This window comes from Streptomyces sp. NPDC091279 (assembly GCF_044757465.1).
Taxonomy (GTDB): Bacteria; Actinomycetota; Actinomycetes; order Streptomycetales; family Streptomycetaceae; genus Streptomyces.
Genome location: NZ_JBIVVA010000011.1, coordinates 1 through 57,671, shown reverse-complemented (window position 1 = coordinate 57,671; position 57,671 = coordinate 1). Strand labels below are relative to the sequence as shown.

The window sequence follows — 57,671 nt, the reverse complement described above, 5'->3', positions numbered from 1 at the left end:
GCTGGTGGAGGTGTGCACCAGGCGGGGCGTGCCGAGGGCGCGGACGGCCTCCAGCACGTTGAGGGTGCCGGTGACGTTGGTGTCCACGTAGCTGTGCGGGGCCTGGTACGAGTACGGGATCGCGATGAGGGCGGCCAAGTGGTAGGCGACGTCGGCGTCTTGGAGCAGGCCGCGTACGGAGCCGGGGTCGCGGACGTCACCGAGGACGATCTCGACCTGGTCCAGGACATCGGGGTGCAGGGTCTCCAACCACCCGTAGGAGGAGAAGGAGTTGTACTGGGCCATGGCCCTGACCCGGTACCCGGAGGCGACCAGGGTCTCGGTGAGATGCGAGCCGATGAAGCCCTCGGCCCCGGTGACGGCGGCGAGCGGTGCGGAGGTCAACTGCGGTGTCCTTCCAGTGGGTTGAGACGTGCGGTGCAGGAGTCGGGGTCAGGCGTGCGGGGCGGGGCGGCCGAGCAGCCCCAGTGCGCACGCCACGAGACAGAGCGTGGCCGCGCCGCAACTCGCCGCCAGGGCAAGGCCGTTGCCCGGCAGGTGGAGCACGGTGGCGGTACCGGCGCAGGCGGCGGCGGTGAGGGTGATGACGGCCGAGGACCAGGCCGCGCCGAACGCCTGGAGCAGCAGCGCGGTCCACAGCGCGGCGGCGAGCAGCAGCAGCGCGGCGGGTTCGGCGCCGGTGAGCCAGGCGGCGGGCAGCAGCGGCAGCAGATAGCCGAGCAGGCAGAGGCCGAGGATGCCGGCCGAGCGCAGCAGGAACGCGGCGGGGGTGGCGGTGGCGCGCAGCGCGGCGACGGACAGTCCCCGGTAGCGGTACAGCAGCCACTCGGCCGGTCCCATGCTGAGGGTCAGCACGATCACCGCGTACGGCTCGCGCCGCCCCTCCAGCAGGACCAGCAGGCCGGCCGCGAGGCCGAACAGGCCGTAGGGCAGGGACCACAGCGGGCGTGGCCGGGTGCCGCCGGTGACGGGTTCGGCGGCGAGGGCCGCGCGCAGCACATGGCCGGTGACGGCGAGGGTGGCGAGCAGCGCGAGGAGCGGGAGCGTGGCCCGCAGCACGGGTCCTGGCTCCCACCAGGGCAGAACGGCGGCGCCGGCGATGAGCGGGGTGAGCGCGGCGAGCAGCAGCCGTTCGCGGGCCAGTACCAGCAGGACGCCGGCGGCGGCGAGGTAGGCGGACTGGGCGGCGGCGACCAGGGTGACGGGGCCGCCGCCGACGGACAGGGCGGCGGCGGTCGTGGCCAGCACCGCTCCCGCCGGGGCGCCGATGAGCAGGGTGCGGCCCGCCTCGTGCCGTCCGGTCGCCATCCGCAGGTGGGCGCGGTGGCCCAGGGCCTGCCCCCACGCCCAGGAGGCGAGCCCGGCCACGATCAGGGCGGGCGCGTTCTCCCCGGCGTTCCACAGGGGTGCCGTGAGCAGGTAGGCGAGGCCGGGCAGCGCGAACAGCAGGCCGCGCAGCAGGCAGCGCACGGTGTCCGGGCGCCAGGGGTCGGGGACCGGCGCGGGCTGCGGGAAGGTGCGCGGGACGCGTTCGTAGAGGGCGGCGGCGAGGGAGAACAGGTTGGGGTGCCCGTAGCGTTCCTTGATCAGGGCGGCGGACAGTCCCTCGGCCTCCAGGAGGGCGGCGACCTCGTAGGGGTGGACGGCGGGGCCGACGCGGTCGGCGAGTTCGGCGGCGAGTTCGCTGACGGCCTCCTCGTCGGGTCCGGTGCGGGGCAGCCGGATGGCGAGGGTGGCGTCGTCCAGGGCCCAGCGGGGGCGGCGGCGCGGCGGCCGGGGTTCGGCCAACCGCAGGGCCAGCGTGTCCTGTTCGGCGTCGCCGGGTTCGAGGGATATCGGTCCGCTCATATCGCGAGGCTCCCGGTGACGGTCGCGGCGGGCTGCTGCGCGGGGGCCGAGATGGCCGTCTTCTCCCGTGCGCGGTAAGGGAGTTCGAGGTAGATGGTGCGGAAGGTGTCGATGGTCTGGCGCAGCGTGAACTGTTCGATGACGCGCAGCCGGGCCGCCTCGCCCATCGCCGCGCGCCGGGCGGGGGCGCCGAGGAGTTCGAGGGCTGCGGCCGCCATCGCCGCCGGGTCGCGGGGCGGCACGACGAGTCCGGTGTCGCCGACGGCCTCGCGGACGCCGCCCACGTCGGTGGAGACGGTGGCCCGGCCGCACGACATGGCCTCGATCAGGGTGAACGGGAAGCCCTCGCTGATGCTGGAGAGCATCACGACGTTGCCGGCCGCGTAGGCGTCCTTGATGTCGTCGACGCGGCCCTCGAAGGTGACGGCGTCGGCGTGGCCGAGGTCGGCGGCGAGCGCCTCGCAGCGCTCCCGGTAGGCCTCGCCGCCTCGGGGGGTGCCGCCGAACAACCGAAGGCGGGCGTCCGGGAGTTGGTCGCGGACCAGGGCGAAGGCCCGGATCAGGGTCTCCAGGTCCTTGATGGGGTCGACGCGGCCCGCCCAGCTGAGGGTGGGTGCCTCGGGTTCGGGTCCTGCGGCCGGGAACGCGGCGGGGTCGACGCCGTTGTAGACGGTGCGGATGGCCTCCGGGTCGGCGCCGCCCTCCTCCTCCCACAGCCGGTTGTAGCGGTTGCCGGGGGTGATCAGGGCGGCCCTGCGGTAGGTCTCGGCGGCGAGCAGCCGGAAGAACCCGAGGACGACGGCCTTGACCGGCCAGCGGTAGGGGGCGGTGCGGTAGCCGAGGTAGCGCTCGCGGAGATAGACGCCGTGTTCGGTCAACAGCAGGGGCACGCCGTGCCGTTCGAGTGCGGCGAGGCCGGGCAGCGCGGCGACTCCGCCGCTGACCGCGTGGGCGACGCCGGTCTCGGGGGGCGGGGTGGCGAGCGGGCGCAGGGCGTGTTCCAGGAGGGCGGTGGCGGTCAGGGCGTCGTGCAGGGTGGGTCCGGCCTCGCGGGCGGCGATGCCGGGGCGGTTCCACAGCCCGGCGAGCACGGAGATCGCCTGGTGGCCACGGAGAAAGGGGCTCAACGTCCCGTCGGCGGCGGCCCGTGCCATCGCGTACAGGGCGGGGGCGAACCCGTCCTCGGCGTTCGGGTCGAGCAGCGCGGCGAGGAACTGCTCGTAGGCGTCGGCGAGTTGGCGGCGGGCGCGGCCCTTGGGAGCGCTCCCCTCGGGCGGCGCGCCCCACATCGGGACCGACCTCACGCTCTCGACGTGCGGGGGTAGCTCCCAGACGACGGGTTCGCGGCCGGTGCCGGTGACGGCGACCACGTCGAAGTCGATGTCGGGCATGCCCTGGACGAGTTGGTCGCACCAGACGCTGACACCGCCGTGACTGTGCGGGTAGGTGCCTTCGGTGAGGAGGGTGACGCGCGTCGCACGGAGGCGGTGCGTGCCGCGAGGAACGGACATCGGTGGGCTCCACGGCCGAGGTGTGAGGTGGTGGTGCCGGTCCCGGCCGCCGGGTGGGCGGCCGGGACCGAGGATCGTGGCGCGCCGGACGGCACCGGCCCTGACCGGTGCCGGGTGCGGGGCGCGCCGCGATCCCTGGTGTGGAGCCGGGCTCAGTGGTCCGCGGTGGCCGGGACCTGTGCGCGCACGCCGGCGGGGACCCGGGTGTGCGGGGCGGGCGTGGTGACCGTGGCGTGGGTGTCGGTCGGCGCCAGGGTCGTGGCCTGCGGGGTGGCGGGCACCGTGAAGGTGAGCGGGGTCCCGGTGGAGGGGGTCCAGCCGGAGACGGCGCCCGCGTAGGCGGTGCCGAACGCGGCGCTGCCCTGGGTGGTGCCGGTGGGCAGGGTGGCCGTCACCTGGACGCCGGTGGGGGCCGAGACGGTGACCTTGTCGCCGACGCGGTAGGCGGTGACCTGTCCGGCGTTCAGGGCGCTCTTCCAGTCGGCGCGGCGCTTCAGCTCGGTGCCGATGTCCTTCATCCGCAGGTTGACGACGGGGGTGTCGTCCGCGAACAGCGCCTGGTAGCCGCCCAGTACCCCGTCGAGGACCGGGTAGGCGATGCGCTCCTCGGCCAGGTTCGACTGGTGGATGAAGTGCGGCTTCGGGTCGTTGGACAGCACGTGTCCGAGGGCGATCCGGGTCTCCAGCGGGACGATCTTGTCGGCGTAGCCGGTGGCGGTGTCCAGCGGTGCGGCGAGGCAGCTGGTGGTCGCCGGGTTCTCCTCGCAGATGCCGCTGCCGCCCTGGGCGCGGCTGGTGTAGATCCAGTTGTACTCGTCGACCTGTTCGGCCGCCTTGCCCGCGTTGTAGAAGACGTTCATCGGGTAGCGGGGCACGGTGGTGGCCTGGCCGACCGCGCGCTGGTCGGGCTCGCGGGAGTTGTCGGAGCCGATCCACTTGATGCCGGTGTCGGCGAGGGCGGGCGCGAGGTTGGGGTTGTCGACGGGCTGTTGCGGCAGGACGCGCATCCCGGAGTGCTCGCCGGTGACCAACTCGTCGGTCTCCTGCGGGAGTCCGGCGAACTGGCCCCAGACGCGGTTGGTGGCGATCTCGTCCGCGATCTCGTTGCGGCTGATCCACTGGGTGGAGCCGTCGGCGTTGGTCGCGCACTTCCACGGGACGACGGCGGTGTCCTGCACGCAGCCGAGGAAGGAGTGCGTGTAGGTGTGGTTGACCCAGCGGAACTTGGCGCGGTCCGCGATGAGTCTGTCGGCGAGGAGGTCGACGCCGTTGTTCTCCTCGCGCTGGTCGACGCTGCCGACGGCGTTGTACGCGAAGTCGAAGGTGAACTTCTTGTCCTGCTCCCAGGCGACGGCGTGGTCCACGTCGGCGGGGGTCATCCGGATCGGGTCCGGGGTGGCGTTCGGGTCGGTGCAGTCGACGTCGCCTGGCGTGCAGTTCAGCTGGCTGTTCCAGCGGTCGTCGGCGGCGAGCACGTCGTCCACGTGGACGGCGAAGTAGTTGCGGGAGGCGCCGAGATGGACGCCGCCGGTCATCCACTCGACGATGCCGCGCGCGAGCAGCCGGAACTGCTGCTGGTACTGGTTGTAGACGAAGGTGACGACCAGTTCGCGGCGGCCGTCGTGCCGGTACTCGCCGACCAGGGAGCCCTTCGTCGCGGTCCCGGGGATGGTGGCCTCGACCAGGGGGGTGAAGTCGGCGCCGGGCGCGGGCTGCGAGAGGTAGGCGTAACTCTCGTTCACCGCCGGGTCGTTGTCCTCGAAGGGGACGGCGCCGTCGAGGTAGCCGAAGGCGCCGGCCCGGCCCGCGGTGGTGACGGCGGCCTGGGTGCCGTCGATGCTGCCGGAGTAGCCGCCGCTGGTCGGGACCTGGAGGCCGGCCTGCGGGCGGGCGTAGGTGTAGGCGTCGACCTGGGGGATCTCGTAGGTCTGCTCGTACGCGGCGAGCGCCGCCATCTCGGGCGAACCGTCCGCGAACGGGTTGTCGTTGGGCAGCACGACCGCCTGGAACTTGGCGCGCGGGACGCCGCCGACGGTGTCCGCGAGGAACCCGGCGTCGATCACCTGCCGCCCGGCCTGTGTCAGGTCGATCTCGGTGAACGGCGTTCCTGCGGCGGTGAGTTCGGCGGCTATCGCGTCGGTCGACGGGCCGCCGTCGCTCACCACCAGGACCCGCAGGTCGACTCTGGCGTCGGTGTCGGCGTGGGCCGTGCCGGCCGGCAGGCCCAGCGTGGCTATCAGCGCGCCCACCGTGAACGCCGTGGTGCGTATGGTCCGCTTCATGCGGTGAAGTCCCCTCCCCGGGCAGGGGTGAGTACGGCTCCGTGGAGCGGACGCACCCCCTTGCGCGACGCCGGGTCCCCCTCAGAAGCCGGTCGTCGACACATCTGTCGCGTCACATTGTGGTGCCTGTGTGTAGCTTTCATGGTCATGTCGCGAAACATGACGGAAAAGAGCAGGTGTCCAACAGGGCACTGAGGGAACCCCGTTGGGCGTTTACCCGTCCGCGGTCCGGACCGTCCCACGATGTCCCGGAGCCCGAGAACCCTTGATTTCAGGCCTTCACGGCATTCCGGCGAGCCCAGGGGGCCCGCCGGTCAGAGCATCGCAGGAGCGGATCGGGACGGCCGCCGGGGCACAGATCATTTCCGGTCAACCGCCGTACGACGCCCGCTCTTTGGCGCGATCCGTCAGGCGCAGAGGACGCGCGTGTCGGGGGTGTACACCGGGCCGCCGCTGAGGCTGGTGGTGTCGCTGAACTCGGCGTAGAAGTACGAGTAGAAGCCGATGTTGCCGTTGCAGCCGGAGTCGGCGGCGACGGAGAGCGTCAGGGTGACCGTGCGGCTCTGACCGGGCGGGATGGTGGCGCCGTAGTTGCCGCCGAGGTTGGCGGGACCGGTGCCGGAACACGGGGCGGCACCCTCGGCCGTGGCCAGGGTGCAGCCGGTGAAGCTGTACTTGAGGTCGGGGCGCTGGGTGGTCAGATAGGTCGGGTCGATCGACTGGTACACGAACCAGACGTCGTAGGTGTGGTTGTTGGTGATCGTCATCGACAGATTCACCGAACCGCCGGGCGTGGTGGTGGTGTTGTCGGTCGCGAAGGTCAGCTCGGCCGGGGCTGCCTGGACCGCGGTCGCGGTCGGGGCCAGGCCGAACAGGGCCAGCGCGAGGGCGAGGACGGAAGCGAGGCCGAGGCGTCTCATCAGTGGTGATCTCATGGCCCGGAGGCTAGGCACCGCCCCGCGACGACGTCTCCCCTCCGTAACGCGCCCACGACGCCACGTGACCAAAAGTGCGCACTCCGTGAAGGTCGTGCAATGAATCCATGAAGTCCCTCATGGGCCGCCATATCCGCACGTGGCCGGGGTGGCGCACACCGGCCGGTCCGGCCTGATGACGCCGGTCGCCCGCAGGCCGCCGACAGTTGATATTGGCGTGTTCCCGCTCCCCCGGTCCACTCTCCCGCCGTTCGGCTTCCCGGAGTTTCTCGGCCAACCGCGGCTTTCCGGCCGCCCGCCCGCGCCTTCCGGCCGCGTCCACCGCCCGGCGCCGCTCGGCCTTCCGTCGGGCGGAAGGCCGGTTGCGTGCCTGTGAGGCCCGTCACGAGCATGGCGCCACGACCCAGAGACGGGAGCCGCAACGATGCCGCACATGACCGCGTTCGCCAGGAACCAGTGGTACGTCGCCGCCTACAGCCACGAGGTGGGACGCGAGGAGCTGCTCGGGCGGACGGTGCTCGGCGAGCCCCTGGTGCTCTACCGGACCACGGCCGAGGGCACCCCCGTCGTCCTCAACGACCGCTGTGTGCACCGGCGTTACCCGCTCTCCGAGAGCCGGCTCGACGGGGACCGGATCGTGTGCGGGTACCACGGGTTCACCTACGACACCACCGGCACCTGTGTGTATGTGCCGGGCCAGAAACGGGTGCCGCGCACCGCCCGGGTGGCGTCCTATCCGGTGGTCGAGCAGGACTCGCTGGTCTGGGTCTGGATCGGCGACCCGGCCTCGGCCGACCCGGCCACCGTTCCGCGCGCCCGGCATCTCGACGCCCCCGGCTGGATCACCGTGCGCGGCCTGGAGCCGATCGACGCCGACTACGGGCTCCTCGTCGACAACCTCCTCGACCTCTCGCACGAGACCTATCTGCACGGCGGCTACATCGGCACCCCCGAGGTCGCCGAGACGCCGATCAGCACGGAGGTCGACGAGGGCGCCGGGATCGTGCGGGTGAGCCGGCACATGGACGACGCCGAGTGCCCGCCGTTCTACGCCCGTTCGACCGGGATCGAGGGCCGGATCACCCGGTGGCAGGACATCGAGTACCACGCCCCGTGCCTGTATCTGCTGCACAGCCGGATCGCGCCGGTGGGCGTGGAGCCGGAGCCGGACGGCAGTGATCCGCACGGATTCCACACCGAGATCACGTACGCGATCACGCCCGGCGCCGACGGTCAGGTGCACGACTTCTGGATGGTCTCGCGGGACTGGGCGACGGACGACGAGGAGGTCACCGAGTTCATGCGGAGCAACAACCACACGGTGGTCATGCAGGACGTCGTGGCGCTCAACCTCCTTCAGCGCACGCTGGGTTCCGAGCGGGCGGGGTATCAGGAGCTGAGCATCAACCTCGACACCGGGGGCCTGGCCGCCCGCCGGATTCTGGCCCGGCTGGTGGAGGAGGGCGACAAGCCGGTGGAGAGGGCGCTGTGACCAGGTCGTCGACCGGTGAGGTCTACCGCGTCGACTGGCTGCCGGGCACCGATGTGCTGCACGGCATCTGTCACTGCGGCGCCCGGCACACCGACCAGGACCCGGTCCGGATGTGGGAGTGGATGCTCGCCCACCCCGAGGGCCACACCCCGCCCGGCGGCCGGACACCGCCCGGCGGCCGCCCGCTCCCCGGCGACGCCCCCGACACCGTGCGAGAACAGGAACGATGACCGTGTACGAAGGTGAACTCGTCGTCAAGGCACTGGAGTTCGCGGCGGACGACGTGCTGGTGCTCACCCTGCGCCACCCGCTCGACGACACCCTCCCGGACTGGGAGCCGGGCGCCCACATCGACGTCCTGCTCGGCCCCGGACTGGAACGCCAGTACTCGCTGTGCGGCGACCCGACCGACCGGACCCAGTGGCGGGTCGCCGTCCTGCGGGAGGCGGCCGGACGCGGTGGATCGGCTTATGTGCACGGGCAGTTGGGGCCCGGCGACAAGGTGCGGGTGCGCGGGCCGCGCAACCACTTCCGGCTGGAGCCCGCGCCCGCCTACCGGTTCGTGGCCGGCGGGATCGGCATCACCCCGATCCTGCCGATGCTCGCGGCGGCGCAGGCGTCGGGCGCCGCGTGGACGCTGCTGTACGGCGGGCGGACACGCCGATCGATGGCGTTCACAGGGGAGTTGGGGCGCTACGGGGAGCGGGTGACCGTGGCGCCGCAGGACGAGTGCGGGCTCCTCGACCTCGCCTCGGCCCTGGACGACCTGCCGGCCGGCGCGCTCGTCTACTGCTGCGGTCCCGGGCCGCTGCTGGACGCCGTCGAGGAGCGGTGCCCGCAGGGGCGGCTGCGCGTGGAACGGTTCCGGCCGAAGGACCGGCCGGGCGGTGAGAACGGCGCGTTCGAGGTGGAGTTGGCGCGCAGTGGCCGTTCGGTCGCGGTCGCGCCGGAGGTGTCGGTGCTCGACGCGGTGCGGGCCGCCGGGGTCGAGGTGCTGTTCTCCTGCACCGAGGGGACCTGCGGCACCTGCGAGACCGACGTCCTGGACGGCGAGCCCGACCACCGTGACTCGGTGCTCACGGACGAGGAACGGGCGAGCGGCGAGACGATGATGATCTGTGTCTCCCGCTGCCGGGGAGGGCGGCTGGTGCTGGACCTGTGACCGGGCGGGCGGCCCCGGCGGGCGTCGGGCAGCGGGCCCGGGCCGGGGCGGCGGCCTTCTTCCCGTCGGCCGACTCCGCGCACTACCCTGCGGCTTGCGCACGACCTGCCGGAACTCCGCCGCACCGCCCGCTGCCCAGGGGGACCCTTTGCGCCGTCCGCTCGCCGCTCTCGCCGCCGGTGTCCTCCTGTTCGCCGCGTCGGCCTGCGGCTCCTCGGAGGGGTCCGGCGACGCGTCCTCCGGCCTCACCACCGTCAAGGTGGGCGTCATCCCCATCGTCGACGTCGCGCCGCTCTACCTCGGCCAGCACAAGGGCTTCTTCGAGGCGCGCGGCCTGAAGCTGTCGATGATGCTCGCGCAGGGCGGCGCGGCGATCGTGCCGGGGGTGACGAGCGGTCAGTTCCCGTTCGGCTTCAGCAATGTCACCTCGCTGCTGGTCGCCCGCTCCCGGGGTGTCCCGGTACGGGCCGTCGCCCATGGCATCGCGTCAACCGGCGTGCCGGGCAAGGATTTCAGCGGGCTCCTGGTGAAGAAGGGCAGCGCCCTCACCTCGCCCAAGGAGCTGGAGGGCCGCAAGGTCGCCGTCAACGCGCTGAAGAACATCAACGAGACGGCGGTCCGCGAGTCGGTCCGCAAGGACGGCGGCGATCCGGACCGGGTGCGCTTCGTGGAGCTGGCCTTCGACCAGATGCCGGCCGCGCTCGGCCAGGGGCAGATCGACGCGGCCCAGGTCGTCGAACCGGCGCTGTCCACCATCAAGGCCCAGGGCGGCGTGGAGATCGCCGACCCGCTGGTCGACGTGGCCCCGAAGCTGACCGTCGCGATGTACTTCACGTCGGAGCGGTACGCGGCCCAACACCCGGACATCGTCAGGGAGTTCCAGGCGGCCACCGCCGAGTCCCTCGCCTACGCCGACGCCCACCCGGCCGAGGTCCGCCAGATCATCGGCACCTACACCAAGGTCCCGGCAGCCGTCCTCGACCGGGTGACGCTGCCGAAGTGGCCGGCTCACGCGAACCGGGCCTCGATCGAGGCACTCGCCCGACTCAGCGTGCGGGACGGCCTGTTCACGACGTCCCCGGATCTCGACAAGCTGCTCCCGTGAGGGGCGGGAACACGCTGCTCGGCGCGGCCGGGCTCGCCGCCTTCCTCGCGCTCGGCGAGGCGGTGCCCCGGCTCGGCCTGGTCGAGGAGGCCTATGCCCCGCCGACCAGCCGCATCGCCGCCGCCCTCGGCGCCGAACTCACCGACCCCGCCTTCTGGTCGGCGCTGGGCGACACCCTCACCGGGTGGGCGCTCGGCCTGGCCCTCGCGGTGGCCGCCGGGGTCTGTGCCGGCGTGCTCCTGGGCGTCGTCCCGTGTCTGCGCGAGGTGACGGCGTCGACGATCGAGTTCCTGCGCCCGATCCCGTCGGTCGCGCTGATCCCCCTCGCCGTGCTGCTCTACGGCACCGCACTCCCCTCCGTGCTGCTGCTGGTGGTCTACGCCGCCTTCTGGCAGGTCCTCCTCCAGACCCTGCACGGCGTCCAGGACGTCGACCCGGTGGCCGAGGAGACGGCCCGCGCCTACCGGCTCTCCACCTGGGCGCGGGTACGGCATCTGCTCTGGCCGACCGCGCTGCCGTACGTGATGACCGGCGTCCGGCTGGCCGCGTCGGTGGCGCTGATCCTCGCCGTCACCGCCGAACTCGTCATCGGGGCACCGGGGTTGGGGCAGCGGATCGCGGTGGCGCAGGCGTCGCAGGCGGTGCCGGAGATGTACGCGCTCATCGTGGTCACGGGGCTGCTGGGGCTGGTCGTCAACGTCGGGGCGCGGGCGGTGGAGCGGCGGGCGCTGGCCTGGCATCCGTCGGTGCGTGCGGAGGTGCCCGCGTGAGGCGGGCGGTGCGGCGCGTGGCGCGGCGGGTGGTGCTGGCCGGCGCGCTGCCGTTGGCGCTGGTCACGGTGTGGTGGCTGGCGTCGGCCGGGAGCACCGACCCGTTCCGGCCGCCGTTGCGGACGATCCTGCGGGCGTTTGTCGAGGTGTGGACCGGCGAGCGGCTGCGCACCGACGTCGTCCCGAGCCTGCTGCGGCTGCTCGCGGGGTACGCGCTGGCGGCGGTGGCCGGGGTGGCGGTGGGCACGGTCGTGGGGCGGTACCGGCGGGTGCGGGCGGTGTGCGAGCCGGTCCTCGAATTCCTGCGGGCGGTGCCGCCACCGGTGCTGGTCCCGGTCATCATGCTGTTCGCGGGGATCGGCGACGCGATGAAGGTCACGGTGATCGCCGCCGGGTGCGTGTGGCCGGTGCTGCTCAACACCGTGGAGGGGGTGCGCGGTATCGATCCGGTGCTGCTGGAGACCGCCCGTTCGTACGGGGTGACGGGACCGGCGCGGCTGCGGCATCTGGTGCTGCGGGCGGCGAGTCCGCAGATCGTCGCGGGGCTGCGGCAGGCGCTGCCGGTCGGGATCATCCTGATGGTCATCAGCGAGATGTTCGCGGCGAGCGACGGCATCGGGTTCACCGTCGTGCAGTTCCAACGGGGCTTCGCGATACCGCAGATGTGGACCGGCATCCTCGTCCTGGGGCTGCTCGGTCTCGCGCTGTCCGTCCTGTTCCGGATGGTCGAACGCCGGGTGCTCGGCTGGTACCACGGCCTGCGCGCGGCCACCCGGCGGCCGTGAACGACGCTCGGGGAAGGGCGGATTCCATGCTTGACGTACACGATCTGCACAAGGTCTACGCGGGGTCGGGGCGGCGGGTGGCGGCGCTGGGCGGCCTCACCTTCTCGGTCGCGGCCGGTGAACTGGTCTGCCTGGTCGGCCCGTCGGGCTGCGGCAAGACGACCCTGCTGAAGTGTCTCGCCGGGCTGCTCACCCCGACCGGCGGTGACGTCCGCCTGGACGGACGGAGGGTGACCGGTCCGACGCCGGGGACCGCGCTGGTCCTCCAGGAGTACGGGCGCAGTCTGTTCCCGTGGCTGCGGGTCGCCGAGAACGTCGAACTGCCGTTGCGGCACAAGGACATGGGCAGGCGTCGACGTAGGGATCTGGTGGCCGACGCGCTCGCGTCCGTCGGGCTCACGGACGCGGCCGGGGCGTACCCGTGGCAGCTGTCCGGGGGCATGCAGCAGCGGGTGGCGATCGCGCGGGCGCTGGCCTACGAGCCCCGGGTGCTGCTGATGGACGAGCCGTTCGCGGCGGTCGACGCGCAGACCCGGGCCGAACTGGAGGACCTGGTGCGGGGGTTGTGGCGGGAGCGCGGGATGACGGTGCTGTTCGTCACGCACGACATCGACGAGGCCGTCTACCTCGGCCAGCGGGTCGTCGTCCTGTCGGCGTCACCGACCGTGGTGCGGGAGGAGCTGACCGTGGACCTGCCGGACGCCCGCGACCAGGTGGGCACCCGGGCCGCCCCGCGCTTCGCGGAGCTGCGCACCCAGGTGTACGAGCAGATCCAGGCGGCGAGACGCGGCGCGGCCGGCCTCGGAAGGGATACTGACCAGGCGCCGTCGACGACCTGAACGCCGACGGTGCCCGTCAGGACTCGGGGGCGGAGACCACCCGCAGATGGCTGGCGCCGTGCCGCCGCACGGGCCGGTTCCTGGTCCGGGGACGCCGGGACTCGCGCAGCACCAGCGTCAGCCGCGTGTACCCCAACTCGCCTAGCGTGCGCGGGGTTTCGTCCACCACGCGGCACTCGGTGGCGCCCCAGCGCGGATCGGGGTGCAGCACGGGCCGCACGGCGCCGTCGTGGGCGACCGCCCGCTCACCGACCGAGCTGATCCAGTGCGGCAGGCCCTGCCGGTAGGCGGCCTCCATGATGGGGTCCTGGGCGATGTCCCGGCGGACCGCCTGGAGGACATGGTCCTGGGCGTGCCGTTCCGCGGCCGCGGCGAACTGCGCGAGCGTCGGCAGGAACCAGCTCGACTCGTGCTGCCCGAGGACGGTGTCCGCGTCCGGGTGGAACAGCACGAAGCGCAGCAGGTTGTCGCCTGGCATCGCGGTCGGATGCGGCCCCACCTCGCGGAACAGGGACGCGAAGGCCGAGTTGGACAGCACCACGTCCCACCGGTGGTCGAGCACGACCGACGGGAAGTGAACCGCCTCCATCAACGTCGCGTAGTCCTGCAAGTACGCCTGGGCCTCAAGACTCTCGGGAACGGGCCGCGGTGCCCGCTGCTGACTGCCTGCCTGGTACGCCATCGGGAGGTCACCCCTCTTGCCTCTGCGGCCTTCTCGCGGCGCCTTGATCCTCCTGCCCTGACTCTTGTTGTGTCAACTATCGTGGCATTCCCAGCTGGTTGACGGCTGAAATTGGTCACAATCGTGGCGAGACCTGGATGTGAGTTCGAACCAACAGGTAGTCTCCGTCAGGTTCACCGCGAAGGCTTGTGAGAGGCCTGTGAGAAAAGTAGGAGATCTTTCGGTGACGGATGGCATCGAGGCTCCGGGCACCACGGCGAGCGCGGCCCTGCCGGCCGTCGTCACTCGCGTCTCCGCGCTCGTCGACCGGCTCGGCGTGCCGCCCGCGGAGGTCTTCCACTCCGGGCGGCTGTCCCGCGCCTCCGGCGTCCCCGAGGCGGTCGTCAGGGACCTGCTCAGCGGCCGCCCCGCGGGCGAACGGGACGTCCAGGCCCGGTTCCTGCAACGGCTCGGCCTGCTGCGCCGGACGCGGCTGAAGCCCAACGGGCGCAAGTACACCCAGCAGGAGATAGCCGACGGCGCGGGCATGTCCCGGCAGCAGGCCGGGGCGCTCATCAACGGCGACCGGCGCCCCACCATGGAGCACTGTGACGCCCTCCAGCGCTTCTTCCGGGTGCACGCGGGGTTCCTGACAGCCGAGGACCCGGAGGCGCTCTCCGGGGCGCTCCAGGCCACCGAGCAGGAGCTGCTCCAGAAGCTCGCCGAGCGGGAGGCCGCGGCGGCCCTCGACGACCCGCTGGAGCGGCTGCTCCAGGACCACGGGGTGCGTGGCATCGCCTGGCGTGCCGCGCAACTCCCCACCGACCAGCACCGCGACAAGGTCGCCGAGTGGCTGGACATGCTCCTGGAGAGCGTCAAGCGGCCCGAGTCGTGATGCGGGGGAAAACTGTGGGCATCGGCAAGGACATGCGTCGGCTGTGCGGCGAGCTGGTCGCGGAGCTGAACCTCCCGGCGCCCGCGCCCCCGGCGGACCTGTACGGCGCGCTGTGCGCGGCGATGAGCAAGCGGCGCGGCCGTCCGGTGCAGTACCGGATGTCGCCGTTCCCGCCGGGCACGGCGAGCGGACTGTGGCTCGACATGTCCGACCGCGACCTCGTGGTGATCGAGGAACGCACCGCGCCCGACCACCAGTTGGTGATCCTCGGCCACGAGCTGTGGCACATGAGCGCCGGGCACTGCGGTGACGACATCGCGGGCGCGAAGGTCGCCGCCCGGTTACTGACCGACGACGGCGACGAGGCGGCCTTACGGGACACGGTCCGACGGGTCGCCGCCCGCAGTCGTTTCCATCTGATCGACGAGCAGGAGGCCGAGACGTTCGGACTGCTGCTGGCCAGCAAGTGTCGTAGCAGACTGGCCGGTTCGTCGCTGCGCGGTCCGGTGCAGCGCGACCATCTCGCGGGACGCATCGAGGCGTCCCTGGGCTATCTGGGCCCCCAGGGCTGAGCCGAACGGCGGCCCTCTCAGGTCGCGCTGCGTTCGCCGGCCCTCCTCAACTCCCGCTCCCCCACGGTGTCGTGGGCGTCGGCGTCAGGGCGCCCTGCCCGCAGCAGCTCGCGCCAGTGCTCGCGGCTCCAGTCGGCGGTCGGCGTGACGGCGGTGAACTCCTCGACCAGGGACACGAATCGGTCCGGGTCGGCGTGGAACGGGAAGTGCCCGGCGCCCTCGAAGATCTCCAGTCGGCTGCCCGGCATCGCCTCGTGCGCCCGGTGGGCGTGCCGCACCGGCACCACGCTGTCCCGCTCGCCCCACACCAGCAGGGTCGGCATGCCCTGGGTGAGATAGCAGCGGTCGAGCATCGTCACGACCTGTCCGCGCCAGTCGACGACCGCACGCAGGGTGCGCACGAAGGCGTTGCGCGAGGTCTCGTCGGGCAACGCGTCGACGAGGGTGAGGAGTTCGGTGGCGTCCTGCCCGAGGTCGGTGTCCAGGAGCCTCATCAGCCGTACGGCCAGGCCGACATGGAGCCGCATGCCGGGCACCCGCAGCGCCGACAGCATCAACGGGGCGCCGGGCAACGACACCAGCCGCAGCACCGGCGTCACCTCGCGGCCGACGCCGCCCGCGCTGACCAGGATGAGCCGTTCGGTGCGTTCCGGGAACTGGTAGGCGAACTGCATGGCCACGCCGCCGCCCAGCGAGTGGCCCACCAGGGTGGCGGACTCGATGCCGAGGGCGGTGAGCAGATCGCGCACGCCGTTGGCGTAGGCGGCCACCGAGTAGTCGGCGCGGGGTTTGTCGGAGGCGCCGTGGCCGAGCAGGTCGGGGGCGATCACGGTGTGGGTGCGGGCGAGGCGGGGGATGAGGTCGGCCCAGGTGGCGGAGGAGTCGCCGATGCCGTGGATGAGCACCAGGGCGGGGCCCGTGCCGGCCATCCGGTAGGCACGCCGGTAGCCGTGCACCGTGCGGTGGCGCAGCACCGGGGTGGTGTCAGACACCGGGGTGGTGTCAGGCACCGGGCGCCCGTTCGGGACGTCGACCATGTGCTCGCCTCGCGTTCCGGGGCCGCCGGGTCCATGTCGTCGCGGACCCGTTCAGGGCCGTTCCGGATCGTGCGAGGGCGCGGCCGCCTGGCCCTCTTCCCAGCGTAGGGGGGCTTTCCTCCGGGGGATTTCGGCCAGGTTTCGCCTCCGCTAAGCGGGCGAACCCGGGTGCGGTCGGGACCGATTGTCAGTGCCGGACGGCAAGCTGGAGGTGCGCCCGCGCTCCCGGAGGCGGGGCGGGTGAGAGACGACGCCGACGACGGGGAGAGCCGATCGATGCACACCGCCGTACTGACCGACCGCGAGCGCGCCGCCGTCCAGGCCTATCTGCGGCTGCTGCACACCGTGAGAGCCGCCTTCGACGCCCCGTCGGACCCCGGCCGCCCGCCGCTGGTCCCGCCGGCCGTCCTCGCCGAGGCGGAACAGGCCCTGGCGGAAGCGGGCCTGACGGGCCATGAGGAGAAGTTCTTCACACTCCTGACCACCTGGCACACGTCCCCCTGACAGAACCCGGCCCACACCCGACCCCGCCTGCCACCGGGGACGGCCTGCCGCCGGGTCCGTGGCCCCCGTTGGGCCGACGACCGGGGCGCGGGGCGCGGCCGCCCCGGCCCTAGGCAGGGCCGGGGACCCTCGCCACGTCTGCCGAGTCGGGCTGCCCGCGCTCTCCTGGTGTGCGGTCCGGTCTAGGGGTGGGGGACGGAGACTGCCGTTGCGACGATGCCCTGGTGGACGGTCCAGCGGCCGTCGAAGTGGGTGAGGGTGTGGCCGTCGACCACCGGGCCGGGGACGAGGAGTTCGGCGCGGAAGCCGCCCCGGGTGGGCTCGCCGGGGTCGGTGACGAGGTCGATGTCGGCCTCGGAGAAGTCCAGCCACCGCCGGGTCAGCGGGAACCACGCCTTGTAGACGGACTCCTTGGCGCTGAACAGCAGCCGGTCGGCGTGCAGGTCGGGCAGGTGCTCGGCCAGCCGCCGCAGCCTGGCCGCCTCGGACGGCAGGGCCACCGAGTCCAGGACGCCGTCCGGGAGCGGCCCGTGGGGTTCGGCGTCGATGCCGAGGGAGGCGAGGTCGGCGGTGCGCACCAGCGCGGCGGCGCAGTAGCCGTCGCAGTGGGTCATGGAACCGGAAAGGCCCGGCGGCCAGCCGGGGGCGCCGCGTTCGCCGGGCAGCACGGGGTGCGGGGGCACGCCGAGTTTCTCCATGGCGCGGCGGGCGCAGGCGCGGGCGAGGGCGAACTCACGGCGTCGTTTGGGCACCGCCCGTGCGATCAGCTCGGCCTCCTCGGGGTACAGCGGCGCGGGCTCGGTGCCGTCGTCGCCGTGCACCTCCACGGCCACCACCTCGTCCGGCAGCAGCTCCTCGATCACGCGTCCCCGACCTCCTTCGGCAGAATCCGGCGCGGCACTCCGGGGGGCCCGGACCGCTTGCGCCACTCACGGGGGTATCCGACGGACACCTCTTCGAAGCGGACGCCCTCGTGGACGGTGGTCCGCGGGATGTGCAGATGGCCGTAGACCATCGCCTCGACGCGGAACCTGCGGTGCCAGTCGGCGGTCAGTTCGGTGCCGCACCACATGGCGAACTCGGGGTACCACAGGACCTCGGTGGGGTGCCGGTCCAGCGGATAGTGGTTGACGAGGACCGTCGGCAGGTCGGCGGGGAGCGCGGCGAGTCGGCGCTCGGTCTCCGCGACCCGGGCCCGGCACCAGGCCTCACGGCTCGAGTAGGGGTCGGGGTGCAGCAGGAACTCGTCGTTGCAGACGACGCCGGTGCCGTGCGCGTACTCCAGGCCCTGGTCCTTGGTGGCGCTGCCTTCGGGCAGGAAGGAGTAGTCGTAGAGCAGGAACAGCGGCGCGACGACGACGGGGCCGCCGGGGCCGTTCCAGATCGGGTAGGGGTCCTCGGGGGTGAGGACGCCCAGTTCCCGGCAGAGGCCGACGAGGTGCTCGTAGCGGGCGACGCCGCGCAGCGTGACCGGGTCCTTGGGGTGGGTCCACAGCTCGTGGTTGCCGGGTGCCCACACGACCTGCCGGAAGCGCCCGGCGAGGGTCTTCAGCGCCCAGCGGATGTCCTCCGTGGTCTCGGAGACGTCACCGGCGACGAGCAGCCAGTCGTCGTCGGAGCCGGGCCGCATCGCCTCGACCAGCGCGCGGTTCTCGGCGTAGCCGATGTGCAGGTCGCTGATGGCCAGCAGCTGTCCGGCGCCCTCGGCCGTCGACGTCACCCTGCGCCACCTCCCGTATCACCCCGCGCCCGCGCGCGTTCTCGATGTTGACCAAGAGAACACATGGCGGGCCTCCCGGACAAGGCCGGCCCGGACGTGCGGCAGGCGCCGCCGCACGGGGGCGGGGCGGGCCGGGCGGGGTCGTGGGGGCGGCCCGGCGTGGTCGGGAAATCCGTAACACGGGCGTTGCACGGGGCCCCTCGCCGAGGCCGTATGATCGCCCCAACACCACCGCCACAACGTCCCCTCGCACGGGCCTGTTTGGCGACCCTCCCTACTTCTTGCCCGGGCACGGGCTGCTTCGCCCTGCCCGCGAACCCGAAAGGTGGCCCTGCATGGTCTCTCGCGTACGCGTCTGGCTCAACCGCACGTACGCGGAGAACGTGTTCTTCATGGATCAGCTGCGGCGAAATCCCAGCGATCGCGCGGTCGAGATCCACGCCACGCACGGGGACGCGGACTCTCCCGTCCTGGCCGCCGCCGACACCGCGGAGCTGGAGCCGGAGGGGCTGTCGCCCGCCGGGTACGTCGAGTTCGCGCTCGACCAGTGCGCGCGGCGCTCCATCGACGTGTTCGTGCCCCGGCTGCACCAGTCGGCGGTCGTGGCGCACCGCGCGGAGTTCGAGGCGATCGGGACCGCGCTGCTGGCGCCGCCGCCGGAGGCCGTGGCCGTCTTCCACGACAAGGTCATCGCGTACGAGGCGGTCCAGGCGATCGGCGTGCCGGTGCCGCCGTGGTGGCGGGTGCGGACGGCGGCCGAACTGGTCGCCGCCGTCGAGGCGTTGGAGGCCGACGGCCACAAGGCGTGCTTCAAGCCGGCGTCCGGCGCGGGCGGGGTCGGCTTCCGGGTGATCACCCGGTCCCCCTTCTCGATGGCGCAGCTGGGCGGCTTCCCGAGCCCCTATGTGCCGCTCGACCTGGTCGTGGGCGCGCTGGAGCGGGCGGCCGAGCCCGTCGACTGGTTGGTCATGCCGCGCCTGGCGGAGCCGGAGGTCTCGGTGGACTGCCTCACCGGCCCCGACAACCGGATCAGGCTGGCCGTGGGCCGCACCAAGAACGGCCGGCGGCGCGGGTTCACGCTGCACGAGCAGTGGCTCGATCCGGCCCGGCGGATCGCCGAGGGCTTCGGGCTGCACTACCTGTCCAACATCCAGTTCCGTATGTTCGGCGACCAGCCGGTTCTGATGGACGTCAACACCCGGCCGGCCGGCGGGCTGCACCAGCTGTCGCTGTGCGGCGTCAACGCCCCTTGGGCGGCTGTGCAGTTGGCGCTGGGTGAGGACCCGGGCGAGATGGCGCCGCCGTTCCTCGGCCAGGACTACAGCGTGGTGTCGGGCCCGCGTCCGCTGCGCCCGGTGACCCTGCCGCAGCAGCAGCGCGTCGAGGAGCCCGAGCCCGAGCCGATGCGCCCGCCCGTCCAGGCCGCGCCCGTCGAACAGCCTCTGGACGCGACCGCCCAGGCGCTGCGCCTCTAGGACCTGCCCGGCCGATTCGGCCCACCCTGCCCCACCGGTATGGACCAATCTCCGTCAAGTACCTTGACAGCGAGATTGGTCCATACCATTTTTGGTTGCGCACCCCGCCCCACCGCACCCCGCCCCACCGCACCGCATCCGCGTACCTCGCCGCACCACCCGCACCCGTGCCCCGGTACGCCCCGCACCCTTCGTGCACTCCCGGACACCCCCATTCCTTCAGGGAGATCGCGTGCGCAACCCCCTTCGGCGGTACCGACACCGCCTCCTCGCCCTGCTGGGCACCGTCGCTCTCGCGCTCGGCGGTGCCGTCGCCCTGCCCGGCACCGCTCAGGCGGCCAACGTCCTCACCAACCCCGGCTTCGAGTCCGGCGGTCTCTCCCCATGGAGCTGCTCCGGCAACCTCGGCTCGATCGTCTCCTCCCCCGCGCACGGCGGCTCCAAGGCCCTTGCGGGGGCGGCCAGTTCGAGCGACACGGCACAGTGCGCCCAGACCGTCGCCGTCCAGCCGAACACCACCTACCACCTCAGCGGCTGGGTGCGCGGCTCCTACGTCTACCTCGGCGTCGACGGCGGCCCCTCCACCTGGACCAACTCGCCTTCCACGTATGCCCAGTTGAACGTCGACTTCACCACCGGCGCCACCCAGACCAGCGCGCGCGTCTCCGTGCACGGCTGGTACGCGCAGGGCACCTACTACGCCGACGACATCACCCTGGACGGCCCCGGCGGCGGGGGCGGTGACACGCAGGCGCCGACCGTGCCGACCGGCCTCACCTCGACCGGCAGGACCTCCTCCAGCGTCTCCCTGAAGTGGAACGCGGCGACGGACGACGTCGGCGTCACCGCCTACGACATCTCCGGCGGCGCCGGTCACCTCCTCAGCGTCTCCGGCACCAGCGCCACCGTCGGCGGCCTCTCGCCCGGCACCGCCTACACGTTCACCGTCAGGGCGCGGGACGCGGCGGGCAACACCTCCGGCGCCTCCGCCTCCGTGAGCGTCACGACGGACGCGGGCAACGGCACCGACCCGGGCTTCACACAGGCCGCCCCCTACCTGTTCGAGGGCTGGGGCGACCCGCCGGACCCGACGACGGTGATGAACGCGACCGGCGTCACGTGGTTCACGATGGCGTTCGTGCTGGACTCCGGCGGCTGCACCCCGGCCTGGGACGGCAACCGCCCGCTGACCGGCGGCGTCGACCAGACCGCCATCAACCAGATCCGGGCCGCCGGGGGCGACATCGTCCCGTCGTTCGGCGGCTGGCAGGGCAGCAAGCTCGGCGCCACCTGCTCCTCGGCGAGCGCGCTGGCCGGGGCCTTGCAGAAGGTGATCGACGCCTACGGCCTGAAGGCGATCGACATGGACATCGAGAACACCGACGAGTTCGAGAACGAGGCCGTGCAGGCGAAGATCCTCACCGCCCTGAAGACCGTCAAGGCCAACAACCCCGGTCTGAGGACGATCGTCACGTTCGGCACCACGACGACCGGTCCGACCTCCTACGGCAACCGGCTGATCGAGCAGGCGCAGTCGCTCGGCGCGAACATCGACGTCTTCACGATCATGCCGTTCGACTTCGGCGGCGGCGCCGACATGTACGCCAGCACCGTGAGCGCGACGGAGGGCCTCAAGGCCAAGCTGAAGTCGACGTTCGGGTGGGACGACGCGACCGCCTACGCGCACATCGGCATCTCCGGCATGAACGGCCTCTCCGACCAGCAGGAGAACACCACCCCGGCGCAGTGGACGTCGATCCGGGACTGGGCCAACAGCCACCACCTGGCGAGGCTTTCCTTCTGGGCCGTCAACCGGGACCGGCCCTGCCCGGGCGGGGGTGTGGTGAGCAACTGCTCCGGCATCAGTCAGAACACCTGGCAGTTCACCTCGATCACGGCCGGCTTCACCGGCTGAACCGGCACGGCACGGCAGTGGGGCCCTCCGGCTTGCGGAAGGGCCCCACTGTGCAATCCACAGACGGTAGTTGACGTACCGTCAGAATCTGCCGGACCCCCGGTACAGCTCCAGCTCGCCGTCCAGTTCGACGGCGAGGACGGTGGCGTACGGGTCGAGGTCGGCGGCGGCCGGCGGGTCGATCCACAGGACGCCGACGGCGTCGTGCAGTCCGCCGACGACCCGGTGAGCGAGTTCGGTGCCGGTGCCCAGGACGCTCACCCGGCGGACCGGGGCGGCAAGTCCCCGGACGCCGATCTCGGCGCGCGGGGCGTCGAAGAGCGTCAGATAGAGCGTGCGCCGGTCGGCCGAGAGGGTGCTCGGCCCGTAGTGGTGCCCGGCGGGCAGGCCCCGGCCCGTCCCGTACACCGCCGCCTCGTGCCGGCGAATCCACTCCCCCAGCCCCTCAAGGCGCTCGACCTGCGGCTGCGGGATGGTGCCGTCCTCCATCGGGCCGACGTCGAGCAGCAGATTGCCGCCCCCGCCGATGGTCTCGGTGAAGTAGCGGATCAGCTGGGCGAGCGACTTGTGACGGTCGTCGTCGTGCTGGTAGCCCCACGAGTCGTTGATCGTCAGGCACAGCTCCCACGGGCCGTCCGGCGCCACGATGGGGGCGCCCTGCTCGGGCGTCGCGTAGTCGCCCTCGCTGAGCATCCGCGCGTTGAAGACGACGTCCGGCACGAACGAGCGGATCAGCGCGGCGAGTTCGGGAATCCGCCACTGCTCCTCGCTGCGGTCCCACTCGCCGTCGAACCACATCAGGTCCGGCCGGTAGCGGGACGCCAACTCCCGTAGCTGGCCGTCCCGGTAGGCCAGGAACCGGCCCCACGCCACCAGGTCCTCGTCCTCGGCCGCGCACTCCGAGTAGGGGTTGTCCGCCAGCTCCGGCGGGCGTCCCGGCTTGCGGGTGGTGGCGTAGTCAGGGTGGTTCCAGTCGGAGTGCGAGTAGTAGAAGCCGACCTTGAGGTCCTTCTCGCGCAACGCCTGGGCGTACCCGGCCAGATAGTCGTGGCCGAGGTTCAGGTCACCGTACGCGGTGTCCCACAGGGCCACGCCGTCATGGTGCCGTGAGGTCAGGACGGCGTAGCGGGCGCCCGCCCGGGCGAACAGGTCCGCCCAGGCGCGCGGGTCGTAGCGGGCCCCGGTGAACCGGTCCAGCTGGGACATGTACCGGTCGTGCGGTACGACGCCGTCGTAGAACGACCAGGACTCCGGGACGCCGTCGACGGCGTAGATGCCCCAGTGGACGAAGATCCCCAACTTGGCGTCGGTGAACCACGGTTGCATGGGCAAGGGGTCAGCTCCCCGCGCCGCGCCGCAGGCGCAGGGTCAGCACCTGGAACGGCCGCAGCTCCACCGGGACGCCGGTGCGCGCGTCGAACTCGGCGGGTTCCAGGGGCCGTTCGAGGAGGTCGGTGATCTCGGCGCCGGCCAGCGGGAAGCCGGTGCGCAGCACGCCCCGGGCCCGGCCGCCGCCCGACTCGTAGAGGCGGACGACGACATCGCCGGACGCGTCGTCGGCGAGCTTGACCGCCTCGACGGTGACGCCCTCGCCGTCCACGGAGACGACCGGCTGGGGTGCGCCCGCCGCGTCGGCCACGCGCAGCGGCAGGTTGAGGGCGTACCCCTCGGCGACCGCGTCCTCGATGCCGGCGCCCGGCAGCAGGGAGTAGGTGAAGCGGTGGCGGCCCTGGTCGGCGCCGGGGTCCGGGATGCGTGGGGCGCGGACCAGGCTGAGGTGGACGGAGGTGGTGGTGCCGCCGTCCTCCCGGACCGTGCGGGTGACGTCGTGGCCGTACGTCGAGTCGTTGATGACGGCGACGCCGTAGCCGGGCTCGGCGAGGTGCACCCAGCGGTGCCCGGAGACCTCGAACCGGGCCGCTTCCCAGCTGGTGTTGGTGTGGGTGGCCCGCTGGACGTGGCCGTAGGCGATCTCGGCGGAGGAGTGCGGGGCGCGGATGTCGACGGGGAACCCGGCCTTGAGGAACTTCTCGGCCTCGTGCCAGTCGATGTCGGTCTCGAAGTCGATACGGGGGCTGCCCGCGCGGACGGTGATCGTCTGCGTGAGGGTGGAGCCCTGTCCGAAGGAGCGGGTGACCTTGATCGAGCCGAGCAGCGGGTCGGTGTCGACGACGGTGACGGAGTCGGCGTCCAGGAGGTCGGTGTAGCGGTTCTTGTAGTGCTTGTCGACGTCCCAGGCGTCCCAGTAGTTGGGCAGGTCGGTGTGCAGGCGCAGCAGGTTGCCCGTTCCGGCGAGGACCTCGCGGCCGGCGCGCAGGTCGCGCACCGAGGTGAGGGTGCCGTCCTCGGCGACCTCGACCCGCACCAGGCCGTTGTCCAGGACGCGGCCCGTCACCGTCACCGGCTCGTCGGGCCGGGCGTCCTCCAGCGGGGCGCTGCCGTTCGCCGGTACCTCGACGTAGACGGGGTCGCCGCCGGGGCCGCGGACCACCTCGGCCCGGTCGAAGGGGCTGGTGTTGAACACCCGGGTCCCGCCGCCGCCCAGGGCCGCGACGGCCTCGGCGGTCAGCGCCTCCAACTCCTCGGCGACGCGGGCGTATTCGGCCTCGGCCTCGCGGTGCACCCAGGCGATCGAGGAGCCCGGCAGGATGTCGTGGAACTGGTGCAGCAGGACCGTCTTCCAGAGCCGGTCGAGGTGCTCGTGCGGGTAGCTGTAGCCGGGCGCGTGCAGGGCGGCCGTCGTCGCCCACAACTCGGCCTCGCGCAGCTTGTGTTCGCTGCGCCGGTTGCCCTGCTTGGTGCGGGCCTGCGAGGTGTAGGTGGCGCGGTGCAGTTCGAGGTACAGCTCGCCGACCCAGACGGGGGCGTCCTCGTACTCGGCGCGGGCCTTGGCGAAGAACGCGTCGGGGTGCTCGACCTCGACCTTCGGGGAGCCCTCCAGGTCCTTGAGCCGGCGGGCGCGTTCCATGATCTCGCGGGTGGGGCCGCCGCCGCCGTCGCCCCAGCCGAAGGGGGCGAGGGAGCGGGTGGCGGCGCCCTTCTCCTGGTAGTTGCGGACCGCGCGGGACATCTCCGCGCCGCTGAAGCGGGCGTTGTAGGTGTCGACGGGCGGGAAGTGCGTGAAGATGCGGGTGCCGTCGATGCCCTCCCACCAGAAGGTGTGGTGGGGGAACTTGTTGGTCTGGTTCCAGGAGATCTTCTGGGTGAGGAACCAGTCGTTGCCCGCCAGCTTGGCGAGCTGCGGGTAGGCCGCGTTGTAGCCGAAGGAGTCGGGCAGCCAGACGCCCTTGGTCTCGATGCCGAAGTGCTCGATGAAGAAGCGCTTGCCGTGGATGAACTGGCGGGCGACCGCCTCGCCGCCGGGGAGGTTGCCGTCGGCCTCCACCCACATGCCGCCGACCGGCGCCCACTGGCCCTTCTTCACGGACTCCTGGATGCGGGCCCAGACCTTGGGGTAGTTGTCGCGCACCCACTCGTACTGCTGGGCCTGCGAGCAGGCGAAGATGAACTCGTCGTACTCCTCGGCCAGCGAGGTGGCGTTGGAGAAGGTGCGGGACGTCTTGCGCTTGGTCTCGCGGATCGGCCAGAGCCAGGCGGAGTCGATGTGCGCGTGGCCGACGCCGGAGATGACGTGGGCGCTGGCGTGCGCGGGCTTGGCCAGCACGGGGGCGAGCGCCTCGCGGACGGCGGCGGCGGACCCGGCGATGTCGTCGAGGTCGAGCAGGTCCATCGCGCGGTCGAGGGCGTGCGCGATCTCGTGCCGGCGCGGGTCGTGCTCGCCCAGCTCCACCATCAGCTCGCGCAGCACCTCGATGTCGAGGTCGAGGTGCCAGACGTTCTCGTCGAGGACGGCGATGTCGGCGCGCTTGAAGGTGTAGATCGGCTGGTCGCCCGCGGTGAGGACGTCGCCGAGCAGGGTCGTCTTCGAGAAGTTGTCCGCGAGGATGTCCGGGTTGGAGGCGGCCTCGACGAGGTAGTCGATCTGCTCGCCGCCGGTCGCCGGGTCGGCGATCCTGACGTACTGGTTGAGCGGGTTGACGGCCTTGAGCGGGGTGCCGTCGGTGAGGTGGACCAGGGCCTCGGCCTGGTTGCCCGGCCAGTCCCCGACGAAGCCGAGGTCGATGACGGCCTCGACGCGTCGGCCGGCGAACTCGGCGGGCACCACGCCGCGCATCCGGAACCAGGTGGTCCCCCACGGCGGGCCCCAGGGGGTGCCCATCGCGAAGGGCTCGTAGGGGGCGGCGGCGGCCTCGTCGAAGGAGACCGGCTCCCCGGGTGCCTGCCAGGCCGTCACCTCGAAGGGGACGGTGGCGGCGTAGATCGCGGGCTTGATGCGCTGGTTCTGGAGGCGCTCTACGCGCTCTTCGATCCGGCGGCGTTCGTCGTGCATGGAAAGTCTCCAGGAAGAACAGGGCGAGGCAGAGATCGGCGGCAGGAGCGAGGAGGAGGACGGCGCGCCCCGACGGTGCGCCCCGACGGCACACCGGGAGGGCACACCGGGAGGGAAAGCGCTTTCCCTCCTCCTCGCCGGGAGCTTACTTCAGGTAGTCGAGGCCGGGGTGGACGGCGGTGTAGCCGTCCACCAGACGCCGGGCCACGGTGACCGAGTCGACCAGCGGGTGCAGCGCGAAGGCCTTGACGGCGCTGGTCCGGGAGGACGACTCGGCGGCGGCGAGCACCTCGCGCTCGACGCCCTTGACCGCGCAGACCAGGCCGGTGGCGTGGTCGGGCAGCGGGGCCACGGTGACCGGGTGGGCGCCGTTGGCGTCGACCAGGCAGGGGACCTCGATGACGGCGTCCTGGTCCAGGGCGGCGAGGGTGCCTTGGTTGCGGACGTTGAGGATGAGGGTGGTGCGCTCGTCGCGGGCGATGGCCCGCATCAGGGCGAGGGCCACCTTCTCGTAGCCGCCGGAGAGGTCGTCGGCGTCGCGTTCACCGGCGCCCGCGCTCTCCCGGTTCTCCGCCATGTAGGTCGCCTCGCGCTCGGCGCGGGTGCGGTCCCAGGCGGCCAGGGCGGCGGCCGAGGGGTCGCGCATCTCCTGGTAGAAGTGCGCCTGCTGGTCACGGAGGAACGCGCCGCGGGTCTTGTCGGCCTGCTGGTAGGCGCGGACGGTCTCGCGGTTGAAGTAGTAGTAGTGCAGGTACTCGTTGGGGATCGCGCCCAGCGACTGGAGCCAGTCGACGCCGAAGAGCTTGCCCTCCTCGAAGGAGCCGAGCAGTTCGGGGTCGGCGAGCAGGCGGGGCAGTTCGTCCCGGCCCGCGATCTTCAGGCCGCGCACCCAGCCGAGGTGGTTGAGACCGACGTAGTCGATCCACGCCTCGTTGGGATTGCCGCCGAGCACCCGGGCGATCCGGCGGCCGAGGCCGACCGGCGAGTCACAGATGCCGATGACCCGGTCGCCGAGGTGGCGGGACATGGCCTCGGTGACCAGACCGGCCGGGTTGGTGAAGTTGATGACCCACGCGTCCGGCGCGACCTTGGCCACCCGGCGGGCGATGTCGACGGCGACCGGCACGGTGCGCAGCCCGTAGGCGATGCCGCCCGCGCCCACCGTCTCCTGGCCGAGGACATCCTCGGCCAGGGCCACCCGCTCGTCGTTGGCCCGGCCCTCAAGTCCGCCGACCCGGATCGCCGAGAAGACGAAGTCGGCTCCGCGCAGCGCCTCGTCGAGATCGGTGGTGGCGCTCACCTCGGGGGCGTCGGGCAGCCCGGCGGCCTGTTCGGCGAGCACCCGGGTCACCGCGGACAGGCGCCCGGCGTCGAGGTCGTGGAGGACCACATGGGTCACCCTGCCCTCGCCGCGGTCGCCCAGGAGCGCCCCGTACACGAGCGGTACCCGGAATCCTCCGCCGCCTAGAATCGTCAGCTTCACGCCTTCACCCTTCCTGTGACGGCCACTTCGACGCCCGCCTCCTCCAGTGAGGAGCGGGTCGCCGCGTCGACCGGCACGTTCGTCACCACCACGTCCAGGTCCTCCGGACCACAGACCTTCGCCATCCCGGTTCCCGGGAACTTCGCCTGGTCGGCGAGGAGAACGACCCTGTCCCCCGCCTTGATCATGGCGCGCTTGACCGGCACCTCGACGACGGTCGTGTCCATCACCTCGCCGCCCGGGCGCACCCCGCTGGTCCCGAGGAAGAGCCAGTCGGCGTGCAGCTGGCGCAGGTTGTCCTCGGTGAGGAACCCGACCAGCGAGCGGTACTCGCGCCGCAGCATGCCGCCGAGGAGCACCAGTTCGATGCCCTCGTCGTCGGCCAGCTCCTCGTAGACCACCAGGTTGCTGGTGATCACCGTGAGCCGGCGGCCGTGCAGCTGCCGGGCGAGCCGGTAGGCGGTGGTGCCGATGTCGAGCAGCACCGACTGTCCGTCCTGGACCAGGGCGGCGGCATGCTCGGCTATGGCGTCCTTCTCGGCCACCCGCATCTCGGCGACCTCGGCGAACGGCTGGTCGCCGTCCTCCGCGACGGCGCCCCCGTGCACGCGGGTGAGCAGGCCGTCCTCCTCCAGCTTGACCAGGTCTCTTCTGATCGTGGCGGGGCTCACACCCAACTGTTCGGAGAGATCGGTCACGGCCGCGGGGCCTCCGGAGCGCAGGGCCCGCAGGATGAGTTGATGTCGTCGTTCTGCCAGCACGGCGTGAACACTACTCGTCATCTTCAATCATTTCCATGCTCGGTTCTGATCGACTATTGACCAATCTCGCCCAAGGGCGCACGATTCCGTGCATCGAATTTGAACAGTTCTGACGAGAGGACGTTGCGTGGACGACGACCGGCCCCAGGTGCTGCTGACCGGGCTGCTCTTCTACGACCTGGTCCTCACCGGTCTGGCCAAGCCCCCGACGCCCGGCGAGGAGATCTGGACCTCCGGCATGGGCTGCGGCCCCGGCGGCATCGCCAACCTCGCGGTGGCCGCCTCCCGGTTCGGCCTGCGCACCTCCCTCGCCACGGTCTTCGGCGACGACTTCTACGGCGACCACTGCCGCCGGATGCTGGAGTCCCAGGAGGGCATCGACCTCTCGCTGTCCCTGACCGCGCGGGACTGGCCGACCCCGGTCACCGTGGCGCTCGCCTACGGCGACGACCGGGCCCTGGTCACCCACGGCCAGGAACCGCCGTTCTCGCAGGACCAGTTGATGGGCCAGCTGCCCGACGCGCTCACCGCCCTCGTGCATCTGGAGGCCGAGCCGCGGGGCTGGCTCGCCGAGGCCGCCGCGAACGGCACCCTGATCTACGCGGACGTCGGCTGGGACCCCACCCAGCGGTGGTCCCGCGATCTGCTCGACCAGCTCGCCCTGTGCCACGCCTTCCTGCCCAACGAGACCGAGGCGATGGCCTACACCCGGGCCGACACCGCCCTCGCCGCGCTCGGCACCCTCACCGAACTGGTGCCGGTGGCCGTGATCACCCGGGGCGGCGCGGGCGCGATCGCCGTGGACCAGACGACCGGCGAGTACGCCGAGGTCCCCGCGCTGAAGGTCGACGTCGTGGACGCCACCGGGGCCGGTGATGTCTTCGGCGCCAGTTTCGTCGCCGCCTCGCTGGAGGGCTGGCCGCTGGAGGAACGGCTGCGGTTCGCGGTCCTCGCGGCCGGGCTCTCCGTCCAGCGTCCCGGCGGGGCCTCGGCCGCGCCCGGCTGGTACGGCGTCGACCAGTGGTGGCGCTCGCTGACCGACCGCGACCTCAAGCGGGCCTACGGCTTCCTGGCCGACCGCATCCCCGCGGACGTCGGCCCGCCCCCGCCGCCCGCCCCCGTGACCCCACCCGTACCCCGGTACTGATCCATCCCCCCGCACCCCTGCGAACTCCCCGAACAGATTCCGAAAGGCGGTGGGAGCTGTGCGGCTCTCACGAAGAGGCCTGCTGCGCGCGGGCCTGGCCGGTACGGCCGGCGTGACGCTCGGCGGCCTGGCGACCGGCTGTGCCGTTCCGACCGGGTCCACCGGCCGGAACATGGTCCTGTGGTACTGGGACGGCGGTCTCGGCGACACGGTCGTGACGAAGGCCAAGGCCCGGTACGGCGGCTCGGTCGATCTCCAGGCCATCAAGATCGGCGGCTACTACCGGTCCAAGCTGCTGACCACGATGACGGGCAAGTCCCACATCCCCGACATCGCGGGCCTCAAGGGCGAGGACATGGCGTCCTACCTGCCCAACGCCGATCAGTTCGTGGACCTCAGAACGCTGGGCGCGGACAAGCTCAAGAGCCAGTACCTGTCCTGGAAGTGGCAGCAGGGCATCGCCGACGACGGCACGATGGTCGGCTTCCCGATCGACTGCGGCCCGGTCGCGCACTACTACCAGTTCGCGGTGTTCCAGAAGGCGGGGCTGCCCCACGACCCCGACGACGTGTCCGCCGAGCTGAACACCTGGGAGAAGTTCTTCGCGGCGGGCGAGAAGCTCAAGCGGCGCCTGCCGGGCACGTATCTCCTCTCGGACGTCAACGTCGTCTTCGAGAACGTCGTCCAGCAGGGCAGCAAGCGCTACGTCGACAAGAACCGGCACTTCATCGGCGGAGAGGCGCATGTGCGGGACGCCTGGGCGCTGGCCGTGGAGGCGAAGCGGCGCGGGATCGTCTCGGACCTGGTGACCGGGACGCCCGACCAGCTGTCGGCGGTGCAGGCGGGCAAGCTGCCCAGCCAGCTCAACGCCTCCTGGGCGACCAGCGACCTCAAGAGCGGCGTGCCGAAGACCAAGGGGCGCTGGCGGGTGGCGCAGATGCCGGTGCGGCCGTCCAACAACGGCGGTTCCTTCCTGTCGATCACCAAGGCGTGCCGGGAGCCCGAGCGGGCGTTCGAGATCATCTCCTGGATGATGAACCCGGCCAACCAGGCGCAGGGCTTCGTCGACGCCGGCCTCTTCCCCTCCACCCCGGCCTCCTACGGCCTCAAGGTGCTGCGCGCGCCCGACCCGTTCTTCGGCGGCCAGGACACGATGGACATCTTCGGCCCGGCCGCGCAGCGGATCGCGGTCGCCTACAACAGCCCCTTCGACGTGGCGCTCGGACAGCCCCTCAAGGACGAGATCAAGAACGTCGGCGTCCTCGGCAAGGACCCGAAGAAGGCATGGAACGACGCCATGAGCAAATGCCGGCGCATCGCCACCCACCTGGGGGTGAGCTACTGATGGCCACCACCCTGGACACGCCCCCGGCGGCCGTCGAGGCCACGGCTGCGGCAAAGCCCCGCACCGGAGTGCGCAAGTACTGGCATCTGTACGCCGCGATCTCCCCGTTCTATCTGCTGTTCCTCTGCTTCGGCCTGATCCCGGTCGGCTTCTCGTTCTACGTCTCGCTGCACCGCTGGGACGGGCTCGGGAAGATGGAGTGGGCGGGGCTCTCGCAGTACCAGTACCTGCTGAGCGACACCGACTTCTGGAACGCGGTCGGCAACACCCTCATCATCTGGGCGCTGGCCACCTTCCCCATGATCTTCCTGGCGATGGTCACGGCCGTGATGCTGAACTCCGCGGTCCGCTTCAAGAACGTCTACCGGTTCGCCTTCTTCCTGCCGAACGTCACCTCGGTGGTCGCCATCGCGATCATCTTCGGCTCGGTCTTCTCCACCAACTTCGGCCTGGTGAACGCCCTGTTGCAGGCGGTGGGCCTGGATCAGGTGGCGTGGCTGAACACCCCGTGGGGCATCAAGATCGCCATCGCGACGCTGATGACCTGGCAGTGGACCGGCTACAACGCGATCATCTTCCTCGCCGGGCTCCAGACCATCCCGAGCGAGCTGTACGAGGCGGCCCGGATGGACGGCGCCGGACCGGTGCAGACGTTCTTCCGGATCACCCTGCCGATGATGCGTCCGGTGCTGCTGTTCGTGCTCGTGGTCTCCACGGTCACCGGACTCCAGAGCTTCTCCGAGCCGCAGGTGCTGCTCCAGACGACCTCCAACGACTCGACGTTCGCGGGCGGTCCGGGACACGCGGGCCAGACGATGGTCCTCTACTTCTTCCAGCAGACCTTCGACAACAACGACTTCGGCTACGGCGCCGCCGTGGCGTGGGGCGTCTTCCTCGTCGTCGTCCTCTTCTCGATCATCAACTGGCGGCTGGTCAAGCGCCGGGGCGAAGACTAGAAAGGCCCGGACACCATGACATCCATCAAGGGAACCCGTAGCCGGGCCATCGCCCTGCACGCCGTCCTGGTCATCGGGCTGCTCCTGTCGGCCTTCCCGTTCTACTGGGCCGTGATCATGTCGACGCACGCGTCGTCGGAGATCTTCTCGTACCCGCCGAACCTGCTGCCCGGCACGCACTTCCTGGAGAACCTGCGCAGCCTGTTCAAGGCCGTCGACTTCTTCGGGTCGATGGGGAACTCGCTGCTCGTCGCGACCAGCGTCACCTTCCTGGTGCTGCTCTTCGACTCGCTGGCGGCGTTCGTGTTCGCCAAGTTCGACTTCCCCGGCAAGAAGCTGCTGTTCGGCGCGCTCATGCTGATCTTCATGGTGCCGGCGCAGCTCGCCGCGATCCCGCAGTTCGTCATCATGGCGAAGCTCGGCTGGATCGGGTCGATGACCTCGCTGATCGTGCCGGCGGCGGCGAACGCGTTCGGCATCTTCTGGATGCGCCAGTACATGACCGGCGCCATCCCCGACGAGCTGCTCGACGCGTCCCGCATCGACGGCGCGAACTTCCTGCGCCAGTTCTGGCACGTGGCCCTCCCGGTGGTCCGGCCGGGCCTGGCCTTCCTCGGCATCTTCACCTTCATGGGCCAGTGGAACGACTACGCCTGGCCCCTGATCGCGCTCACCAACCCGGACAACGTGACCCTCCAGGTCGCGCTCTCCCAGCTCAACGGAACGCACGGCACCACCGACTACGGCACCGTCATGACCGGTGCCCTGCTCGCCCTGATCCCCCTGCTCATCGTGTTCGCGCTCGGCGCCCGACAGATCATCGGCGACCTGGCCAAGGGAGCCATCAAGTGACCGACCCGCTCATCGCCCTCCGCCCGTGGCAGGCACCGGAGCTGACCTCCTGGCGACGGCTGCCCATGAACGCCGTCGACCGGCGCTCCGGCGCCCTCGACCTGGACGGCGACTGGCGCTTCCAGCTGCTGCCGACCCCCGACGCCCCGCTCGCCGAGGCCTGGTCGTCGTCGCACGTGCCCGGGGTGTGGACCGTGCAGGGCACCGGCGATCTGCCGCAGTACCTCAACATCCGGATGCCGTTCCCCGACGTCCCGCCGCACTCCCCCGCCGCCAACCCGACCGGCGTGTACGAGCGGGAGATCGAGGTGCCCGCGGAGTGGGCCGGGCGCCGGATCGTGCTCCAGGTCGGCGCCGCCGAGAGCGTGCTCCTGGTGCACGTGGACGGCCGTCCGGTGGGCCTGTCCAAGGACTCCCACCTGGCCGCCGAGTTCGACCTCACGGACCTGGTGCGGCCCGGCGGGCGGTCGGTGCTGCGGCTGACGGTGGTCAAGTGGTCGGACGCCTCGCACATCGAGGACCAGGACCACTGGTGGCACGGCGGGATCACCCGCTCGGTGCTGCTGTACGCGACCGACCCGCTGCACCTGGCCGACGTCGGGGTGCGCGCCCGCTTCGACGGCCGGCTCCGGGTGGACTGCCAGGTCCGCGACACGGGCGGCGCGCTGCCCGAGGGCTGGTACGTCAGCGGCGACCTCGACGGCCGACCGCTCGCCCAGGACCGGGAGTTCGACCGGCTCAACGCCGACGACGAGCGGGTCTCCGACTTCCTCGGCGAGGTCCGCATCGAGACCGTCGTGCCGGACGTGCGCACCTGGAACGCGGAGACGCCCGAGCTGTACACCCTCACCGTCCGGCTGCACCGCGCCGACGGCACGGTCGCCGACACCTTCCGCCACCGCGTCGGCTTCCGCGACGTCGAGATCGTCGGCCGTGACCTGCTGGTCAACGGGGAACGCGTGTACATCCGGGGCGTCAACCGGCACGACTTCCACCCGCTGACCGGCCGCACGGTGACCTCCGAGGACATGCGCGCGGATCTGCTGCTGCTCAAGCGGTTCGGCTTCAACGCGATCCGCACCGCGCACTACCCGAACGACCCGGGCCTGTACGACCTCGCGGACGAACTCGGCTTCTACGTCGTCGACGAGGCGGACATCGAGTCGCACGACCACGCGCACGAGATCGCCGACGACCCGCGCTACCTGGGCGCGTTCGTGGACCGCGTCTCCCGGATGGTGCTGCGCGACAAGAACCACCCGTCGGTGATCATCTGGTCGCTGGGCAACGAGTCCGACTACGGCGCCAACCACGACGCGGCGGCCGGCTGGGTGCGCCGCCACGACCCGAGCCGCCCGGTGCAGTACGAGGGCGCCGCCAAGCGCGGCTGGGCCGATCCGGACGTGGCGTCCGACATCGCCTGCCCGATGTACGCGCCGTTGGAGGACTGTCTCGCGCACGCCCTGTCCGGGAAGCAGACCAAGCCGCTCATCCAGTGCGAGTACTCGCACGCCATGGGCAACAGCAACGGCACGCTGGCCGACCACTGGGCCGCCATCGAGTCCACGCCGGGCCTTCAGGGCGGGTTCATCTGGGAGTTCTGGGACCACGGAATCCTCCAGCACGTGAGCGACGGAACTCCGGTCGGGCGCGCGGGCGCCGGACGGTACGCGAACGGCGTCACCGCGCCCGGGTACCGCTGGGCGTACGGCGGCGACTTCGGCGAGGAGCACCACGACGGCGTGTTCATCGCCGACGGGGTGGTCTTCCCCGACCGCACGCCGAAGCCGGTGATGTTCGAGCACCGGGAGATCGCGGCGCCGGTGCGCATCGAGTACGTGTGCCACGAGGGCATCGAGCTGGGCAACCACCAGCACTTCCGGGGCCTCGACTGGCTGTCGGCCACCTGGGAACTGTCGCTGGCCGAGGGCCTGACGCTGACCGCCCCGGCCGAACTGCCCACGCTGGCACCGGGATCGACGGCCACCGTGCCGATGCCGTTCGAGCTGCCGGACGACGGCGGTGAGGCGTGGCTGACGCTGCGGGTGACGACGGCCGAGGACCTGCCGTGGGCGGTGCGGGGCAGCGAGGTGTGCGCTCCGCAGGTGCGGTTGCGCGCCGCCCCGACGCCGACGGCGCCCGTGGTGGGCGGCGGCGCGGTGCGGGTCGACGACGACGGACTGCTGGTGCACCCGTTGCTGGCGGCGGCTCCGGTGCTGTCCCTGTGGCGGGCGCCCACCGACAACGACGAGCTGGGCGGCATGGCCGGGCGCTGGCGGGCCTGGGGACTCGACGCGCTGGTGCGCACGCCGGTCTCGGTCGGCCGGGACGGCGAACGGGTCACCGTGGTCGCCGAGTACGTGGGCGCGACCGGGGTGGTGCGGCACCGGCAGGTGTTCACGCCGGTCGCGGGCGGGCTGCGGGTCGACGAGAGCGCCGAGCTGCCCGAGGAGTGGGACGACGTGGCGCGGGTCGGCTCGGTCTTCGAGACGGTGGCCGGGCTCGATCTGCTGGAGTGGTTCGGGCAGGGTCCCTGGGAGTCGTACCCGGACCGGGCCGGGGGTGCCCCGGTGGGGCATCACGCGCTGCCGGTGGACGCGTTGTTCACGCCGTATCTGCGTCCGCAGGAGAGCGGCGGGCGGCACGGGGTGCGCCGGTTCACGCTGTCGGCGGCGGACGCCACCGGGCTCGCGGTGGAGCTGGACGCGCCGCGTCAGGTGTCGGTGACGCGGTTTCGCGCCGAGGATCTGACGGCCGTGACGCACCACGACGAGCTGGTGCCGCGCGCCGGGTGCGTGGTGCAGCTGGACGCGGCGCACCGGGGTCTGGGCACGGCGTCCTGCGGCCCGGACACCTTCGCCTCCTACCGGGTCCCGACCGGTGTCCACCGCTGGAGCTGGACGCTGCGGGCGCTGTGACCATCCGATCCTGACGAGTACCTCTCCACGGAGCAGACGTGTGCACTTCGCATGACCAGACCGGAGCCGAGGCCCCGCAGGCCGGTGCCGGGCGACGCGGTTTCCTGCGGGCGACCGCGCTGCTGGGGGCCGCCGCCACGGCGGGGGTCGCGCTGCCGGCCACCGCCGTCGCGGCGCCGGCGAGCCGGTGGCGCTCCGATCCGGAGAGCCGCCGGTTCACCCTGGCGGTGATGCCGGACACCCAGTACCTCTTCGACGGCCCGAGCATCGACAAGGCGCCGGTGGAGGCGTCGCTGCGCTACCTGTTGGAGAGCCGGGAGGAGAACCTCGTCTTCCTCTCCCATCTGGGCGATCTGACGCAGAACGGCGCGGCGGCCGAATTCGCCGCGATCGGGGAGGCGTTCGAACTCCTGGACCGGCGGGGCGTCGGCTACAGCGTGCTGGCGGGCAACCACGACGTGGCGTCGTCCACCGACGACCAGCGCGGCTCGACGCCGTATCTGGACGCCTTCGGGCCGCACCGGTTCCAGGGGAAGCCGACGTTCGGGGGTGCCTCCGACGACGGCTATCACACGTTCCATCTGTTCCGGGCGGCGGGCCGTCAGTGGCTGGTGCTCGCCCTGGACTGGCGGCTGTCGGCGAAGGGGTACGCCTGGGCGAAGGAGGTGCTGGCCCGGCACCCGAGGACGCCGGTGATCCTGACGACGCACGAACTGGTCGCGGGCGACGACCAGTTGTCGACGTATGGGCAGCAGCTGTGGGACCAGTTGATCACGGACCACGACCAGATCTTCCTCACCCTGGGCGGCCACTACTGGCCGGCCGGCCGCGCGACCCGCACGAACGCGGCGGGCAACGACGTCCATCTCCACCTGACGAACTATCAGAACCGTTACTACGGCGGCGCGGCGATGATCCGCCTGTACCGCTTCGACCTGGACCGCGACGTCATCGACGTCGAGACCGTGTCGCCGTGGATACTCGGCCGGGCCGCGAAGGGGCTCAACGAGCTGGAGCGGCAGGAGATCGAGCTGAGCGGCGACGCGGACCGCTTCTCCGTCGGCATCGACTTCGCGGACCGCTTCTCGGGCTTCGCCCCGGTCCCGGCCCGCCCCTCCCGCCCGGCCGCGAAGCTCCTGGTGCCGGGCACGGTCGCGTACTGGCGGTTCGACGGCCACACCGATAGAACGGCGGTGACGGGTACCGTCCGTGACCTGTCGGGGCGGGGCAACGACCTCGACCTGGTGACCGTCGGCGACGCCGATCTCACCTGGTCGTCGGACCACCACCCCGACCAACCCGGCCACGGCAGCCTGGAGTTCCACGGGTTCAAGTCCCCGCTGAAGGGCGCGTATCTGCGGACGGTGGCCGGTGCCCCGCTCAACTCCGCGACCTTTAAGGGCGGTTACACCATCGAGGCGTTCTACCGGCTGCCGGCCGACTGGGACCCCGATCACCATGCCTGGTCCGGCATCGTCGGCCGCAGTGGCACCGGGGGCGCGGCGGGCAAGACCGGCGACGACCCCGACGAGCCGCTCGCCACGCTGTCGCTGTCCAACGACCGGGAGCCGCAGTGGGCGATGCGCCCGCTCAACCAGCAGGGCATCGCGTCGAATTGGGGCCAGGAGACCCCGTTGGAGACGTGGTGGCACCTGGCGGTCGTCAACGACGGCACGCACACCACGCTCTATGTCGAGGGCTGCCCGGTGGTCCGCAATCCGAAGGCCGCCGCCGTGGGGATCACCTCGGTGGGGCTGCCCTGGCTGCTCGGCGGCTACGAGTACGCCGGGAAGATCGACCAGATCCTGCACGGGCGCCTCGGTGATGTGCGGATCGTCTCGCGGGCGTTGCCCGTCACCTCCTTCATGACCCACTGACGCTCTCCCCGAGGACTGCGACGACCATGACCGAGCAGCGCCTGCCCTCCTGGGCGGACCCGTCCGTCTCCCCCGCCGACCTCGACGCCCAGGGCGTCTCCAGGCGCCGACTGCTGTACGGGGCGGGCCTGTTCGGCGCCGCGTTCGCGCTGGGCGGCCCGGTCGGGTCCGCCGTCGCCGCCGACCGGCACCGCGGGGTGGGCGGCGACGATCCGGGCCTGGCCTATCTGGTCGGCGACCATCATGTGCACTCCGTCTACAGTCACGACGCGAAGTACACGTTCTCCCAACAGGCCACGGCCGCAGCGAAGTTCGGCCTCGACTGGATGGTGTTCAACGAGCACGCGAACGTCGGTCACGCCCGCTACGGCGCCGCCCTGGAGCACCGGGAGATCCTCAAGGCCCGTGCGGACAACCCCCGTCAGCTGATCTTCCAGGGCCTGGAGTGGTACATCCCGGCCGCCGAGCACGCCACGGTGTTCGCCGCGCCGGGCCGCCATGAGGTCGACCTGCTCACCCGGTTCGAGCTGGCCTACGACGGCAAGCTCCTGAACTACACGGAGGGCGCGGCGGGCGCGACCGACACCGCCCGCAACGAGGCGCACGCCGTGCAGGGCCTCAAGTGGCTCGCGGAGCAACGCCGTTCGGGATACGTCGACGACGTTCTCGTCCTCGCCAACCATCCGATGCGTCTGGGCATCGACTCCCCGCACGAGCTGCGCGGCTGGCGGGACGCGGCGCCCGGCATCATGATCGGCATGGAGGGCGCGCCCGGCGCGCAGGGCGCGGCGATCCCCGGCTGGCGCGGTGCCACGTCGATCCGGGGCGAGTACGAGAACACGCCGTCGGCGCAGTCCTGGTCGGGCTATCCGGCGGACGCCTATCTCACCTACGGCGGCTTCGACTGGGCGACGGCGACGGTGGGCGGGCTGTGGGACGCGCTGCTGGCCGAGGGGCGGCTGTTCACCATCACCTCCAACTCCGACAACCACCGCACGGTCTTCGACACCTGGAAGAACGGCGACTGGCCGGCCGGGCAGGACTTCGACTCCGCCGGCAGGCTGCCCGACCCGGTGGCCACGGACACCCCGCAGCCGGGCAGCGACTTCTGGCCCGGCGAGTTCAGCCGCACCCACGTCGGTGTGGCCCGGTACGGCTACCGCGCGGTGATGGAGGGGCTGCGGGCCGGGCGGGTCTGGCTGGACCACGGGCATCTCCTGGACGGCCTGGAGGTCCGCGTGCGCCGGGAGGGCGACGCCGGGCGCGGGGTCACGCTGGGCGGACGGCTGCGGGTGCGCCGGGGTGAGCGGATCGTGCTGACGGTGACGGTGACGACGGCCTCCCGGCCCAACGCCCATGGTGTGCTGCCCGAGTTGGCGCACGTCGATGTCGTCCGGGGTGCGGTGCGCGGTCCGGTGGCCGACCGGGACGGCTGGCGGGCGCCGGACACCAGGGTCGTGCGCACCGAGGACGTGTCGGGGCGGACGGGGACGTACACGCTGCGGGTGCCGCTGGCGGCGGGCGAGGAGTCGTTCTATGTGCGGCTGCGCGGCAGCGACGGCAAGCGGAACGGCGTGGGGTATCTGGGGGCGTCGGTGGACCCGCGCGGGCCGGTGACGCACCCGCCGGGGGACGGTGATCCCTGGGCGGACACGTGGTTCTACTCGAATCCCGTTTTTGTGGATGTGGTGGGCTGAGAGCGGGTCGAGAAGGGCCTTCCTGACGCACCGTCCGCCCGCGCACCACATTCCGTGACGGCATGGGTGCGGCGGTGCCGAGTGGCGGGTATCCGAATCGCTCCGTTCGGTTGGGCGGGCGCGAACCTGTGAGTGACCTGGGCCACTTCGGTGGGGGCGATTCGCGTGACGTCAACTCCACGCGGGGTGACCGTCGACGGGGCGGGTCCATTCGGCGGCGCGTGGCCGAGGCCGTCTGCGGTGCCCGGCCGGAATCAATTCGGCATTCCTTCGCATTCACTTTGCACGGACCCGGATGACGGGAAGGTGAATGGGGTTCGAATGGGCGTCGCACGCCTTATGGCTCGCCCTCGGCGCCGCCTCGACCCGTCCTTGATCAGCACCTCTGGGGGGCGCGTAGATTTATGCACACCACCCCTTGCGCGCCCCTCACCTCGAACAAATGCGGCGCCGACTGCGGCAACAAGGGGCTCACTCCGTCACAGACGGAAACCTCTCGCGAAACAAAACCGAACCATTGGGACGAACGAGGTCGGTGAGACGGCACTCGATACGCGGGAGCCGTCAAGTCGGCGGGCGGAATCGATGGAGAAACCCCCTCGTACGAGGGCTTCCCGCACGGGAGTTGCTGTCCCACTGTGACCCTCCCCTCGCGGATGGTGTTTACTGGGTATCGGTCTGAGCCTCGACGGGTCCAGGCCCTTTCGGAGGCTCCGGGGTGGTTCCCGGGGCCTCCTTTTTTTGCGGGAGCGGCTCTCCGCATTCCCCCGATATCCCCGGAACGCATTCCCCGCGGCATTTTCTGAAATACCTTCAGGGCCCAGTGGTCCATACCACCGGACCGTCGAAGTGGGGACGGTAACTCCCTTCCCCTCGCGGCCCCTTCGGCGGGCGGCATTGCCTGCGCCCTTCCGTGACTGGCGATTACCTCGGGCAGGGGGGTAGCTTTGGTCAAACGTCTTCACCCTCGCAGCCGGACTCACCACCCGGGCATCGGAAAGCGACGGAGAGGGCACTGGACCCGTCGCCCGGATGCGCCGCACCCGGGAGCACCGCACCGCCGAGCAGAAGGACCTCAGACCGATGACGACAGGCCTGACCCCGTGTCACCACGGCCTTGAGGCAGGAGCGTTCCGCCGCGCGCCCCTGCCCGCCCCGCCCGCGACCGGGGCGTAGGAGATGGTCCCCGACATAGGGGCGTTCCGCAGCGGTGACGTCCTCAAGGGACTCCAGACCATGCCGGCCGGCAGCTTCCTCGCCCATCTCCCGCCCGAGAGCTGGCCGTTGCTGGTCGGCTTCTGGGGCCCGGTCAGCCGCGTCTACCAGCGGGACGAGCACCTGCCCGGCGGCCCGGACGGCACCGACGTGCACATCGTCCTGGGCGGCTGTGTGCGCCAGGACCGGTTCCCCTTCGGCCGCCGCGACGACGACCCGGTGATCTCCCGCTTCCGGGGCCCGGGCCAACTCCTGGGCGAAGCCGAGCTGATCGCGTCCGGCGCCGCCGTCACCACCACCTGCCTCACCACCACCTGGGTCATGTCCGGCTCCGCGCAGCGCATGAACGCCTTCCTCGACCGCCACCCGCACGCCCGACTCGCCCTGCTGCGCAGCCTGGAGACCCGCAACCGCGACGACGAGAAGATCTACGGCACCGTCACCCGCACCCCGCTGCACCGGGTCGGCGGACTCCTCGCCCACCTCGCCAGGACCGCCGGCACCGCCGACCCGGCCGAGCCCGGCCACCTCACCGTCCTCGGCCTGAGCCAGAAAGACATCGCGGAGGCGCTCCTGCTGGGCGTCTCCACCGTGGAGAGTGCCGTCCGCGGCCTGCGCACCCCCGCCAAGGACAGCGGTCTGCCCCCGGGCGGCGTCCTGCGCAGCAGGTACCGGCAGTTCGTGGTGACGGACCTGCCCGCGCTGCACCGCGTCACCGGCGTCGAATAAGTCGAACAGCCCGTCCCCGCCGGACCGCCCCGCCCCCTCTCGCTCACCTCTCGCCTCACCTCCCCGACCCGCACCGCGGCGACCTCCCCGCCGGGTGCTGTTCACGCGCATCATGAACGGATCAACGAAGATGATGTTCAGTTCGACCGCTCTCGCCTCCGGTTCCGTCGCGGGCCCCGCGCTCGTGGGCATGCTGGTGGGGGTGATCGGGACCGTGCTCGGCGTCCTCACCCTGCGCCACCACCGGCAGGTGCTGGCCTGGATGAAGCGCACCCGGGCCACCGACGACGTCGGCAAGGACCTCGACGACACCGCCACCTATCTCAGGAGCCTCCACGAGGAGCTGTGCACGCGGGCCCAGACGCCCTGCCGGGCCGCCGACCTCGCGCCGTTGAACCGGCTGCGCCACCTCCTCGACGACACCGGCGCGGACACCGAGCCGATCCGCGCCGAACTCACCGCCGTCATCCAGAAGTTCGACCGCTACCTCGCCCTGGTGCTGCCACCGGAGCCGACCACCGCCCGGGTCGCCGTCGCCGAACTCACCGCCCAACTGGCCACCGCGATGCGGCAGGAGCAGGCCCGGATCGACCTGAAGGGCGCCGTGACCACCGCCCAGCAGAAGATCCGCACCCTGCGCAGGGCCGCCTGAGCCCGGCGGGCGGCATCCTCGACTGCCGCCCGCCGCACGGCGGTCAGGCGTAGAACCGGGACAGGCTCTGGAGCACGGCGGCCGGTTTGGCGCCGCCCTCGATCTCGACCGTCCCGTCGACGACGATCTGCACGCCGCCCGGCACCTCGGTGACCTCGGCGAGCCTGCCGTGCAGCCGGATGCGGGAGCCGGCCTTCACCGGGGCGGGGAAACGCACCTTGTTCAGGCCGTAGTTGACCTTCGTCGTGACGCCCTGGACGTCCAACAGGGCGGTGAACAACGGGATGAAGAGGGAGAGGGTGAGATAGCCGTGGGCGATCGGCGCGCCGAAGGGCCCTTGCCGTGCCCGCTCGGGGTCGACGTGAATCCACTGGTGGTCGCCGGTCGCGTCGGCGAACAGGTCGATGCGTTCCTGGGTGACCTCGATCCAGTCGCTGGTGCCGAGGTCGCCGCCCGCGAGCTTCCGCAGCTCGTCCAGGCCGTTGACGGTGATGCTCATCTGGCGTCTCCTGTGTGCGAGTCGGTGCCGAAGCGCTTGCGCACCCGGGCCTTGAGGAGCTTCCCGGAGGCGGTGCGCGGGAGGGCGTCCGCGATCACCACCGACTTCGGGATCTTGTACTTGGCGAGCCGTCCCGACAGGGCGGCCAGGATCGCGCCGGGGTCGAGGACGGCGCCCTCGCGGGGGACGAGGACCGCGCGCGGCACCTCGCCCCAGGTGGCGTCCGGCACCCCGATGACCGCGCACTCGACGATGTCCGGGTCGGCGAGGAGGAGGTCCTCGATCTCGGCCGGGTAGATGTTCTCGCCGCCCGAGATGATCATGTCCTTGAGCCGGTCGACGATGTACACGTACCCGTCCGCGTCGACCCGGGCCGCGTCCCCGCTGCGGAACCAGCCGTCGGTGAAGGACGCCGCCGTCTCCTCGGGCAGTCCCCAGTAGCCCGGCATGACGTGCGGGCCGCGCACCACGACCTCGCCCGTCTCGCCGACGTCGACGGCCGTGAGGTCGGGCCGTACCACCCGGACGTCGCTGAAGAAGTGCGGGACGCCCGCCGAACCGGCCTTGCTGACCGCGTGGTCGGCGTCCAGGAAGAGGGTGCCGGGCGCGGCCTCGGTCATGCCGTAGCCCTGGAGGAAGGTGAGGCCGCGCTCCTGGTAGGCGGCGATCAGCGGGGTCGGCACCGGGGAGCCGCCGCAGGTCAGCAGGCGCAGCGAGGTGAGGTCGGCGGTGGGCCAGCGCGGATGCCGGGCGATCAGGTCGAACATGGTGGGGACGCCGAACATGAAGGTGATGCGGTGCCGTTCGACGAGGTCGAAGGTGGCGTCCGGGTCGAACGCCTCGACCAGCACACAGGTGCCGCCCTTCAGCAGCACCGGCAGCGTCAGCATGTTCAGGCCGGCCGTGTGGAACAACGGGGCGGAGACCAGGGCGCGTTCGTCGGCGATCAGGTCGGTGTCGACGAGGACGTTGACGGCGTTCCAGATGAGGTTGGCGTGGGTGAGCATGGCGCCCTTGGGGCGGCCGGTGGAGCCCGAGGTGTACATGATGACGGCGGTGTCGTCGAGACCGACCGGTTCGTCGATCGGCTCGGACCCGGCGGACGCGAGCAACTCCTCGTACTCCGGGCCGACTTCGATGGACGTGCCGATGTCGGTGTCCCCGGGCAGCGCGGCGACCAGGGCGTTCTGGCCGGGGCCGTGGATCAGCGCCCTGGTGCCCGAGTCGGCGAGCTGGTGGGCGATCTCGGGGCCCGCGAGGCGGGTGTTGAGCGGCACGAAGACCGCGCCGAGCGTACCGGCCGCGAACAGGGTCTCCAGATAGGCGGGTTGGTTGGGTCCGAGGTGGGCGACCCGGTCGCCGCGCCGCACCCCGCGCTCCCGCAGGACATGCGCGAGGCGGGTGGTGCGGTCGTGCAACCGCGCGTAGGTGAAGGCGAGTTCGCCGTGGATCAGGGCGGTGCGGTGCGGGGTCTTGCGGGCCCGGCGTGCGGGCCACGACCCCAGTCCCTCGTTGCGCATGAACGACCCCTCTACGGTGTCAGCCCGAGCAGGCGGGCGGCGTTCTCCTTGAGGATCTTCGGCCGGACCTCGTCCTTGATCGGCAGCTTGGCGAAGTCGGCGAGCCAGCGGTCGGGGGTGAGGACGGGGAAGTCGGACCCGAACAGCACCTTGTCCTTGAGCAGGGTGTTGGCGTACTGCACGAGCTGCGGCGGGAAGTACTTCGGGGACCAGCCGGACAGGTCGATGTGGACGCCGGGTTTGTGGGTGGCGACCGCGAGGGCCTCGTCCTGCCAGGGGAACGACGGATGCGCCAGGATGATCTTCAGGTGCGGGAAGTCGGCGGCCACGTCGTCCACGTGCAGCGGGTTGGAGTACTTGAGCCGGATGCCGCCCCCGCCGGGGACACCGGCGCCGATGCCGGTCTGGCCGGTGTGGAAGAGGGCGATGGTGCCGGTCTCCTCGATCACCTCGTAGAGGCCGTAGGCGACCGCGCGGTCGTTGGGGAAGAAGCCCTGGATGCTGGGGTGGAACTTGAAACCCTTCACCCCGTACTCCTCGACAAGTCGCCGCGCCTGCTTGATGCCGGCCTTCCCCCGGAAGGGGTCGAGGGAGGCGAACGGGATCAGGACGTCGGCGTTGGCGGCGGCGGCCTCGGCGACCTCCTCGTTGGGGACGGGCGGGGTGCCGGTGGCGGACTCGGCGTCCACCGTGAAGATCACGGCGGCCATGTTCCGTTCCCGGTAGTGGGCGGCGGTCTCCTGGAGGGTCGGCCTCCGCTCGCCCGCGACCTTGAAGTAGGCGGCGGACGCGGCGTGCAGATCGTCGTCGAGGGAGGAGTGGCCCCGCGAGGAGACCTCGGCGTGGGTGTGCACGTCGATGGCGACGAGCCGTTCGATGTCCATCACGACCCCGGCACCTCGGGGGCGGGGATGCCGACGCTCTGGGGCGCGGCGCCGACCGAGACGGGCCAGACGTCGGCCAGCGCCTCGGCGCTCCAGCCGCCGTCGGCGTAGGCGGCGGCGGTCTCCTGCGGGTGGGACCAGAGGGCCACCTTGTCGCCGCCGATGCCGATGGCCTGCCCGGTCACCCTGCGGGCGTGCTCGGAGGCGAGGAACGGGACGATCGCCGCGCAGTCCTCGGCGGTGCCGAAGCCGTGGCCCTTGCGCAGGAAGCCCGGCAGCGGCTCGCCCTGGCGCAGGGCGACGATGTAGGGGGCGAAGGCGGGGATGGTCTCGGTCATGGCGGTGGCGGCGACCGGCACGATCGCGTTGACGGTGATGCCCGCCCGGGCCAGCTCCATCGACCAGGTGCGGGCCATCGCGGCGATCCCGGCCTTGGCGGCGGAGTAGTTGGTCTGCCCGAAGTTGCCGCGCTGCCCGGCGGGCGAGCCGACGAGGATCAGGGTGCCGCCTTCGCCCTGCTCCCGCATCCGTACGGCGGCGGCCCGGGCGCAGGTGAAGGTGCCCCGCAGATGCGTGGTGACAACGGCGTCGAAGTCGTCGTCGGTCATCTTCCACAGCACCTTGTCGCGCAGGATGCCGGCGTTGGTGACCAGGATGTCGAGGCGGCCGAACTCCGCGACGGCACGGCCGACGAGCCGGTCCGCGGCCTCGGCTGTGCCGACCGGGACGACCTCGGCGACGGCGGTGCCGCCCGCCGCGGTGAGGGACTTCACGGCCTGCTCGGCCACGGCCCGGTCGATGTCGTTCACCACCACCGAGGCACCGTGGGCGGCGAGTGCGTGGGCGTAGGCGAGGCCGAGGCCCCGGCCGCTTCCGGTGACGACGGCGACTTTGCCGGTCAGATCGATGCTGGGCACGGACGGTCCCTTCGCAGAAGCCGCGCACCGGGAAGGGCGGCGGCGGGCAGGAGACAGCGGAGACGGGTGGGGTGACTGCGGTTTCGAAGCTAAGAGCAATAATTGTTGTCGTCAATAGTTGTTGCCGACCTACGGGGTGGGGCATGCTGGAACGCGCCACAGCCCAGCCGCTCCGCCCGGGGCCGAGACCAGGGAGCCCGCCATCGCCGGTCAGCCGCCCGCCGCGAACCCCGCCCCGATCGACGCGCACGAGCCGTGGATGCGCGCCCTGCACGCCGACACCGGCTATCTGCTGTACCGCCTCGGGCTGCGCTCGGGGCAGGCGTTCAACACGTTCCTCCAGGAGTCCGGGCTGCGGCTGCGCCACTACGCCGTGCTGCGCTTCCTCGCCACCTCCGAGGGCGCCCTCCAGCGCGAGTTGAGCACCTCGCTGGGGTACGACCCGAGCGCGATCGTCGGGCTCGTCGACGACCTGGAGAAGCAGGGATTCGCCGCGCGCCGCCCCTCCCCCGACGACCGGCGCGGCCGGATCGTGGTGCTGACCGACGACGGCCGCGCCTTCCTGCGGGACACCGGCGAGGCCGGTCAGCGGGTGAGCAACGACCTGCTGGCCCCGCTCGACCCCGCCGAGCGCGCGACCCTGCACGCCCTGCTGCTGCGCGTCGCCGACCAGCCGTGACGACCCGGTCCGCGCCCGACCGGCTGCTGTCGGTGCTGGCCGCGTTCGACCACGACCACCCCGCGCTCTGCCTCACCGACATCGCCCGCCGGGCCGGGCTCACCCTGACCACCGCGCACCGCCTGGTCGCCGCCCTCACCGCGTGGGGCGCGCTGGAACGGGACGGCACCGGCGTCTACCACGTCGGACTGCGGCTGTGGGAGCTGGCGGCGCTGGCACCCCGGGGGCTCGCGCTGCGGCAGGTCGCGCTGCCGTATCTGGAGGACCTGTACGAGGCGACGCACGAGAACGTCCAGCTGGCCGTGCGGGACGGCGGCGAGGTCGTCTACATCGAGTGGATCTCCGGGCGCGCGGCCGTCGGCGTGCACATCCGGGTCGGCGCCCGCTGGCCGCTGCACGCGACCGGCGTCGGCCTCGCGCTGCTCGCGCACAGCGACCCGGACTCCCAAGAGGCCTACTGCGCCGGGCCGTTGGCCTCCTTCACGCCCTATACCGTCACGGACGCCGGGAGGTTGCGGCGGATGCTGGCCGAAGTGCGGCGCACCGGCGTCGCGGTGAGCAGCCGTCAGGTCACCGCGGACGCCCTGTCGGTGGCGGCGCCGGTGCACGGGCCCGGCGGGGGCGTCGTCGCGGCGGTGTCGGTGGTGGTGCCGCACGCCGACGCGCAGGTCCCGGCGCTGGTGCCGGCGGTGCGGCTGGCGGCGCGGGGCATCTCCCGGGCGGCGGGCTGGCGCCCGGACCCCGAGCCGCTCCTCTGACCGCCCCGGCCCCGGTCCCGCGCGGGGTCCTCATGGAAATCTCAGCCGGCGCTGCCCGGATTCAAAGGAGCGGCCCAGACGGAGGGCGCAGGCTGCACTCCATATGAAGGTGGATATCCCAGAAAGGCCTGTCGTGGGCGTCTCGCACATACCGAACCCATCCGAGCAACCGTCCCCGCAGTGGTCCCGTCGCGGGGTGCTGACCGCTCTTGGTGTCTCCTCGGCCGTCCTGCTCACCGGGTGCGCCGGTTCGGCCGACGCCTCGGAGGGCACGGCGGACGCGTCCGCGAAGGCCGCCGCCAAGCGGCAGCCGACCCTGACGGTCACCCCCGCCGACGGCACCAAGAAGGCCGACTTCACCGCCCCCGTCACGGTCACCGTGGCCGACGGCACTCTCACCTCGGTGCAGGTCACCGGCAACGACGGCGCCACGCTGGCCGGTGCCCTGAACGCCGCGAAGACCACCTGGACGTCGGCCCGGCACCCCTACTCGGGCACGAAGTACACGGTGACCGCGCAGCTCACGGGCGGCACCACCCGGACCGCGACGTTCACCACGAAGGCGCCAGGCGAGACGTTCATCGGCTCCTTCACGCCCGAGGCGAACTCCACGTCCGGCGTCGGCATGCCCGTCTCCCTCAACTTCACGCACGCCGTGGCCGACCGGGCCGCCGTCCAGAAGGCGATCACGGTGACGGCGGAGCCGGCCGTCGAGGTGGTCGGCCACTGGTTCAGCGACACCCGCCTCGACTTCCGCCCCCGCACCTACTGGGCACCCGGCACGAAGATCAACCTCAGCCTGCGCCTGAAGGACGTCGAGGGCACGGACGGCGTCTACGGCGTCCAGTCCAAGGACGTCACCTTCCACATCGGCCGCTCGCAGATCTCCACCGTCGACCTCGCCACCAAGGAGATGACGGTCCGGCGCGGGGGCGTGACGACCGCCACCTACCCGGTCTCCGGCGGCAACGCCGAGCACACCACCTGGGCCGGGATCATGGTGATCAGCGAGCGTTTCAAGCAGACCCGGATGGAGTCCTCGACGGTCGGGCTCGGCGACGAGTACGACATCTCCGACGTCCCGCACGCCCAGCGCCTGACCACGTCCGGCACCTTCGTGCACGGCAACTACTGGGCGGCCACCTCGGTGTTCGGCAGCCAGAACACCAGCCACGGCTGTGTGGGCCTGCACGACGCGAAGGGCGCCGACGACAGCTCGGTGGCGGGCTACCAGTTCTACGAGAGTTCGATGCTCGGTGACGTCGTGATCGTGAAGAACTCCGGTGACAAGACCGTCGATCCGGCCAACGGCCTCAACGGCTGGAACCTCTCCTGGGCCGACTGGACAGCGGGCAGCGCTCTCTGACCGGCCCCTCGCCGGTGGCCCCGACGGGGCGAACTCCCTGCGGCCGAAAGGAACTTGTCCGTCCACCCTCTTGACGACGGCAGTGCCGGGTAGCACATTGGCGGCACTTTGAGAGCGCTCTCAGATCATCATCGAGCGCGCTCTCTCGGTGTCCCCAGTGCTCCGCGTTCCCACCCGAACGCACCCGCGCGTCCCACTCCGTACCCAGGAGGCTCCCCCATGCGTGCCACCTCCGGCGCCCCTCACAGACGGCGTCCGCTGCGGCGGACCCTGCTCGCCGCGTTCGCCTGCCTCGGCCTGACCCTCGCCGCCGGCACGGTCGGCGCCCCCGCCGCCGACGCCTCCGCGCCCACGCCCCCCTCGGGCTGGTCCCAGGTGTTCCTGGACGACTTCGACGGCGCCGCCGGCACCGGCGTCTCCACCACCAACTGGCAGTACGACACCGGCACTTCGTACCCCGGCGGCCCCGCGAACTGGGGGACCGGCGAGGTCGAGACGATGACCAACTCCACCGCCAACGTCTCCCTGGACGGCGGCGGCAACCTGCGTATCACGCCGTTGCGGGACGCGTCGGGGCGGTGGACGTCGGGCCGGATCGAGACCAACCGCACCGACTTCCAGCCCCCGGCCGGCGGCAAGCTGCGCGTCGAGTCCCGCATCCAGATGCCCAACGTCACCGGCACCGCCGCCGAGGGCTACTGGCCGGCGTTCTGGGCGCTGGGCGCGCCCTACCGCGGCAACTACCAGAACTGGCCGGGCATCGGCGAGTTGGACATCATGGAGAACGTCCAGGGCCGCAACACGGTCTGGGCGACGATGCACTGCGGCACCAACCCGGGCGGCCCGTGCAACGAGACCACCGGCATCGGCAGCTCCACGGCGTGCCCGAACACCACCTGCCAGGCCGGCTTCCACACCTACTCCATGGAGTGGGACCGCTCGGTGAGCCCCGAGGCGATCCGCTTCTACGTCGACGGCGTCAACTACCACACCGTGACGGCCAATCAGGTCGACGCGGCGACCTGGACGAACGCCACGAACCACGGCTTCTTCCTGATCCTCAACGTGGCGATGGGCGGCGCCTTCCCGGACGCGTTCGGCGGCGGCCTCGACGGTGACACCGTGCCGGGGCACCCGATGCTGGTGGACTACGTCCAGGTGCTCCAGTCGGGCAGCGGCACCACTCCGCCGCCGACCGGCAACCGGGACGCCTACAGCCCCATCCAGGCCGAGTCCTACGACAGCCAGTCCGGCACCACCACGGAGGCCACCACCGACACCGGGGGCGGCCAGAACATCGGCTCCCTCGCCAATGGCGACTGGGCGCTCTACAAGGGCGTCACTTTCGGCTCGACGGCGGCCACGCAGTTCTACGCCCGGGTCGCCAGCGGTGCGGGCGACGCGGTGAGCGGTCTGGTGGAGGTCCGCCTCGACAGCCGTTCCAACGCCCCGGTCGCCGCCTTCTCGCTGGCCAACACGGGCGGCTGGCAGTCCTGGCGGACGGTGCCGTTCAACATGAGCCGGGTCACCGGCACCCATGACGTCTACCTCACCTTCACCAGCGGCCAGCCCGCCGACTTCGTGAACGTGAACTGGTTCGACTTCGGCCACTGAGCCGCCGTTCGGCACCAAAGAAGCGACAAGGGGCTCCACGCGCGCGTGGGGCCCCTTTCGCCGGGTCCGGTGGGTGTCGGTCAGCGCAGTTCCGCCCGGAAGACCGCCGGGGTCTGGTCCGTGTGCTGGTGGAAGAACTTGGAGAAGTTCGCCGGGTCGGGGAAGCCGATGGCGGCGCCGACGCGGCCGATGGGGAGATCGGAGTGGGCGAGGAGGCGTTTGGCCTCCAGGACCACCCGACGGTCGATGAAGCCCTTGGGGGTCTGTCCGGTGGCGGCGCGGACCGCGCGGACCAGGGTGCGGCGGGAGTAGCCGAGGGCGTCGGCGTAGGCGCTGACGCTGTGGACGGTGGCGAAGTCGCGTTCCACGGCGTCCCGGAAGAGGGTGAAGGTGGTGTCGCCCAGACCGCGGGCCGCCTCGGCCGAGCTGGCCGCGAGGTGGGCCAGGCGCAGCAGGAACGCGGTGAGGGTGTGCCGCAGCACGGCGGTGTGCAGGCTCAGCGGCAGGGTCGTGGTGTCCTCGTACTCGCGGCGCAGCTGGGCCAGGGCCGAGCGCAGGGCGGCCCGTTCGGCCGGGTCGGGGCTGAGCAGGGGCGGCAGGTCGTAGCGGTAGAGGCCGGTCGCCTCGACGGTGGCGCGGGGCAGGAAGCCTGGCTGCATGGTCAGGACGGTGCCCCGGTAGGCGTCGAGGGCGGAGAAGCGGTGGACCTGGCCGGGGCGAATCCACAGCAGGTCGCCGGCGGCCGCCTCGTACTCCGCGAAGTCGATCATGTGGCGGACCGGGCCCGCGTCGAAGAGCATCACGACATGGAAGTCGATGCGGTGGACGCGGTGCAGCGGGCCCTCTGCGTGCCAGGTGCGTTCCGGGGCCATGGGGCCCACCTGCATGCCGACGCCGGCCACGCTGAGTTCGGCCGGGAAGGCGAACGTTCGGATGGCGTCCACTCCGCCGTCACCGTCGCCGCCTTGGATGGTTCTGTCCACTGTGTCCGCCATGTACTTCTCGTACCGCCTGGTTCGCTCACCGGATGCCGGGTCGGTGTCCCACTTTCACCACAGGCTGGCACAGGACGACCTTCCCCCGTAAAAGTCAGACTTTTAAGTTTGAACACGTCAGGCCAGCTCCCCCGCTCCGATCGAGGACTTCTTGAAGATGAGCACGCAGACCCCGGACCGCTTCGAATGGACCGATCTCGACCGTCGCGCCGTCGACACGGCGCGGGTTCTCGCGGCCGACGCCGTGCAGAAGGTCGGCAACGGCCACCCCGGCACCGCGATGAGCCTGGCCCCGGCCGCGTACACGATCTTTCAGAAGGTGATGCGGCACGACCCGGCCGACCCCGAGTGGACCGGACGTGACCGCTTCGTCCTCTCCCCCGGGCACACCTCGCTGACGCTCTACACGCAGCTGTTCCTGGCCGGGTACGAACTGGAGCTCGACGACCTCAAGGCGTTCCGCACCCATGGCTCGAAGACGCCGGGCCACCCGGAGTACGGGCACACCGCCGGGGTCGAGACCACCACGGGTCCGCTGGGCCAGGGCGCCGCCAACGCCGTCGGCATGGCGATGGCCGCCCGGTACGAGCGCGGCCTCTTCGACCCGGACGCGCCCGAGGGCAGCTCGCCGTTCGACCACACCATCTGGACGATCGTCTCCGACGGCGACCTGGAGGAGGGTGTCTCCGCCGAGGCGTCCTCGCTGGCCGGGCACCAGAAGCTCGGCAACCTGGTCTTCCTCTACGACGACAACCACATCTCCATCGAGGGCGACACCGCGACCGCGTTCTCCGAAGACGTCCTGGCGCGCTACGAGGCCTACGGCTGGCACACCCAGCGCATCGCCCCCGCCGACGACGGTGACATCGATGTCCACGCGCTGTACGACGCCCTTCAGGCGGCCCGCGCGGAGACCGACCGTCCCTCCTTCATCGCCATGCGCACGATCATCGCCTGGCCCGCCCCCCACGCCCGTGACACCGAGGCTTCCCACGGCTCCGCGCTCGGCGCCGACGAGGTCGCCGCCACCAAGCGCGTCCTCGGCCTCGACCCGGAACTGTCCTTCCAGGTGGACGCCGATGTCCTGGCCCACACCCGGCGCGCCCTGGACCGGGGCGCCGAGGCGCACGCGGCCTGGGACAAGCAGATCGCGGCCTGGCGCACCGCCGACGGCGAGCGGGCCGCGCTGTTCGACCGGATCGTCGCCGGTCAGCTCCCGGACGGCTGGGAGCTGACCCTGCCGGTCTTCGAGGAGGGCGCCTCGGTCGCGACCCGCGCCGCCTCCGGGAAGGTGCTCCAGGCGCTCGGCCCGGTCCTGCCCGAGCTGTGGGGCGGCTCCGCCGACCTCGCCGGCTCGAACAACACGACCATCGACAAGACGTCGTCCTTCCTGCCCGAGGGCAACCCGCTGCCCGGCGCGGACCCGTACGGCCGAACCGTCCACTTCGGCATCCGTGAGTTCTCGATGGCCGCCGAGATGAACGGCATCGCGCTGCACGGCAACACCCGTATCTACGGCGGCACCTTCCTGGTCTTCTCCGACTACATGCGCAACGCCGTCCGGATGGCCGCCCTGATGCAGCTGCCGGTGACCTATGTGTGGACGCACGACTCGATCGGCCTCGGCGAGGACGGCCCCACCCACCAGCCGGTCGAGCACCTGGCGTCGCTGCGCGCCATCCCGGGCCTGAACGTCGTCCGCCCCGCCGACGCCAACGAGACGGCGACCGCGTGGGGCGAGATCCTCAAGCGGCACGCCACCGACCCGGCCCCGCACGGCCTCGCCCTCACCCGGCAGGGCGTCCCCACCTACCCGCCGAACCCGGACGCGGCCAAGGGCGGTTACGTCCTTCAGGAGTCGCCCACGGGCACGGTGGACGTCGTGCTGATCGCCACCGGCTCCGAGGTCCAGCTCGCCGTCGCCGCCCGGGAGGCGCTCGCGGCCGAGGGGATCGGCGCCCGGGTGGTGTCGATGCCGTCGGTCGAGTGGTTCGAGCAGCAGCCGCTCACCTACCGCGAGAGCGTCCTACCGCCCGCCGTGAAGGCGCGGGTCGCCGTCGAGGCGGGGATCGCGCTGACGTGGTACCGGTTCGTAGGGGACGCCGGACGCATCGTCTCCCTCGACCACTTCGGCGCCTCCGCCGACGCGAAGGTGCTGTTCGCCGAGTTCGGTTTCACCGCCGAGAACGTCGCCTCGGCGGCCCGTGAGTCGCTCGCCGCCGCGCGTGCCTGATCCGACCGCCAGAAAGAAGATGATCACTGTGACCGAAGCAACCGCGACCGCGGGAGCACTCAAGCGCCTGTCCGACGAGGGCGTGTCGATCTGGCTGGACGACCTGTCGCGCAAGCGGATCACGTCCGGCAACCTCGCCGCGCTCGTCGCGGACAGGAACGTCGTCGGCGTCACCACCAACCCGTCGATCTTCCAGGCCGCCATCGGCTCCGGCGAGGGCTACGAGGAGCAGCTCGCCGACCTCGCCGTGCGGGGCGTCACCGTCGACGAGGCCGTGCGGATGATGACGACCGCCGATGTGCGCGCCGCCGCCGACATCCTGCGCCCGGTGTACGAGGCGACCGGTGGTCGGGACGGCCGGGTCTCCATCGAGGTCGACCCGCGCCTGGCCCACGACACCCGGGCGACGGTCGCCGAGGCCAAGCAGCTGGCCTGGCTGGTGGACCGCCCGAACGTGATGATCAAGATCCCGGCGACGCTCGCCGGTCTCCCGGCCATCACCGAGGTCATCGGCCTGGGCATCAGCGTCAACGTCACGCTGATCTTCTCCCTGGACCGCTACCGCCAGGTGATGGACGCCTACCTGGCCGGACTTGAGCTGGCGAAGGCACGCGGCCTGGACCTCTCGGTGATCCACTCCGTGGCGTCCTTCTTCGTGTCCCGCGTCGACAGCGAGATCGACAAGCGGCTGACCGCCCTCGGCACCCAGCAGGCCCTCGCCCTCAAGGGCCGGGCGGCGCTCGCCAACGCGCGGCTCGCCTACGCGGCGTACGAGGCCGTCTTCGCCGACGCCCGCTGGAGCGCCCTGGCGGGTTCCGGCGCCACCAGGCAACGCCCGCTGTGGGCGTCGACGGGTGTGAAGGACCCGGCGTACAAGGACACCCTGTACGTCGACGAGCTGGTCGCGCCCGGCACCGTCAACACGATGCCCGAGGCCACCCTCAACGCCGCCGCCGACCACGGCGAGATCACCGGCGACACCGTCACCGGCGGTTACCCGCAGGCGCACGCCGACCTCGAAGCCGTCGAGCGGCTCGGGATCTCCTACGACGAGGTCGTGGGCCAGCTGGAGGACGAGGGCGTCGCCAAGTTCGCGGCCGCCTGGGACGACCTGCTGGCCACCGTCACCGCGTCGCTGGAGAGCAAGGGGGTCGACTCGGAATGAGCGCGACTCTGGCCACCGACTGGGTGAACCCGCTGCGCGACCCGGGCGACCGGCGGCTGCCGATGATCGCCGGTCCCTCCGGTCTGGTCATCTTCGGCGTCACCGGCGACCTGTCCCGCAAGAAGCTGATGCCGGCCGTCTACGACCTCGCCAACCGCGGGCTGCTGCCGCCGGGCTTCTCCCTGGTCGGGTTCGCCCGCCGGGACTGGGCCGACCAGGACTTCGCGCAGGTCGTCCACGACGCGGTGCGCGAGCACTCCCGCACCCCGTTCCGTGAGGAGGTGTGGCAGCAGCTCGCCGAGGGGATGCGGTTCATCCCCGGCGACTTCGACGACGACAACGCGTTCAACCTGCTGCGCACGACCGTCGACGAGCTGGACGCGGCGCGCGGCACCAGCGGCAACTACGCCTTCTACCTGTCGGTGCCGCCGAAGTTCTTCCCGAAGGTCGTCCAGCAGCTGAAGCGGCACGGGCTCGCGGACGCGCCGGAGGGTTCCTGGCGGCGCGCGGTGATCGAGAAGCCGTTCGGCCGCGACCTGACGTCGGCCGAGGAGCTGAACCGGGTCGTGCACGACGTGTTCGAGCCGGACCAGGTGTTCCGTATCGACCACTACCTCGGCAAGGAGACCGTCCAGAACATCCTGGCGCTCCGCTTCGCCAACCAGATGTACGAGCCCATCTGGAACCGGTCCTACGTCGACCACGTCCAGATCACCATGGCCGAGGACATCGGCATCGGCGGCCGGGCCGGGTACTACGACGGCATCGGCGCCGCCCGTGACGTCATCCAGAACCACCTGCTCCAGCTGATGGCGCTCACCGCGATGGAGGAACCCATCGCCTTCGACGCGGACTCGCTGGTCACCGAGAAGATGAAGGTCCTCAAGTCGATCCGGCTGCCGCAGAAGCTGGGCGAACACACCGTCCTCGGCCAGTACGCCACCGGCTGGCAGGGCGGCGAGAAGGTCGTCGGCTACCTCGAAGAGGACGGCATCGACCCGAAGTCGAAGACGGACACCTACGCGGCCGTCAAGCTGGAGGTCGACAACCGGCGCTGGGCGGGCATCCCGTTCTATCTGCGCACCGGCAAGCGTCTTGGCCGCCGGGTCACCGAGATCGCCGTCGTCTTCAAGCGGGCCCCGCACTCGCCGTTCGACGCCACCGCCACCGAGGAGCTGGGCGAGAACGCGATCGTCATCCGGGTCCAGCCCGACGAGGGCATGACCGTCCGGTTCGGTTCGAAGGTGCCGGGCACGTCCCTGGAGATCCGGGACGTGTCGATGGACTTCGCGTACGGCGAGTCCTTCACGGAGTCCAGCCCCGAGGCGTACGAGCGGCTCATCCTGGATGTCCTGCTCGGTGACGCCAACCTGTTCCCGCGCCTGCAAGAAGTGGAAGAGTCCTGGAAGATCCTCGACCCGATCGAGGAGTACTGGGCGCGAAACGGCACACCCGCGCAGTATCCCTCGGGCACCTGGGGCCCGAAGGAAGCCGACGAGATGCTCGCACGAGACGGACGGAGCTGGCGCAGGCCATGAAGATCGACCTCACGGACACCACGGCAAGCAAGATCAACAAGGCGCTGGTGGAGGGTCGCCGCGCCATCGGCACCCCCGCCGTGGGCATGGTCCTGACGATGGTCATCGTCACGGACGAGGAGAACGCGTACGACGCGATCAGGGCCGCCGAGGAGGCCTCGCACGAGCACCCCTCGCGCACCCTGGTCGTCATCAAACGGCACGCCCGCACCCCGCGTGAGCGCACCGTCTCCCGGCTCGACGCCGACGTCCGGGTGGGCGCCGACGCGGGCACCGGCGAGACGGTGGTGCTGCGCACCTACGGCGAGGTGTCCGAGCACGCCGACTCCGTCGTCCTGCCGCTGCTGCTGCCGGACGCGCCGGTCGTGGTGTGGTGGCCGGCCGACGCGCCCAAGGTGCCGGCCCGCGATCCGCTCGGCGCGCTCGCCCAGCGCCGGATCACCGACCTGTACACGGTCGAACACCCCCTCGACGTGCTGGACTCCCGCGCCCAGGCCTACACGCCCGGCGACACCGACCTGGCCTGGACCCGGCTCACCCCGTGGCGTTCGATGCTGGCGGCGGCCCTGGACCAGGCCCGGGTGCCGGTGATCTCGGCGGCCGTGGAGAGCGAGGCCGACAACCCGGCCGCCGAACTCCTCGCCCGCTGGCTGGAGGCGCGCCTGAAGGTGAAGGTCGACCGGGTCGTCACCGCGGGGCCCGTCGTCACGGCCGTACGGCTGGGCACCGCCGACGGCGAGATCCTCATCGACCGGCCCGAGGGCCCGCTCGCCACGCTCACCCTGCCGAACCAGCCGCCGCGCACCCTGGCGCTCAAGGTGCGCACCACCTCCGAACTCATCGCCGAGGAGCTGCGGCGCCTCGACGCCGACGAGATGTACGCCGTCGCCCTGCGGGGCGAGGCCGCCAAGGAGACCCCCTCTCATGTCTGACACCCAGAGCCTCACCCAGCGCCCCGAGTGGACCGCCCTCGCGGAGCACCGTGAGGCCCGACAGCCGCGTCTGCGGGAGCTGTTCGCGGCCGACCCGGGGCGCGCGGAGCGGTACGTGGCGCGCGTGGGCGACCTGCGCGTCGACTACTCCAAGCACCTGGTCACCGACGAGACGCTGGCGCTGCTCCAGCAACTCGCCGTCGCCACCGATGTGTTCGGCCTGCGGGACGCGATGTTCCGGGGCAGCCACATCAACTCCACCGAGGACCGGGCGGTGTTGCACACGGCGTTGCGTGCGCCGCGGGGTGCGGTGGTCGAGGTCGACGGGGAGAACGTCGTCCCGGCGGTGCACGCGGTGCTGGACAGGATGGCCGCGTTCGCCGGGAGGGTCCGTTCCGGTGCGTGGACCGGGCACACCGGGCGGCGGATCAGGAACGTCGTCAACATCGGCATCGGCGGCTCCGACCTCGGTCCCGCCATGGCCTACGAGGCGCTGCGGGCGTTCACGGCGCGGGAGTTGACGTTCCGGTTCGTGTCGAATGTCGACGGGGCCGATCTGCATGAGGCGACGCGGGATCTGGACCCGGCGGAGACGCTGTTCATCGTGGCGTCGAAGACGTTCACGACGATCGAGACGATCACCAACGCGACGTCGGCCCGTTCCTGGCTCCTGGAGGGCCTCGGCGGTGACGAGAAGGCGGTCGCGAAGCATTTCGTCGCGCTGTCGACGAACGGGGAGAAGGTCACCGGGTTCGGGATCGACGCGGACAACATGTTCGAGTTCTGGGACTGGGTCGGGGGACGGTACTCCTACGACTCGGCGATCGGCCTGTCCCTGATGATCGCCATCGGCCCGGACCGCTTCGGCGAGATGCTCGACGGCTTCCACCTGGTCGACGAACACTTCCGCACCGCACCCCCCGAGTCCAACGTGCCGCTGCTGCTCGGCCTGTTGGGGATCTGGTACGGCAACTTCCATGACGCCCAGTCGCACGCGGTGCTGCCCTACAGCCACTACCTGTCCAAGTTCACCGCCTATCT

48 protein-coding genes (1 of these 48 running past the window's edge) are annotated in these 57,671 nt (G+C 71.5%); 30 read left to right on the top strand and 18 right to left on the bottom strand.

Features of this window, described 5'->3' with window-relative positions; genetic code table 11:
- From ACIQOU_RS26575 to ACIQOU_RS26555, 5 genes are all read right to left on the bottom strand, one after another.
- Positions 1-384 carry the beginning of a GDP-mannose 4,6-dehydratase gene (locus ACIQOU_RS26575; RefSeq protein WP_401539818.1) on the bottom strand. Its footprint begins 618 nt before the window's first position, so 384 of the gene's 1,002 nt are visible here — the first part of the coding sequence; its start codon is at positions 382-384; its stop codon lies off the left edge, out of view.
- Positions 385-432: 48 nt separating this feature from the next.
- Positions 433-1,848: a hypothetical protein gene (locus tag ACIQOU_RS26570; RefSeq protein WP_401539815.1), complete on the bottom strand. Its 1,416-nt coding sequence runs from the start codon at positions 1,846-1,848 to the stop codon at positions 433-435.
- Positions 1,845-3,359 carry a GT4 family glycosyltransferase PelF gene (gene pelF, locus ACIQOU_RS26565; protein ID WP_401539813.1) on the bottom strand — a complete coding sequence of 505 codons (1,515 nt, stop codon included), beginning with the start codon at positions 3,357-3,359 and terminating at the stop codon, positions 1,845-1,847. Before pelF ends, ACIQOU_RS26570 begins: the two co-directional genes overlap by 4 nt.
- 152 nt (positions 3,360-3,511) lie before the next feature.
- On the bottom strand, positions 3,512-5,641 hold the full coding sequence (locus ACIQOU_RS26560; protein ID WP_401539810.1) for a hypothetical protein: 2,130 nt from the start codon (positions 5,639-5,641) through the stop codon (positions 3,512-3,514).
- Positions 5,642-6,048: 407 nt separating this feature from the next.
- The gene (locus ACIQOU_RS26555) at positions 6,049-6,576 is read right to left on the bottom strand and encodes a hypothetical protein (RefSeq protein WP_401539807.1); all 528 of its coding nucleotides are present in this window, start codon (positions 6,574-6,576) and stop codon (positions 6,049-6,051) included.
- Positions 6,577-7,000: 424 nt separating this feature from the next.
- Between ACIQOU_RS26555 and ACIQOU_RS26550 the strand changes: the two genes are divergently transcribed.
- The 7 genes from ACIQOU_RS26550 (at position 7,001) to ACIQOU_RS26520 (ending at position 12,729) form a co-directional block, all read left to right on the top strand.
- Positions 7,001-8,068 (top strand): Rieske 2Fe-2S domain-containing protein, encoded by a 1,068-nt coding sequence (locus tag ACIQOU_RS26550; RefSeq protein ID WP_401539804.1) that lies wholly within the window; start codon positions 7,001-7,003, stop codon positions 8,066-8,068.
- Positions 8,065-8,298 (top strand): hypothetical protein, encoded by a 234-nt coding sequence (locus ACIQOU_RS26545; protein ID WP_401539801.1) that lies wholly within the window; start codon positions 8,065-8,067, stop codon positions 8,296-8,298. Before ACIQOU_RS26550 ends, ACIQOU_RS26545 begins: the two co-directional genes overlap by 4 nt.
- The gene (locus tag ACIQOU_RS26540; RefSeq protein WP_401539799.1) at positions 8,295-9,230 is read left to right on the top strand and encodes a PDR/VanB family oxidoreductase; all 936 of its coding nucleotides are present in this window, start codon (positions 8,295-8,297) and stop codon (positions 9,228-9,230) included. Before ACIQOU_RS26545 ends, ACIQOU_RS26540 begins: the two co-directional genes overlap by 4 nt.
- A 148-nt stretch (positions 9,231-9,378) precedes the next feature.
- Positions 9,379-10,335 carry an ABC transporter substrate-binding protein gene (locus ACIQOU_RS26535; RefSeq protein WP_401539796.1) on the top strand — a complete coding sequence of 319 codons (957 nt, stop codon included), beginning with the start codon at positions 9,379-9,381 and terminating at the stop codon, positions 10,333-10,335.
- A complete protein-coding gene (locus ACIQOU_RS26530; protein ID WP_401539793.1) occupies positions 10,332-11,105 on the top strand; it encodes an ABC transporter permease in 774 nt (257 codons plus the stop codon). Before ACIQOU_RS26535 ends, ACIQOU_RS26530 begins: the two co-directional genes overlap by 4 nt.
- Positions 11,102-11,890: an ABC transporter permease gene (locus ACIQOU_RS26525; RefSeq protein ID WP_401539791.1), complete on the top strand. Its 789-nt coding sequence runs from the start codon at positions 11,102-11,104 to the stop codon at positions 11,888-11,890. Before ACIQOU_RS26530 ends, ACIQOU_RS26525 begins: the two co-directional genes overlap by 4 nt.
- Before the next feature lie 26 nt (positions 11,891-11,916).
- Positions 11,917-12,729 (top strand): ABC transporter ATP-binding protein, encoded by an 813-nt coding sequence (locus ACIQOU_RS26520; RefSeq protein WP_401539789.1) that lies wholly within the window; start codon positions 11,917-11,919, stop codon positions 12,727-12,729.
- Positions 12,730-12,745: 16 nt separating this feature from the next.
- Here ACIQOU_RS26520 and ACIQOU_RS26515 read toward each other — a convergent pair whose 3' ends face one another.
- Entirely contained in the window at positions 12,746-13,411 is a 666-nt protein-coding gene (locus ACIQOU_RS26515; RefSeq protein WP_401539786.1) for a hypothetical protein, read from the bottom strand.
- A 223-nt stretch (positions 13,412-13,634) separates the two neighbouring features.
- Here ACIQOU_RS26515 and ACIQOU_RS26510 point away from each other — a divergent pair, with 223 nt between their 5' ends.
- Both ACIQOU_RS26510 and ACIQOU_RS26505 read left to right on the top strand, forming a co-directional pair.
- Positions 13,635-14,285: a helix-turn-helix domain-containing protein gene (locus tag ACIQOU_RS26510; RefSeq protein WP_401539783.1), complete on the top strand. Its 651-nt coding sequence runs from the start codon at positions 13,635-13,637 to the stop codon at positions 14,283-14,285.
- A 32-nt stretch (positions 14,286-14,317) separates the two neighbouring features.
- On the top strand, positions 14,318-14,857 hold the full coding sequence (locus ACIQOU_RS26505) for a toxin-antitoxin system, toxin component (RefSeq protein ID WP_401540511.1): 540 nt from the start codon (positions 14,318-14,320) through the stop codon (positions 14,855-14,857).
- Between the two features lie 17 nt (positions 14,858-14,874).
- Here the strand turns inward: ACIQOU_RS26505 and ACIQOU_RS26500 are convergent, their stop codons facing one another.
- Positions 14,875-15,894 (bottom strand): alpha/beta fold hydrolase, encoded by a 1,020-nt coding sequence (locus ACIQOU_RS26500; protein WP_401539781.1) that lies wholly within the window; start codon positions 15,892-15,894, stop codon positions 14,875-14,877.
- Positions 15,895-16,170: 276 nt separating this feature from the next.
- On the opposite strand from ACIQOU_RS26500, the gene ACIQOU_RS26495 reads away from it, so the two are divergent.
- Positions 16,171-16,398, top strand: a complete 228-nt coding sequence (locus tag ACIQOU_RS26495) for a hypothetical protein (protein ID WP_401539778.1) — start codon at positions 16,171-16,173, stop codon at positions 16,396-16,398.
- 182 nt (positions 16,399-16,580) lie between these two features.
- Here the strand turns inward: ACIQOU_RS26495 and ACIQOU_RS26490 are convergent, their stop codons facing one another.
- Together ACIQOU_RS26490 and ACIQOU_RS26485 are read right to left on the bottom strand one after the other, a co-directional pair.
- Positions 16,581-17,261, bottom strand: coding sequence for a 4'-phosphopantetheinyl transferase (locus ACIQOU_RS26490; protein ID WP_401539776.1), 681 nt, complete (start codon positions 17,259-17,261; stop codon positions 16,581-16,583).
- Positions 17,258-18,118 (bottom strand): metallophosphoesterase family protein, encoded by an 861-nt coding sequence (locus ACIQOU_RS26485; RefSeq protein WP_401539773.1) that lies wholly within the window; start codon positions 18,116-18,118, stop codon positions 17,258-17,260. Before ACIQOU_RS26485 ends, ACIQOU_RS26490 begins: the two co-directional genes overlap by 4 nt.
- Before the next feature lie 335 nt (positions 18,119-18,453).
- On the opposite strand from ACIQOU_RS26485, the gene ACIQOU_RS26480 reads away from it, so the two are divergent.
- Together ACIQOU_RS26480 and ACIQOU_RS26475 are read left to right on the top strand one after the other, a co-directional pair.
- Positions 18,454-19,593: an ATP-grasp domain-containing protein gene (locus tag ACIQOU_RS26480; protein WP_401539770.1), complete on the top strand. Its 1,140-nt coding sequence runs from the start codon at positions 18,454-18,456 to the stop codon at positions 19,591-19,593.
- A gap of 232 nt (positions 19,594-19,825) precedes the next feature.
- Positions 19,826-21,508 (top strand): carbohydrate binding domain-containing protein, encoded by a 1,683-nt coding sequence (locus ACIQOU_RS26475; protein WP_401539768.1) that lies wholly within the window; start codon positions 19,826-19,828, stop codon positions 21,506-21,508.
- An 81-nt stretch (positions 21,509-21,589) separates the two neighbouring features.
- On the opposite strand, the gene ACIQOU_RS26470 is transcribed toward ACIQOU_RS26475, so the two are convergent.
- The 4 genes from ACIQOU_RS26470 to ACIQOU_RS26455 all read right to left on the bottom strand — a co-directional run bounded on the left by ACIQOU_RS26470 (position 21,590) and on the right by ACIQOU_RS26455 (position 28,142).
- Positions 21,590-22,840, bottom strand: coding sequence for an alpha-L-fucosidase (locus ACIQOU_RS26470; RefSeq protein ID WP_401539766.1), 1,251 nt, complete (start codon positions 22,838-22,840; stop codon positions 21,590-21,592).
- A gap of 4 nt (positions 22,841-22,844) precedes the next feature.
- Positions 22,845-25,898 (bottom strand): alpha-mannosidase, encoded by a 3,054-nt coding sequence (locus ACIQOU_RS26465; protein WP_401539763.1) that lies wholly within the window; start codon positions 25,896-25,898, stop codon positions 22,845-22,847.
- A gap of 145 nt (positions 25,899-26,043) precedes the next feature.
- On the bottom strand, positions 26,044-27,381 hold the full coding sequence (locus ACIQOU_RS26460) for a 6-phospho-beta-glucosidase (RefSeq protein WP_401539761.1): 1,338 nt from the start codon (positions 27,379-27,381) through the stop codon (positions 26,044-26,046).
- Positions 27,378-28,142 carry a DeoR/GlpR family DNA-binding transcription regulator gene (locus ACIQOU_RS26455; protein ID WP_401540508.1) on the bottom strand — a complete coding sequence of 255 codons (765 nt, stop codon included), beginning with the start codon at positions 28,140-28,142 and terminating at the stop codon, positions 27,378-27,380. Before ACIQOU_RS26455 ends, ACIQOU_RS26460 begins: the two co-directional genes overlap by 4 nt.
- A gap of 127 nt (positions 28,143-28,269) precedes the next feature.
- Between ACIQOU_RS26455 and ACIQOU_RS26450 the strand changes: the two genes are divergently transcribed.
- From ACIQOU_RS26450 to ACIQOU_RS26410, 9 genes are all read left to right on the top strand, one after another.
- Positions 28,270-29,289, top strand: a complete 1,020-nt coding sequence (locus ACIQOU_RS26450) for a carbohydrate kinase family protein (protein ID WP_401539758.1) — start codon at positions 28,270-28,272, stop codon at positions 29,287-29,289.
- 58 nt (positions 29,290-29,347) lie between these two features.
- Complete coding sequence (locus tag ACIQOU_RS26445; RefSeq protein WP_401539755.1) at positions 29,348-30,634, top strand: ABC transporter substrate-binding protein; 1,287 nt, start codon at positions 29,348-29,350, stop codon at positions 30,632-30,634.
- Complete coding sequence (locus tag ACIQOU_RS26440; RefSeq protein ID WP_401539752.1) at positions 30,634-31,590, top strand: carbohydrate ABC transporter permease; 957 nt, start codon at positions 30,634-30,636, stop codon at positions 31,588-31,590. Before ACIQOU_RS26445 ends, ACIQOU_RS26440 begins: the two co-directional genes overlap by 1 nt.
- Positions 31,591-31,605: 15 nt before the next feature.
- On the top strand, positions 31,606-32,442 hold the full coding sequence (locus tag ACIQOU_RS26435; RefSeq protein WP_401539750.1) for a carbohydrate ABC transporter permease: 837 nt from the start codon (positions 31,606-31,608) through the stop codon (positions 32,440-32,442).
- On the top strand, positions 32,439-35,360 hold the full coding sequence (locus ACIQOU_RS26430; RefSeq protein ID WP_401539747.1) for a glycoside hydrolase family 2 TIM barrel-domain containing protein: 2,922 nt from the start codon (positions 32,439-32,441) through the stop codon (positions 35,358-35,360). Before ACIQOU_RS26435 ends, ACIQOU_RS26430 begins: the two co-directional genes overlap by 4 nt.
- Positions 35,361-35,398: 38 nt before the next feature.
- Positions 35,399-37,237: a LamG-like jellyroll fold domain-containing protein gene (locus ACIQOU_RS26425; protein WP_401539745.1), complete on the top strand. Its 1,839-nt coding sequence runs from the start codon at positions 35,399-35,401 to the stop codon at positions 37,235-37,237.
- A gap of 26 nt (positions 37,238-37,263) precedes the next feature.
- The gene (locus ACIQOU_RS26420; RefSeq protein WP_401539742.1) at positions 37,264-38,934 is read left to right on the top strand and encodes a histidinol-phosphatase; all 1,671 of its coding nucleotides are present in this window, start codon (positions 37,264-37,266) and stop codon (positions 38,932-38,934) included.
- A 1,179-nt stretch (positions 38,935-40,113) separates the two neighbouring features.
- Positions 40,114-40,878, top strand: a complete 765-nt coding sequence (locus tag ACIQOU_RS26415; RefSeq protein WP_401539740.1) for a Crp/Fnr family transcriptional regulator — start codon at positions 40,114-40,116, stop codon at positions 40,876-40,878.
- A gap of 112 nt (positions 40,879-40,990) precedes the next feature.
- Positions 40,991-41,530, top strand: a complete 540-nt coding sequence (locus ACIQOU_RS26410; protein ID WP_401539737.1) for a hypothetical protein — start codon at positions 40,991-40,993, stop codon at positions 41,528-41,530.
- Between the two features lie 43 nt (positions 41,531-41,573).
- Here ACIQOU_RS26410 and ACIQOU_RS26405 read toward each other — a convergent pair whose 3' ends face one another.
- The 4 genes from ACIQOU_RS26405 to ACIQOU_RS26390 are packed head-to-tail and all read right to left on the bottom strand — an operon-like array spanning position 41,574 to position 45,350.
- On the bottom strand, positions 41,574-42,029 hold the full coding sequence (locus ACIQOU_RS26405; RefSeq protein WP_401539734.1) for a MaoC family dehydratase: 456 nt from the start codon (positions 42,027-42,029) through the stop codon (positions 41,574-41,576).
- Positions 42,026-43,549: a long-chain fatty acid--CoA ligase gene (locus ACIQOU_RS26400; protein WP_401539732.1), complete on the bottom strand. Its 1,524-nt coding sequence runs from the start codon at positions 43,547-43,549 to the stop codon at positions 42,026-42,028. Before ACIQOU_RS26400 ends, ACIQOU_RS26405 begins: the two co-directional genes overlap by 4 nt.
- An 11-nt stretch (positions 43,550-43,560) precedes the next feature.
- Positions 43,561-44,433: an amidohydrolase family protein gene (locus ACIQOU_RS26395; RefSeq protein ID WP_401540506.1), complete on the bottom strand. Its 873-nt coding sequence runs from the start codon at positions 44,431-44,433 to the stop codon at positions 43,561-43,563.
- A complete protein-coding gene (locus tag ACIQOU_RS26390; RefSeq protein ID WP_401539730.1) occupies positions 44,433-45,350 on the bottom strand; it encodes an SDR family NAD(P)-dependent oxidoreductase in 918 nt (305 codons plus the stop codon). The genes ACIQOU_RS26395 and ACIQOU_RS26390 overlap by 1 nt, the downstream gene beginning before the upstream one ends.
- A 259-nt stretch (positions 45,351-45,609) precedes the next feature.
- Here ACIQOU_RS26390 and ACIQOU_RS26385 point away from each other — a divergent pair, with 259 nt between their 5' ends.
- From ACIQOU_RS26385 to ACIQOU_RS26370, 4 genes are all read left to right on the top strand, one after another.
- Positions 45,610-46,029: a MarR family winged helix-turn-helix transcriptional regulator gene (locus ACIQOU_RS26385; RefSeq protein WP_401539727.1), complete on the top strand. Its 420-nt coding sequence runs from the start codon at positions 45,610-45,612 to the stop codon at positions 46,027-46,029.
- On the top strand, positions 46,026-46,787 hold the full coding sequence (locus ACIQOU_RS26380; RefSeq protein ID WP_401539725.1) for an IclR family transcriptional regulator: 762 nt from the start codon (positions 46,026-46,028) through the stop codon (positions 46,785-46,787). The genes ACIQOU_RS26385 and ACIQOU_RS26380 overlap by 4 nt, the downstream gene beginning before the upstream one ends.
- Before the next feature lie 133 nt (positions 46,788-46,920).
- The gene (locus tag ACIQOU_RS26375) at positions 46,921-48,153 is read left to right on the top strand and encodes an Ig-like domain-containing protein (protein WP_401539723.1); all 1,233 of its coding nucleotides are present in this window, start codon (positions 46,921-46,923) and stop codon (positions 48,151-48,153) included.
- Between the two features lie 219 nt (positions 48,154-48,372).
- Positions 48,373-49,767, top strand: coding sequence for a glycoside hydrolase family 16 protein (locus tag ACIQOU_RS26370; protein WP_401539721.1), 1,395 nt, complete (start codon positions 48,373-48,375; stop codon positions 49,765-49,767).
- A gap of 80 nt (positions 49,768-49,847) precedes the next feature.
- Here ACIQOU_RS26370 and ACIQOU_RS26365 read toward each other — a convergent pair whose 3' ends face one another.
- Positions 49,848-50,762, bottom strand: a complete 915-nt coding sequence (locus ACIQOU_RS26365) for a helix-turn-helix domain-containing protein (protein WP_401539719.1) — start codon at positions 50,760-50,762, stop codon at positions 49,848-49,850.
- A 157-nt stretch (positions 50,763-50,919) separates the two neighbouring features.
- On the opposite strand from ACIQOU_RS26365, the gene tkt reads away from it, so the two are divergent.
- The 5 genes from tkt to pgi all read left to right on the top strand — a co-directional run.
- Complete coding sequence (gene tkt / locus ACIQOU_RS26360; RefSeq protein ID WP_401539717.1) at positions 50,920-52,995, top strand: transketolase; 2,076 nt, start codon at positions 50,920-50,922, stop codon at positions 52,993-52,995.
- 19 nt (positions 52,996-53,014) lie between these two features.
- Positions 53,015-54,160: a transaldolase gene (gene tal, locus ACIQOU_RS26355; RefSeq protein ID WP_401539715.1), complete on the top strand. Its 1,146-nt coding sequence runs from the start codon at positions 53,015-53,017 to the stop codon at positions 54,158-54,160.
- Positions 54,157-55,698, top strand: coding sequence for a glucose-6-phosphate dehydrogenase (gene zwf, locus ACIQOU_RS26350; protein ID WP_401539712.1), 1,542 nt, complete (start codon positions 54,157-54,159; stop codon positions 55,696-55,698). The genes tal and zwf overlap by 4 nt, the downstream gene beginning before the upstream one ends.
- Positions 55,695-56,630: a glucose-6-phosphate dehydrogenase assembly protein OpcA gene (gene opcA / locus ACIQOU_RS26345; RefSeq protein ID WP_401539709.1), complete on the top strand. Its 936-nt coding sequence runs from the start codon at positions 55,695-55,697 to the stop codon at positions 56,628-56,630. The genes zwf and opcA overlap by 4 nt, the downstream gene beginning before the upstream one ends.
- Positions 56,623-57,671 (top strand): glucose-6-phosphate isomerase (pgi, locus tag ACIQOU_RS26340; protein ID WP_401539706.1); only part of this gene is annotated, 1,049 nt, incomplete at its 3' end. The genes opcA and pgi, both read left to right, overlap by 8 nt.

Coding starts and splice junctions, on each gene's coding strand:
- ACIQOU_RS26550 (WP_401539804.1), top strand. CDS start 7,001: ATGCCGCACATGACCGCGTTCGCCAGGAACCAGTGGTACGTCGCCGCC.
- tal (WP_401539715.1), top strand. CDS start 53,015: ATGATCACTGTGACCGAAGCAACCGCGACCGCGGGAGCACTCAAGCGC.
- ACIQOU_RS26420 (WP_401539742.1), top strand. CDS start 37,264: ATGACCGAGCAGCGCCTGCCCTCCTGGGCGGACCCGTCCGTCTCCCCC.
- ACIQOU_RS26385 (WP_401539727.1), top strand. CDS start 45,610: ATGCGCGCCCTGCACGCCGACACCGGCTATCTGCTGTACCGCCTCGGG.
- ACIQOU_RS26570 (WP_401539815.1), bottom strand. CDS start 1,848: ATGAGCGGACCGATATCCCTCGAACCCGGCGACGCCGAACAGGACACG.
- ACIQOU_RS26365 (WP_401539719.1), bottom strand. CDS start 50,762: ATGGCGGACACAGTGGACAGAACCATCCAAGGCGGCGACGGTGACGGC.
- ACIQOU_RS26515 (WP_401539786.1), bottom strand. CDS start 13,411: ATGGCGTACCAGGCAGGCAGTCAGCAGCGGGCACCGCGGCCCGTTCCC.
- ACIQOU_RS26465 (WP_401539763.1), bottom strand. CDS start 25,898: ATGCACGACGAACGCCGCCGGATCGAAGAGCGCGTAGAGCGCCTCCAG.
- ACIQOU_RS26395 (WP_401540506.1), bottom strand. CDS start 44,433: ATGGACATCGAACGGCTCGTCGCCATCGACGTGCACACCCACGCCGAG.
- opcA (WP_401539709.1), top strand. CDS start 55,695: ATGAAGATCGACCTCACGGACACCACGGCAAGCAAGATCAACAAGGCG.
- ACIQOU_RS26560 (WP_401539810.1), bottom strand. CDS start 5,641: ATGAAGCGGACCATACGCACCACGGCGTTCACGGTGGGCGCGCTGATA.
- ACIQOU_RS26555 (WP_401539807.1), bottom strand. CDS start 6,576: ATGAGATCACCACTGATGAGACGCCTCGGCCTCGCTTCCGTCCTCGCC.
- ACIQOU_RS26415 (WP_401539740.1), top strand. CDS start 40,114: ATGGTCCCCGACATAGGGGCGTTCCGCAGCGGTGACGTCCTCAAGGGA.
- ACIQOU_RS26410 (WP_401539737.1), top strand. CDS start 40,991: ATGAACGGATCAACGAAGATGATGTTCAGTTCGACCGCTCTCGCCTCC.
- ACIQOU_RS26435 (WP_401539750.1), top strand. CDS start 31,606: ATGACATCCATCAAGGGAACCCGTAGCCGGGCCATCGCCCTGCACGCC.
- zwf (WP_401539712.1), top strand. CDS start 54,157: ATGAGCGCGACTCTGGCCACCGACTGGGTGAACCCGCTGCGCGACCCG.
- ACIQOU_RS26505 (WP_401540511.1), top strand. CDS start 14,318: ATGCGTCGGCTGTGCGGCGAGCTGGTCGCGGAGCTGAACCTCCCGGCG.
- pelF (WP_401539813.1), bottom strand. CDS start 3,359: ATGTCCGTTCCTCGCGGCACGCACCGCCTCCGTGCGACGCGCGTCACC.
- ACIQOU_RS26540 (WP_401539799.1), top strand. CDS start 8,295: ATGACCGTGTACGAAGGTGAACTCGTCGTCAAGGCACTGGAGTTCGCG.
- tkt (WP_401539717.1), top strand. CDS start 50,920: ATGAGCACGCAGACCCCGGACCGCTTCGAATGGACCGATCTCGACCGT.
- ACIQOU_RS26370 (WP_401539721.1), top strand. CDS start 48,373: ATGCGTGCCACCTCCGGCGCCCCTCACAGACGGCGTCCGCTGCGGCGG.
- ACIQOU_RS26495 (WP_401539778.1), top strand. CDS start 16,171: ATGCACACCGCCGTACTGACCGACCGCGAGCGCGCCGCCGTCCAGGCC.
- ACIQOU_RS26400 (WP_401539732.1), bottom strand. CDS start 43,549: ATGCGCAACGAGGGACTGGGGTCGTGGCCCGCACGCCGGGCCCGCAAG.
- ACIQOU_RS26440 (WP_401539752.1), top strand. CDS start 30,634: ATGGCCACCACCCTGGACACGCCCCCGGCGGCCGTCGAGGCCACGGCT.
- ACIQOU_RS26520 (WP_401539789.1), top strand. CDS start 11,917: ATGCTTGACGTACACGATCTGCACAAGGTCTACGCGGGGTCGGGGCGG.
- ACIQOU_RS26405 (WP_401539734.1), bottom strand. CDS start 42,029: ATGAGCATCACCGTCAACGGCCTGGACGAGCTGCGGAAGCTCGCGGGC.
- ACIQOU_RS26500 (WP_401539781.1), bottom strand. CDS start 15,894: ATGGTCGACGTCCCGAACGGGCGCCCGGTGCCTGACACCACCCCGGTG.
- ACIQOU_RS26480 (WP_401539770.1), top strand. CDS start 18,454: ATGGTCTCTCGCGTACGCGTCTGGCTCAACCGCACGTACGCGGAGAAC.